At 70.7% G+C, this 56,457-nt stretch carries 51 protein-coding genes, 1 tRNA gene and 1 riboswitch (1 of these 53 cut by a window edge); of the genes, 20 read left to right on the top strand and 32 right to left on the bottom strand.

All coding sequences use genetic code 11. The annotated features are described in order from the left end of the window. The 4 genes in view from ACZ6ZD_RS27610 to eccCa are tightly spaced (at most 1 nt apart) and all read right to left on the bottom strand, a layout consistent with a single transcriptional unit that may run on beyond the window. Positions 1-652: the 5' end (the start) of an EsaB/YukD family protein gene (locus ACZ6ZD_RS27610; RefSeq protein WP_465676823.1), read on the bottom strand. The gene continues 671 nt to the left of window position 1, outside the view; 652 of the gene's 1,323 nt are visible here — the first part of the coding sequence; the start codon lies at positions 650-652; its stop codon lies off the left edge, out of view. After that, complete coding sequence (locus ACZ6ZD_RS27605; protein ID WP_465676822.1) at positions 649-1,701, bottom strand: DUF6177 family protein; 1,053 nt, start codon at positions 1,699-1,701, stop codon at positions 649-651. Before ACZ6ZD_RS27605 ends, ACZ6ZD_RS27610 begins: the two co-directional genes overlap by 4 nt. Before the next feature lies 1 nt (position 1,702). Further along, on the bottom strand, positions 1,703-2,092 hold the full coding sequence (locus tag ACZ6ZD_RS27600) for a hypothetical protein (RefSeq protein ID WP_465676821.1): 390 nt from the start codon (positions 2,090-2,092) through the stop codon (positions 1,703-1,705). Next, positions 2,089-6,126, bottom strand: a complete 4,038-nt coding sequence (eccCa, locus tag ACZ6ZD_RS27595; protein WP_465676820.1) for a type VII secretion protein EccCa — start codon at positions 6,124-6,126, stop codon at positions 2,089-2,091. Before eccCa ends, ACZ6ZD_RS27600 begins: the two co-directional genes overlap by 4 nt. 101 nt (positions 6,127-6,227) lie before the next feature. On the opposite strand from eccCa, the gene ACZ6ZD_RS27590 reads away from it, so the two are divergent. Then, complete coding sequence (locus ACZ6ZD_RS27590; protein WP_465676819.1) at positions 6,228-7,124, top strand: hypothetical protein; 897 nt, start codon at positions 6,228-6,230, stop codon at positions 7,122-7,124. A 1-nt stretch (position 7,125) separates the two neighbouring features. On the opposite strand, the gene ACZ6ZD_RS27585 is transcribed toward ACZ6ZD_RS27590, so the two are convergent. The 8 genes from ACZ6ZD_RS27585 to uvrA all read right to left on the bottom strand — a co-directional run bounded on the left by ACZ6ZD_RS27585 (position 7,126) and on the right by uvrA (position 20,266). Next, entirely contained in the window at positions 7,126-7,392 is a 267-nt protein-coding gene (locus ACZ6ZD_RS27585) for a hypothetical protein (protein ID WP_465676818.1), read from the bottom strand. Between the two features lie 4 nt (positions 7,393-7,396). After that, positions 7,397-7,879, bottom strand: coding sequence for a hypothetical protein (locus tag ACZ6ZD_RS27580; protein ID WP_465676817.1), 483 nt, complete (start codon positions 7,877-7,879; stop codon positions 7,397-7,399). Continuing rightward, positions 7,879-15,558, bottom strand: a complete 7,680-nt coding sequence (locus ACZ6ZD_RS27575) for a toxin glutamine deamidase domain-containing protein (RefSeq protein WP_465676816.1) — start codon at positions 15,556-15,558, stop codon at positions 7,879-7,881. Before ACZ6ZD_RS27575 ends, ACZ6ZD_RS27580 begins: the two co-directional genes overlap by 1 nt. A gap of 72 nt (positions 15,559-15,630) precedes the next feature. Further along, entirely contained in the window at positions 15,631-15,960 is a 330-nt protein-coding gene (locus ACZ6ZD_RS27570) for a hypothetical protein (protein WP_465676815.1), read from the bottom strand. Next, a complete protein-coding gene (locus ACZ6ZD_RS27565; protein WP_465676814.1) occupies positions 15,957-16,319 on the bottom strand; it encodes a DUF6507 family protein in 363 nt (120 codons plus the stop codon). Before ACZ6ZD_RS27565 ends, ACZ6ZD_RS27570 begins: the two co-directional genes overlap by 4 nt. A gap of 100 nt (positions 16,320-16,419) precedes the next feature. Continuing rightward, positions 16,420-16,725 (bottom strand): hypothetical protein, encoded by a 306-nt coding sequence (locus ACZ6ZD_RS27560; RefSeq protein ID WP_171673126.1) that lies wholly within the window; start codon positions 16,723-16,725, stop codon positions 16,420-16,422. 14 nt (positions 16,726-16,739) lie between these two features. After that, positions 16,740-17,060: a hypothetical protein gene (locus tag ACZ6ZD_RS27555; RefSeq protein WP_465676813.1), complete on the bottom strand. Its 321-nt coding sequence runs from the start codon at positions 17,058-17,060 to the stop codon at positions 16,740-16,742. A gap of 197 nt (positions 17,061-17,257) precedes the next feature. Continuing rightward, complete coding sequence (gene uvrA, locus ACZ6ZD_RS27550) at positions 17,258-20,266, bottom strand: excinuclease ABC subunit UvrA (RefSeq protein ID WP_465676812.1); 3,009 nt, start codon at positions 20,264-20,266, stop codon at positions 17,258-17,260. 193 nt (positions 20,267-20,459) lie between these two features. Between uvrA and ACZ6ZD_RS27545 the strand changes: the two genes are divergently transcribed. Beyond that, positions 20,460-21,119 carry an MBL fold metallo-hydrolase gene (locus tag ACZ6ZD_RS27545; protein ID WP_465676811.1) on the top strand — a complete coding sequence of 220 codons (660 nt, stop codon included), beginning with the start codon at positions 20,460-20,462 and terminating at the stop codon, positions 21,117-21,119. 6 nt (positions 21,120-21,125) lie between these two features. On the opposite strand, the gene ACZ6ZD_RS27540 is transcribed toward ACZ6ZD_RS27545, so the two are convergent. Beyond that, positions 21,126-21,485, bottom strand: a complete 360-nt coding sequence (locus ACZ6ZD_RS27540) for a 5-carboxymethyl-2-hydroxymuconate Delta-isomerase (protein ID WP_465676810.1) — start codon at positions 21,483-21,485, stop codon at positions 21,126-21,128. A gap of 98 nt (positions 21,486-21,583) precedes the next feature. On the opposite strand from ACZ6ZD_RS27540, the gene ACZ6ZD_RS27535 reads away from it, so the two are divergent. Next, a complete protein-coding gene (locus ACZ6ZD_RS27535; RefSeq protein WP_465676809.1) occupies positions 21,584-22,126 on the top strand; it encodes a TetR/AcrR family transcriptional regulator in 543 nt (180 codons plus the stop codon). Between the two features lie 88 nt (positions 22,127-22,214). Beyond that, positions 22,215-24,389, top strand: coding sequence for an MMPL family transporter (locus ACZ6ZD_RS27530; RefSeq protein WP_465676808.1), 2,175 nt, complete (start codon positions 22,215-22,217; stop codon positions 24,387-24,389). 59 nt (positions 24,390-24,448) lie between these two features. Here ACZ6ZD_RS27530 and ACZ6ZD_RS27525 read toward each other — a convergent pair. The 4 genes from ACZ6ZD_RS27525 to cmk form a co-directional block, all read right to left on the bottom strand. Next, a tRNA-Pro gene (locus tag ACZ6ZD_RS27525) sits at positions 24,449-24,522 on the bottom strand. Between the two features lie 70 nt (positions 24,523-24,592). Then, entirely contained in the window at positions 24,593-25,972 is a 1,380-nt protein-coding gene (der, locus tag ACZ6ZD_RS27520) for a ribosome biogenesis GTPase Der (protein ID WP_465676807.1), read from the bottom strand. Continuing rightward, positions 25,965-26,693, bottom strand: coding sequence for a lysophospholipid acyltransferase family protein (locus ACZ6ZD_RS27515; RefSeq protein WP_465676806.1), 729 nt, complete (start codon positions 26,691-26,693; stop codon positions 25,965-25,967). Before ACZ6ZD_RS27515 ends, der begins: the two co-directional genes overlap by 8 nt. Then, the gene (cmk, locus tag ACZ6ZD_RS27510; RefSeq protein WP_465676805.1) at positions 26,683-27,372 is read right to left on the bottom strand and encodes a (d)CMP kinase; all 690 of its coding nucleotides are present in this window, start codon (positions 27,370-27,372) and stop codon (positions 26,683-26,685) included. Before cmk ends, ACZ6ZD_RS27515 begins: the two co-directional genes overlap by 11 nt. A 66-nt stretch (positions 27,373-27,438) precedes the next feature. Here cmk and ACZ6ZD_RS27505 point away from each other — a divergent pair, with 66 nt between their 5' ends. Genes ACZ6ZD_RS27505 through ACZ6ZD_RS27495 form a run of 3 tightly spaced genes read left to right on the top strand, consistent with a single transcriptional unit; the run spans position 27,439 to position 30,291 of the window. After that, a complete protein-coding gene (locus ACZ6ZD_RS27505) occupies positions 27,439-28,311 on the top strand; it encodes a LysR family transcriptional regulator (protein ID WP_465676804.1) in 873 nt (290 codons plus the stop codon). 49 nt (positions 28,312-28,360) lie between these two features. Then, on the top strand, positions 28,361-29,413 hold the full coding sequence (locus ACZ6ZD_RS27500; RefSeq protein WP_465676803.1) for a tartrate dehydrogenase: 1,053 nt from the start codon (positions 28,361-28,363) through the stop codon (positions 29,411-29,413). Further along, positions 29,410-30,291 (top strand): alpha/beta fold hydrolase, encoded by an 882-nt coding sequence (locus ACZ6ZD_RS27495; protein WP_465676802.1) that lies wholly within the window; start codon positions 29,410-29,412, stop codon positions 30,289-30,291. Before ACZ6ZD_RS27500 ends, ACZ6ZD_RS27495 begins: the two co-directional genes overlap by 4 nt. Here the strand turns inward: ACZ6ZD_RS27495 and ACZ6ZD_RS27490 are convergent. The 10 genes from ACZ6ZD_RS27490 to ACZ6ZD_RS27445 form a co-directional block, all read right to left on the bottom strand. Next, positions 30,288-31,352 (bottom strand): prephenate dehydrogenase, encoded by a 1,065-nt coding sequence (locus tag ACZ6ZD_RS27490; protein WP_465676801.1) that lies wholly within the window; start codon positions 31,350-31,352, stop codon positions 30,288-30,290. The two genes, ACZ6ZD_RS27495 and ACZ6ZD_RS27490, sit on opposite strands and share 4 nt — an antisense overlap. After that, entirely contained in the window at positions 31,349-31,717 is a 369-nt protein-coding gene (aroH, locus tag ACZ6ZD_RS27485; protein ID WP_465676800.1) for a chorismate mutase, read from the bottom strand. Before aroH ends, ACZ6ZD_RS27490 begins: the two co-directional genes overlap by 4 nt. Before the next feature lie 41 nt (positions 31,718-31,758). Further along, positions 31,759-32,631 carry a bifunctional 5,10-methylenetetrahydrofolate dehydrogenase/5,10-methenyltetrahydrofolate cyclohydrolase gene (locus ACZ6ZD_RS27480; protein ID WP_465676799.1) on the bottom strand — a complete coding sequence of 291 codons (873 nt, stop codon included), beginning with the start codon at positions 32,629-32,631 and terminating at the stop codon, positions 31,759-31,761. A 33-nt stretch (positions 32,632-32,664) separates the two neighbouring features. Beyond that, positions 32,665-32,756, bottom strand: a riboswitch (ZMP/ZTP riboswitch). Between the two features lie 30 nt (positions 32,757-32,786). Continuing rightward, positions 32,787-34,844, bottom strand: a complete 2,058-nt coding sequence (locus tag ACZ6ZD_RS27475; protein WP_465676798.1) for a beta-N-acetylglucosaminidase domain-containing protein — start codon at positions 34,842-34,844, stop codon at positions 32,787-32,789. After that, a complete protein-coding gene (locus tag ACZ6ZD_RS27470; protein WP_465676797.1) occupies positions 34,841-35,455 on the bottom strand; it encodes an NUDIX hydrolase in 615 nt (204 codons plus the stop codon). Before ACZ6ZD_RS27470 ends, ACZ6ZD_RS27475 begins: the two co-directional genes overlap by 4 nt. Next, a complete protein-coding gene (prcA, locus tag ACZ6ZD_RS27465) occupies positions 35,452-36,327 on the bottom strand; it encodes a proteasome subunit alpha (RefSeq protein WP_465676796.1) in 876 nt (291 codons plus the stop codon). Before prcA ends, ACZ6ZD_RS27470 begins: the two co-directional genes overlap by 4 nt. A gap of 31 nt (positions 36,328-36,358) precedes the next feature. Continuing rightward, the gene (prcB, locus tag ACZ6ZD_RS27460; RefSeq protein ID WP_465676795.1) at positions 36,359-37,201 is read right to left on the bottom strand and encodes a proteasome subunit beta; all 843 of its coding nucleotides are present in this window, start codon (positions 37,199-37,201) and stop codon (positions 36,359-36,361) included. A gap of 8 nt (positions 37,202-37,209) precedes the next feature. Further along, complete coding sequence (locus ACZ6ZD_RS27455) at positions 37,210-37,419, bottom strand: ubiquitin-like protein Pup (protein WP_465676794.1); 210 nt, start codon at positions 37,417-37,419, stop codon at positions 37,210-37,212. Positions 37,420-37,489: 70 nt separating this feature from the next. Beyond that, positions 37,490-39,010, bottom strand: a complete 1,521-nt coding sequence (gene dop / locus ACZ6ZD_RS27450; protein ID WP_465676793.1) for a depupylase/deamidase Dop — start codon at positions 39,008-39,010, stop codon at positions 37,490-37,492. Between the two features lie 10 nt (positions 39,011-39,020). Beyond that, positions 39,021-39,350 (bottom strand): MerR family transcriptional regulator, encoded by a 330-nt coding sequence (locus ACZ6ZD_RS27445; RefSeq protein WP_465676792.1) that lies wholly within the window; start codon positions 39,348-39,350, stop codon positions 39,021-39,023. A gap of 40 nt (positions 39,351-39,390) precedes the next feature. Between ACZ6ZD_RS27445 and ACZ6ZD_RS27440 the strand changes: the two genes are divergently transcribed. From ACZ6ZD_RS27440 to ACZ6ZD_RS27425, 4 genes are all read left to right on the top strand, one after another. After that, positions 39,391-39,525 (top strand): hypothetical protein, encoded by a 135-nt coding sequence (locus ACZ6ZD_RS27440; protein ID WP_465676791.1) that lies wholly within the window; start codon positions 39,391-39,393, stop codon positions 39,523-39,525. A 3-nt stretch (positions 39,526-39,528) separates the two neighbouring features. Then, positions 39,529-40,029, top strand: coding sequence for an NUDIX hydrolase (locus tag ACZ6ZD_RS27435; RefSeq protein ID WP_465676790.1), 501 nt, complete (start codon positions 39,529-39,531; stop codon positions 40,027-40,029). Positions 40,030-40,101: 72 nt separating this feature from the next. Beyond that, positions 40,102-40,686 carry an RNA polymerase sigma factor gene (locus tag ACZ6ZD_RS27430; protein ID WP_465676789.1) on the top strand — a complete coding sequence of 195 codons (585 nt, stop codon included), beginning with the start codon at positions 40,102-40,104 and terminating at the stop codon, positions 40,684-40,686. Next, the gene (locus tag ACZ6ZD_RS27425; protein WP_465676788.1) at positions 40,683-41,528 is read left to right on the top strand and encodes a hypothetical protein; all 846 of its coding nucleotides are present in this window, start codon (positions 40,683-40,685) and stop codon (positions 41,526-41,528) included. The genes ACZ6ZD_RS27430 and ACZ6ZD_RS27425 overlap by 4 nt, the downstream gene beginning before the upstream one ends. On the opposite strand, the gene ACZ6ZD_RS27420 is transcribed toward ACZ6ZD_RS27425, so the two are convergent. From ACZ6ZD_RS27420 to ACZ6ZD_RS27400, 5 genes are all read right to left on the bottom strand, one after another. Then, positions 41,525-41,875 carry a hypothetical protein gene (locus ACZ6ZD_RS27420; protein WP_465676787.1) on the bottom strand — a complete coding sequence of 117 codons (351 nt, stop codon included), beginning with the start codon at positions 41,873-41,875 and terminating at the stop codon, positions 41,525-41,527. The genes ACZ6ZD_RS27425 and ACZ6ZD_RS27420 overlap by 4 nt on opposite strands. Before the next feature lie 199 nt (positions 41,876-42,074). Continuing rightward, on the bottom strand, positions 42,075-43,820 hold the full coding sequence (arc, locus tag ACZ6ZD_RS27415; RefSeq protein ID WP_465676786.1) for a proteasome ATPase: 1,746 nt from the start codon (positions 43,818-43,820) through the stop codon (positions 42,075-42,077). A gap of 69 nt (positions 43,821-43,889) precedes the next feature. Then, entirely contained in the window at positions 43,890-44,846 is a 957-nt protein-coding gene (locus tag ACZ6ZD_RS27410; RefSeq protein WP_465676785.1) for a tRNA (adenine-N1)-methyltransferase, read from the bottom strand. A 49-nt stretch (positions 44,847-44,895) separates the two neighbouring features. Beyond that, complete coding sequence (locus ACZ6ZD_RS27405) at positions 44,896-45,951, bottom strand: M50 family metallopeptidase (protein ID WP_465676784.1); 1,056 nt, start codon at positions 45,949-45,951, stop codon at positions 44,896-44,898. A gap of 151 nt (positions 45,952-46,102) precedes the next feature. Continuing rightward, positions 46,103-46,888 carry an intradiol ring-cleavage dioxygenase gene (locus ACZ6ZD_RS27400; protein WP_465676783.1) on the bottom strand — a complete coding sequence of 262 codons (786 nt, stop codon included), beginning with the start codon at positions 46,886-46,888 and terminating at the stop codon, positions 46,103-46,105. A 102-nt stretch (positions 46,889-46,990) separates the two neighbouring features. Here ACZ6ZD_RS27400 and ACZ6ZD_RS27395 point away from each other — a divergent pair, with 102 nt between their 5' ends. From ACZ6ZD_RS27395 to ACZ6ZD_RS27355, 9 genes are all read left to right on the top strand, one after another. Next, on the top strand, positions 46,991-47,872 hold the full coding sequence (locus ACZ6ZD_RS27395) for a RecB family exonuclease (RefSeq protein ID WP_465676782.1): 882 nt from the start codon (positions 46,991-46,993) through the stop codon (positions 47,870-47,872). Positions 47,873-47,903: 31 nt separating this feature from the next. Next, positions 47,904-48,653 (top strand): ABC transporter ATP-binding protein, encoded by a 750-nt coding sequence (locus ACZ6ZD_RS27390; RefSeq protein WP_465676781.1) that lies wholly within the window; start codon positions 47,904-47,906, stop codon positions 48,651-48,653. After that, on the top strand, positions 48,653-51,184 hold the full coding sequence (locus tag ACZ6ZD_RS27385) for an ABC transporter permease (RefSeq protein ID WP_465676780.1): 2,532 nt from the start codon (positions 48,653-48,655) through the stop codon (positions 51,182-51,184). Before ACZ6ZD_RS27390 ends, ACZ6ZD_RS27385 begins: the two co-directional genes overlap by 1 nt. 35 nt (positions 51,185-51,219) lie before the next feature. Beyond that, positions 51,220-51,978, top strand: coding sequence for an IclR family transcriptional regulator (locus ACZ6ZD_RS27380; RefSeq protein ID WP_465676779.1), 759 nt, complete (start codon positions 51,220-51,222; stop codon positions 51,976-51,978). A gap of 9 nt (positions 51,979-51,987) precedes the next feature. Next, positions 51,988-53,400 carry a glycerol kinase GlpK gene (gene glpK / locus ACZ6ZD_RS27375; protein WP_465676778.1) on the top strand — a complete coding sequence of 471 codons (1,413 nt, stop codon included), beginning with the start codon at positions 51,988-51,990 and terminating at the stop codon, positions 53,398-53,400. An 80-nt stretch (positions 53,401-53,480) separates the two neighbouring features. Next, positions 53,481-53,810, top strand: coding sequence for a YbaB/EbfC family nucleoid-associated protein (locus ACZ6ZD_RS27370; protein WP_465676777.1), 330 nt, complete (start codon positions 53,481-53,483; stop codon positions 53,808-53,810). Then, positions 53,807-54,127, top strand: coding sequence for a hypothetical protein (locus tag ACZ6ZD_RS27365; protein WP_465676776.1), 321 nt, complete (start codon positions 53,807-53,809; stop codon positions 54,125-54,127). The genes ACZ6ZD_RS27370 and ACZ6ZD_RS27365 overlap by 4 nt, the downstream gene beginning before the upstream one ends. A gap of 3 nt (positions 54,128-54,130) precedes the next feature. Then, complete coding sequence (locus ACZ6ZD_RS27360) at positions 54,131-55,840, top strand: alpha/beta hydrolase (protein WP_465676775.1); 1,710 nt, start codon at positions 54,131-54,133, stop codon at positions 55,838-55,840. A gap of 118 nt (positions 55,841-55,958) precedes the next feature. Then, entirely contained in the window at positions 55,959-56,342 is a 384-nt protein-coding gene (locus tag ACZ6ZD_RS27355; RefSeq protein WP_465676774.1) for a hypothetical protein, read from the top strand. The last annotated feature ends 115 nt before the right edge of the window (positions 56,343-56,457 follow it).

The following is a 56,457-nucleotide window of genomic DNA, read 5'->3' as shown; positions in this document are numbered from 1 at the left end:
CGGCCAGGCCCGCGGCCGAGAAGAAGAACGGACCGAACGCCAGACACAGCGCACCGATCGCTGCAGTCAGCCCGAGGCTCGCCCCGGCGTCCAGCGCCCAGAAGCCGACCGCGAGGGCCAGCAGGACCGTGGCGACGAACACCAGCGGGACCGCGATCAGCTTGTTGCCGGTCCGCCCGAGGGCGATGCCGACGAACGCGCCGATGGCTGCCAGCACCAGCAGCGCGGCCGCGGTGATCGCGTTCGGCGCGGCGACCAGCAGCGAGATCGCGCCGGCCACGACCGAGAACACCAGGCCCGTGCCGGCCAGCACCCGGCGGTGGGCGGGCTTGAACGCCGCGCCGCGCCGCTTGAGGTCCTCGACGGCTTCCTCGGTGACGTCGTACACGGTCGGCGGCGGCGGCAACTCACCCTCGGCGGCCAGCCGCAGCACGGTGCCGTCGATGATCTGGGCGGACGCCAGCGTGCCCTCCGGCGGCACCAGCACGCCGGTCGCGGTGGTCAGGAACCGCCGCTGCGGGGTCTGCTGCAGCGGCTCGTCCAGCATCCGGAGCAGGTCCGGCAGCAGGACGCCGAGCGGTTCGTCCGCCGGCAGCACCGCATCCAGCCGACGGCGCTGACCGATCACCGTCACGCGGCTGTAGACGCTCATTTCTCTCCTGCTCCTGTCGGAATCAACTTCTGCATCACGTTCGCGTAGATGGTCCAGTCCGCGGGGTCCTGACCGTTGCCGATCGGGTACCAGAGCGCGGGGTTGTGGGCCGGTCCGATCGCCATCGCGTTCTTCACGCCGTCGACCTGCAGCAGGTCGGTGACGCTCTTCGTGCCGACCGCCTCGTTCCCGGCCGCGATGCCCATCGGGGACGACATCCCGAGGAAGCGCGGCTGGTACGTGCCGTCGGCCGCGCCGAACGCGCCCACCACCGCGGCGGAGATCAGCTCGTAGTCGTCGGCGACGTCATCGATGACCTGCCCGATCTGCTCCAGGCTGGGCTGCTCGAGCCCCGGCTGCGCGACGGACATCGTGATCGTCTCGTCCAGCCCGGACTCCGTCCGGCGGGTCTCCAACGTGCCGACGGCGGGTTTGAACTCCGGCCCTGGCTGACCCGACAGGACCAGCCAGGTCGGCGCCGGGGCGCGGCCACGGCAGTAGTCGGTCATCGCGGTCGGATTCCACAGCTGGGTGACCGGCTCGGACGTCGACCAGCCGGACGGCCCGCCGCCGGTGAAGGCGTTGAACAGCCGCTCCGCGACGCCGCCGAGGACCAGGCTGGCCACCGGCGCGTGCCGGACGCGGACCGTCACCTGCAGATGGCAGTGCGGGATCTCCTTGACCACGAAGTCCGGGTGCAGGTCCGAGGAGGGCTCGGCCTCCTCCCCCGGCTCGGCCGGCGTCCGGGCCAGGAACATGTCGCCGTTCCACTTCAGGCGGACGCCGTTCAGGCCGTCGAAGTACTCGCCGTCGTCGGTGGTGACGACCCAGCGCGAGAACAGGCCGGTGAACAGCTTCGAGCGCACCGGGTAGGTCAGCCGGGTGGTCTTCGGCGTCACCAGCTGGATGTCGCGGGCCTCGACCTTGGCCGAGGTCAGCGCGTCGCTGAGCCAGGCCGACATACCGATCACGGGCCGGTCCTGCATGACGACCGCCACCTTCTCGGTGATCAGGTCGACGCCGGGACTGAAGGTCAGGCTGTTGGGCATCTCAGGACTTCTCCTCGCCGCCGGCCGCCGCGGTCCCGACACCTTCCGGTGTCCAGACCCGGCCGCCGAGCCGATCGATCAACGTCTGCGCGAACTTCTCCGCCAGCTCCCGGGCGCCCTCGGCGGCGGTGGCCCGGATCTCCACCCACCAGGCCGGCGTCTCGACGACGCCCACCTCGACGCCGAGCATCCGCTCGACCTCGCCGGGCACCTGGATCAGCAGCGGCAGCTCGATCGAGACCAGCGGCTGGTCCGCGTCGTCGCACAGCTGGACGACGGCGCCGCCGCTGACCGCGCGCACGCCCAGCTCGGTCCCCGCGGCCGCGAGCCCGGCGAGCACGTCCTCGCTGGCCGGCCGGCCGTCCACAAGAGCCACCAGGTCATACGTCATGGCGTCGTTCCTCCGCTGGTTCCGGATGTGGGGGCCGCGGCCGGCGCCGGGTCGGCCATCGCGGTCTGGACGAGCTGCGCCGCGTCCCCGCGCCGGACGAACATGCCGCGGCCGGGCGGGTAGTCGCCCGGGTAGGCGCCGGTGAACAGCTGGCCCTCCGCGCGGTCGCCGGACAGCACGAGCCCGGCCGCGCCGGTCTCCAGGACCGCCGACAGGAACGGCTCGTACATCTGCCGGGACGCGCCCGAGGCCCGCCGGGTCACGATGAAGTGCAGCCGGATGTCGCGGCCTGCCGCGATGTAGGGCAGGAACGGGTCCATCGGCGCCTGCGAGCCCGCGGTCAGCAGGTCGTAGTCGTCGGCCACGATCACGATCCGCGGGCCGCCGAGACCGCTCTCCGGGACCTTGCCGGTGTCGTCCGGCATCCGCTTCGCGAGCTCCTCCGACACACCGGCGGCCAGGCCCCCGGCGATCCGGCCGGTCGGTGCGTAGCCCCCGACGTACGCCTCGGGGACGTACTCACGCAGGCCGCGCCGCGGGTCCATCACGGCGAAGACGAGCTCCTCGGAGGCGTGCCGGTCGATCAGCTGCTGGATGACGAGCCGGACCATGTTGGTCTTGCCCGAGCCGCTGTCGCCGAAGATGACCAGGTTGCTGTCGCGACCGGCCAGATCCAGGTAGACCGGCGCGAGGGCGCGCTCGTCGACGCCGATCGGGACGACGGCCGGCTCGCGGATGTCGTCGCCGACCTGGTTGCGCGGCAGTTGCAGCGGCAGGATCCGGATCTGCGGCGCCGGCGCTCCGTGCCAGGTGGAGCGCAGCTGAACCGCCTGCCCCTCCAGCACGTCGGACAGGTTCTCGTCCGAGAGGATGCCGTCGACGCGCGGCAGCGCGATCTGCCCGAACAGCTTGCCGCCCGGGACGAGCATCCGGCCCGGGCCGGTCTTGCGCAGGACCTCCTGCAGCCGCCGATCGATGTTCGAGTCGGTCGGGTCGTTGAGCCGCAGCTCCAGCATCGTGCCGAACAGCGCCTGGCTCTGCATGCGGACGTCGTTCCAGCGCATCATGCCCGCGACGACGTGGACGCCGTAGCTGCTGCCGCGCTGCAGGATGTCGCCGAGCGGCTCCTCCAACTCGTCGAACGTCGTCCGCAGCGCACCGAAGTTGTCGACGACCAGAACGACGTCGGCGGTCGGCAGCTCGGGCAGCCGCCCGGCCGCGTGGTCGGCGCGCAGCGCCTCCATCGTGTCGATCCCGTGGTTGCGGAAGACCCGCTCCCGGTGGTCGATCATCGACCGGATCTCCTCGACGGTACGGCGTACGCGCTCACGGTCGGTGCGCAGCGCGACCCCACCGACGTGCGGCAGGTTGGCCAGCGCCTGCATGCCGCCACCGGCCAGGTCGAGCGCGTAGATCGCCACCTCGGCCGGAGTGTGCGTGTGGGCCAGCGAGGTGACCAGAGTCCGCAGAGCGGTCGTCTTACCGGACTGCGGACCGCCGACGAAGGCGACGTGTCCGCCGGCCCGGGTCAGGTCGAGGCGGTAGACCTCCTGGCGCTGGTGCGCCGGGTCGTCGACCACACCGATCGGCGGGTGCATCTGCGGCGGCCGGACGGCCAGCTGCAGGCCACGGCCGTCCACGAAGTCCGCACGGCCGCCGATACCGTCCAGCGTGCAGGCGGCGGGCAGCGGCGGCAGCCAGATCTGCAGGACCGGCTGAGCCGCCTTGCGCACCTGGTCGACGAAAACGCTCAGAACCGTCGGACCGGTCGTCCGCTCGGTCGCCTTGACCTCGACCGGCTGCAGCGCGGCGATCTCCGACTCCAGCAGCTGGTACGGCACCAGCTCGTGCATCTGGAAGCCGTCGCCCTCGTCCTCGTCCACAACGGTCGCCGTCGGCGCGCTGTAGGCGCCGGACACGTACGCCGCCTTGAACCGCTGGTAGACGCTGGTGTCGACCTTCAGGAAGCCGAAACCGGGCAGCGGCGGCAGGTGGAACGCGTCCGGGGTGTTCAGCACGGTACGGCTCTCCTCCTCGGAGAACGTCCGCAGACCGAGCCGGTAGGACAGGTAGGTGTCGAGACCGCGCAGGACGCCGGACTCGATGCGCTGGCTGGACAGCAGCAGGTGCACACCGATCGACCGGCCGATACGGCCGATCGACAAGAACAGGTCGATGAAGTCCGGCCGCTGGTTCAGCAGCTCGCCGAACTCGTCGATGATCACGAACAGGTGCGGCAGCGCCGGCATGTCCGGGCGCTGGGCCCGGTGCATCCGGTAGTCGGTGATGTTCGCGATGTTGCCGGCGTCCCGCAGGACCTGCTGGCGGCGCTGCACCTCACCGGCGAGGCTGGCGTACGCGCGCTCGATCATGCTCGCGTCGTCCTGCAGGTTGGTGATGATGCCGGCCACGTGCGGCACGCCTTCGAACGGCGCGAACGTCGCACCGCCCTTGAAGTCGACCAGGACCAGCGCCAGGTCGTCCGGGGTGTGCGTCGACAACAGCGCGAGCACCATCGTCCGCAGGACCTCGGACTTACCGGAACCGGTCGCGCCGATGATGAGGCCGTGCGGACCCATACCGAGCTGGGCCGACTCCTTCAGGTCGATCAGCGTCGTCGCGCCACTGTCGTCGACACCGAGCGGAACGCGCAGGAACTGCCGGTCCGGCCGCGGCTGCCAGAGGCGGTTGAAGTCGAGCCGGGCGACGTCGTCGATGTTCAGCAGGCCCATGAAGTCGACGTTCTCCAGGGCGGCGTCCTCCTCGAGGGACTCCGCCGACAGGCGCAGCGACGACAGCTCACGGGCGACGCCCTCGGCGACGGCGGCGTCCAGCTTGTCGACCTGGCCGCTGGCGACCATCGGGTACGCGCCGCGCAGGTCCTCGATGCGGACCTCGTCGCCGTACACGGTGATCCGCATGGTGACCTGGCTCGGCTCCTGGACCCGGTCGGCGACCAGGTGCAGGACGGTGACGCCCAGCTCCCCCGGCACGATCGAGTCGTCCGCCTGCGGCCGGACCTCGGACGCGACCTGGCCGTACGTGTCGTGCAGGACCAGCAGCCGCTGCGTGAGCCGGCGGCGGTCCTCGAAGTCGACAGAGCCGCGGCGCGACTCGGTCGCCCACTGCACGCGCTTGGCCAGGTCGCCGGACAGGAGCTGCGCGAGTTTGCGCGGGTTGTCGGCGATCCGGCGGAACGGGATCGGGCCCTGCCGGCGGTCCGGGTCCTGGACGTGCGGCAGCCAGCCCATCCACTGCCAGTCCGCCAGCGCGGACGGCGGGTAACAGGCCGCGAACTCGACGTCCTCCGGGGCGTGGAACACCGCGGTCTGCACGAGCAGCGAGCGAGCCACCCGGACGACGCCCTCGCGGTCGCCGATGATGCTGACGTTGCCGACGTGGTCCAGCGGGATGGACAGCGGCATGTCCGGGATCAGGGTGAACCGGCGGACCAGGGCGTTCGCCTCGGCCATCATGAACTGGTCCGGCGGCTCCATGGCCGAGCCGGACTGGCCCACCACCGCCGGAACGACCGGCACCCGGCCGCTGCCGCAGCGCGGCTGCAGGAAGTCGCTGTCGGTCCGCCGCCGCTCCCACAGCCGGGAGACGTCGGCGACGCAGTCCAGCAGGGCGTCGGGCGGCGGGTTCAGCTCGAGGGCCTCGGCGCGGGCCTTGCGCTCCTGGACCGAGAAGTCCTCGCGCAGGCGCTCCAGGTAGTCCAGGTACTGGGCGCGCTTCGACTTGCGGTCCTTGCCGCCCCGGCCGCGGCCGGCGAGCATGCCGACCAGTGAGCCGAGCAGGGTGAGCACCAGGACGACGATGCCGATCATCACCATCGGGCCGGAGCGGCCCATCGTCATCATCGCCACCGAGCCCAGGCTGCCGACCATCGGCAGCAGCATCTGCGCCGCCTGGCCGCCGCCACCGCCGCCGCCTCCGCCACCCAGGGACGGGGCGGGCTCGATGACTCGCTGCTGCTGCACCCCGGGGGCAGGTGTGCGCCGCGCCGGGCGGTGCACGATCCGGCTTGCCACTAAGGTTTCCTCCGCTGAACCAGCCCGCGGATGCGCGGGGGAACTCATACTTCTTACCGAACGGATGCCCGGCACACTGTAGTGGTGGGAGAGGTCAGGGGATGACAGGCACGAGTGAGGCGCTCGACGTTGTTCAGGTAATCGCCGACCTGGCGCCGATCTGGCTGCCCGGCTGTGTGGTCGACACCACTGAGCAGACCGTCGAGGTGGGCTGGGGCCGCGGCGCGCTGCAGATGTCGGCCGTCGTCGGGGTCGGCGAGATCGTCGATCGTTGCCTCCAGCTACCACAGGCCCGCTGGGCGGAGCAGATCGAGGCCTGGCTGCGGGCCGTCGTCGCGGAGGGTGAGCTCGCGACCGAGGAGCACCGCTACGGCGACGTCGGCGAACGGCAACGGGCCCTACTGGTCCAGCGCGGCTGGTCGGCGCGGACGGCGGGCCCGGTCGCGGACACGCTGCTGCCGTTCGGTGACCACTTCGAGGTGGTCGTCTTCGTCCGGACCGGCGCCGAGTTGCGCCGGCTGACCGTCGTCCGGCGGTCGATGCTCGGGCTCGGCGACCCGGACACGCCGTCCCCGGTCCGGCTCAGCCTCGGCGAAATCGCTGACCTGGAAGCGATCCCGCAGCAGGGGTTCAGCGTTCTGCGCCGGGACGGCGATCCGCTGGTCTCGATGGCGATCGTCGACCGGGAGAACTTGTTGCCGCAGGCATCACGCGGCGCCGGCGTCCTGGTCGGCGTCCCGCGGCTGAGCACGATCGCCTACTGCCCCGCGGACGCCGGGCAGGAGCGGGCGGACGCGCTCGCGCACTGGATCGCCGACTGCTACCGCGACGCGCCGGACCAGTGCTCCCCCGACCTGTACTGGCTGCAGGGCGACCATCTGGTCCAGGTCCCGGTGACACTCGCGTCACCGGCGTCCGCCGTCCTGCCGCCCGCACTGAAGCCGCAGCCACGGCGGACGTGGCTGCGGCACCTGTTCGGGCGGGCGAACCGCTGGTGAGCTAGCGGCTGGGCTGCGGGCTGGCCGGACCGGTGGTCTGGCTGGTGCCCGGCTGCTGGTTCTGCTTAGCCATCGACGTCTTGAAGTAGCCGTACCCGGCGAAACCGGCGCAGATGATCGCGGCCAGCATCACGCTGCCCAGCACCTTGCCGGTGTGCTCGTTCAGCGTGTTGCGGACCCGGTCGGTCCCGAACAGCCACGCCTCGCGCAGCCGCCGGCGGCGGACCGCCACCGACTCGATGACCTGCGTGCCGTAGTTCCCCGACATCGGTTCAGCTCCTCGCTTCCGGCACCCAGCCGCGCCACTGCCCGGCGTCCGGTGCGTCCATCGTCGTCCCCGGAGGGAAGACGTGCACACCATAGCCGGGCCGGTAGGCCGCGACGAGTTCGTCAAGATCGTGGGTGAGCGCCATCCCGACGTCCGGACGGGCGGCGGCCAGCCGGTCGAAGACCAGCCGCGCCTCGTGCCGCTGGACGGCCTCGTCGCCACCGAGCCAGATGTCGATCTCGATCTGGAAACCGTCGATCGCCTGGACGTCCTCGGGCGCCGGACTCGGCTCCACGTGCAGGTTCGGCTGGATCAAGTAGCCCAGCACCCCCTGCACGGTCTGCGCCGGACCGCGCAGGCCGTACTGGTCCGGACCCGCACCGGCGGTGTCCGGGATCGGCTCGAGCCCGAGCACCTGCGCGAGGCTCGTCACCTCGTCCGGCACACTCCAGCCCGCCAGCACGAAGATGTTCTCCCGCGCGGCCATCAGCTCTCCTTCAGGTACGTGACCAGCCGGCCGTCGCCGAGGATGACGTTGACCTGCCCAGCCACCGCCTTACCAGGCTGCTCGAGCGCCTTCTGGTACGCCCGCTGCGCTTCGTGCTCGGTCAGACCGGCGTTCCGGCCGTCCACGACCACCTCGCCGCCCGGCGGCACCTGGTCGCTGGCATCGTTGATACTGCGCCTGGCCGCGTTCGCCGTACCACTGCTCAGCGTCTTGGACTCCGTGATCCGGCCCGGGTCCGCCGGGTCGTGGCGAACCATCGACTCCGGGTTCTTCAGGTGCTGCTTGGCGTGGTCCGCCGGCCGCGCGTCCACCCGCCAGCCCTCACCCTGCAGCCGGTCGGCGATCGCCCGCTCGTTGGGCCGGAACGCCCCGGCCTGGTCGTGGACGCCGGGCGCGAACCGCTCCCCCAGCGCACTGGGCTGAAAAGCTGGATCGAACCCCTGCTGCGAGCCGGCGCCGTACGCCGACTCCCCCGGCGTCCAGTCCCCACCCTGCTGCGGTGCCTCGTGGTGCTGCGGCGTTTGCTGCTGCGGGGCCTCGTGTTGTGGGGCCTCGTGCTGGGAGGTCTCGTGCTGGGGGGCGGTGTGCTGGTCCGGGGTCGCCGGGTGCTGGGCGCCGGAGCTCGGCGGCGGGCCGCTCTCCGGGCGCAGGTGCTTGAGCTCGTCGGGCAGGCCGCCGGGGAAGTGGTAGTCCAGGTCGGCGATGTCGATCTGGTGGACCACGATCTTGTCGACCTTGTAGTCACCCATGTGATGATCGAAGCTGATCTTCGGGCTGACGCCGATCGTCACGTACCGGACGTCGTCGGGCACGGCGACCTCGACCTCGGTCCCCTCACCCTCCAGCCCCTTCCGCGACGTCAGCCCGCCCAGCGGAGCGCCCTGCCGCGTCTTGACCTCCTTCACCACGCCGATCCGGTCCGAAACCGTGGTGAACGACGCGCTCACCTTCGGATCGATCGACATGTGCTGGAACGCCCGGACGTGCTGAACGCCGCCCACCGGGAACGCCTCCTGGGCCCACTGCAGCAGCCCCTGCGGCGTCGTCCCCTTGGGAGCCCGGACGCCCTGGTACAGCGTCCGCGGATCGACCGGCGGCTCCACCTTGCGCAGCGCGGACTGGAAATGCCGCGCCGCCGTCACCGCCTCCGCCGAGATACCCATCGACGCGTCGTCCACCAGCTTCGCCAGATCGTCGACCGAGTACCCCTTGTGCATCGCGCGGTTGACGGTCGAGAACTGGCTCGCCGTCATCGTGTCGATCGCCCGGGCCTCCTCCGGCGTCACCCGCCGGGCGAAGTCCTCCGCCTCCACGTCGTACTGATGCTTGGCCCCCGGCTCCATCGCCCGATGCCGCTGCGCCGCCCCGAACCCGAAGTCCTCCGGGTAGAAGTCCGGCGTACTGTCCGGCTTCGCCGGCGTCGCATCCGCCTTGCCCGACGCCTCCGCCGCGTTCCGCTGCGCCGCCCCCGCATCCGCCCGACGGACGTCGTCCGCCGAAATGCGCTGGGTGGCGTCCGCATCCGCCCGACGGATGTCGTCGGCCGAGATGCGCTGAGTGCTGTCCGCATCCGCCCGACGGATGTCATCCGCCGACACCCGCTGCGTGGCGTCCGGATCGGCCCGATGCCCAGGCGCGTCGTTCAGGTCACCTGTACGCCGAGCAAACGGATCCGGCTGCTGCGGCCGCTCCCAAACCGGCCCATCCGCCTGCCGCGGCTGGCTCGGCTGATGCGGCTGGTTCGGCTGGTTCGGCTGACGCGGCGCATCCGGCTGACGCGGCTGGTGAGCATCCGGCTGGCGCGGCTGCTCGGTACGAGTCGGCTCCGGCTGACGCGGCGCGTCCGGCTGCCGGCCGCGCGCGTCGGCGTCCCGGATCGTCTCCGACGAGACCCGCTGCGTCGCATCCGGGTCACCCCGGTGCCCAGGCCCGTCGTTCAAATCACCCGTCCGCCGAGCAAACGGATCCGGCTGCTCAGGCTGCCGCGGCCGCTCCCACGTCGACCCCTCGGGCTGCCGCGGCTGCTCACCGCGAGCCTGCTGCGGCTGGTGGGCCTCCGGCTGACGGGGCTGATTCGGGACGTCGGACTGACGCGGGGCATCCGGCTGCTGCAGCTGGTGGGGCTGCTCCGCCTGACGCGAGGCCTCCGGCTGACGCTCCTGGTCCGGGGTCTCCGACTGACGGGCCTGCTGCGGCTGGTGGGCCTCCGGCTGACGAGGTTGATTCGGGACGTCGGGCTGACGCGGGACATCCGGCTGCTGCGGCTGGTGCGCCGCCTGCGGCTGTCGGGGCTGCTCCGGCTGACGCGGGGCGCCTGCCTGACGCGAGGCGTCGGGCTGCTGCCACTCCCGGCGGCTGATGCCCTCCCCTGGCGTGTGGCCCGGTGCCAGCCGCTCGGTCAACGGCGAGGCGGGCTCACCGTCGAGCGCATCGCGCACCGACCGACCTCCGCCATCCGCCTCCGGCGTCCGGCCCGGTGCCTGCTCACCCAGACGCGACGCCACCGGCGACTCACCGTCCAGCGCGTCACGGACCGACGATCCGGCCTCCGGTGTGCGCGGCTGCTCACCCAGACGCGACGCCACTGACGACTCGCCGTCCAGGGCGTCGCGGACCGGCGGACCGGCGTCCGGCGTGCGCGGCTGGTCGCCTAGGCGCGATGCCAGGGGCGACTCGCCGTCGAGCGCGTCGCGGACGGACTGCGGACCAGCATCCGACGCACGCGCCGCCGACCCGTCACCCAACCGCGAACCAACCGACGACTCGCCGTCCAGGGCGTCGCGCACCGGCGAACCCGCCTCTGGCGTCCGCGGCTGCTCACCCAGACGCGACGCCACCGGCGACTCGCCGTCCAGGGCGTCGCGGACCGGCGAACCGGCGTCCGGCGTACGCGGCTGGTCGCCTAGGCGCGATGCCAGGGGCGACTCGCCGTCGCGGACGGGCTGGGGAGCCGCGTCCGGTGTGCGGGGCGGTTGCGGGCCGTCCAGGCGGCTCGGGTCCCAGGCGGGGGTTTGGGCATGGGACGGCGTACTGGAGCCGTCGGGCGTCAGGCGTGCGGAGAACGAGTCGTCAGCCTGGCCGCGTGATGCGGGTCGCTGCTGAGAGCTCTCGTCGCCGAAGCGGGTCTGCGACGCCGGTGGGGTGTCGGGGCGACGCGGCGGGCCTTCCCAGCTCCCGCCCGGTTCGCGGACGCTGAAGTCGATCCGGTCGATGTGGCTCGTCACCGGCAGCTGATTGCCGTGCTTGATCATGTTGTTGATCGCCGCACGGTGCTCGGGGCTCCCCTTCGGCAACTGCTTCAACGCCGGCGACGGCTGCGCGTCGATCCACTTCATGCTGCCGTCGGCGTCCACGAACGCAGTCAGCCAGTGACCGCCGCCCTTCGCGTACCCGACGCCGATCATCGCGTGTGTGCCCGGCGGGCGGCCGTGCAGCGCGTTGCGGACCTGCTGCGCGGCCTGGTTGTTGAACTCCAGGCTGCTCGGGGTCCGCGGGTCGCGCACCAGCTTGCCCGGGAAGTCGTCCAGGCCCATCCACTCGAGCGTCTCGTGCGGATGTTCGCCGCCCTTGAACTTGTTCCCCGAGGCCATCCGCGGCGGCTCACCGTTGAACACCTCGCAGACCGAGCGGGACACATCGCCGCAGTTCATCCCGTAATGCGGCGATTTGTCGAAGTCCGGGTTGATCTTGTCGACCCAGTCCCGGACGTTCTCCACCGGGTTGTCGCCGACGGCGTCCCGCAGCTGGCCGCGCCGGACGTCGAGCGGGTCCGGCTTGATGTGGTTGAACGGGTCGACGTCCGCCCGCAGCTTGTTCGGCGCCGGCTTCAGGTAGTCCGGCTTCATCTGGTCGATGAGCTTCTGCCGTTCGAGCGGGCTGTCGTACTTCGGGTCGTTACCCGCGTCGAACCTCCGCTGCGGCTCGCTGCCGTGCGTGTAGAAGCGGTCCTGCGGCCCCGGGTTCGGGTCGTACCCCGGCTCCCGGCCGGACGGCGGCGTGTCGTTCAGGCCACTCGGGTCGCGGTAATCCGGTCGCGACGGGTCCGGGCGCCCACGTCCGTCGTCCGCACGCCGCCCAGTCCCCGGACCACGATCCGCGTCCGGCGTCCGGTCAGTCGTGGACGTCCGGTCGTTCCCTGGGGTTCGATCGGTCGTGGGAGTCCGGTCGGCGTCCGGCGTACGCCCGGCATCCGGTGTACGGTCGCCGTCCGGTGTGCGCCCAGCGTCGGGGGTGCGGCCCGCGTCCGGTGTGCGGCCCGCGTCGGGAGTGCGTCCCGCGTCGGGAGTGCGTCCCGCGTCGGGGGTGCGGCCGGCGTCGGCCGCACGGTTCGGCGGGACGCCGTCGAGGCGCTCACCGATCGACGGCTGCTTGCCGTCCAGCCGGTCCGCGATCGACTGCCGGGGAGTCGGCGGAACCGGGTCACCGGCCAGCCGCTCCGCAATCGTCGGCGGCTTCCCGTCCAGCCGATCCGCGATCGACTGCCGGTCAACCCCAGGCGTCCGCCCCGCATCAGGCGTGCGCTGACCATCCGGCGTCCGATCCCCCTCCGGGGTGCGGTCCGCGTTAGGCGCGCGATCGCCGTCAGGCGTGCGGTCCGCGTCGGGAGTGCGGTCCGCGTCAGGAGTGCGGTTTGTGTCGGGGGTGCGGTCGCCATCCGGCGTGCGCCCAGCCTCCGGCGTCCGATCCCCGTCAGGCGTGCGGTCGCCATACGACGTCCGATCCCCCTCCGGAGCGCGGCCCGCGTCAGGTGTGCGATCGCCATCCGGCGTGCGGTGTGCCTCGGGAGCGCGGTCACCATCCGGCGTACGACCAGCCTCCGGCGTCCGGTCCGCGTCAGGCGTGCGCCCGGCCTCCGGCGTGCGGTCGCCGTCCGGCGTGCGGCCAGCCTCGGGAGTGCGGTCCGCGTCGGGCGTGCGTCCGGCCTCCGGCGTCCGGTCCGCGTCAGGCGTGCGATCGCCATCCGGCGTGCGGTGTGCGTCGGGCGTGCGGTCACCATCCGGGGTACGCCCGGCCTCCGGTGTCCGGTCCGCGTCAGGCGTCCGGTCGCCGGCCGGGGTGCGGTCGGCGTCGGGCGTGTGGTCTGTGTCAGGTGTGCGATCGCCGTCCGGGGTGCGGTCCGCGTCCGGGGTGCGGTCGCCGTTGCGGGGGGTGTCGGGGGTGGCGGCGCGGTTGGGTGGGACGCCGTCGAGGCGTTCGCCGATGGTGGGCTGTTTGCCGTCCAGGCGGTCGGCGATGGACTGGCGTGGGGTGGGGGCGACCGGGTCGCCGGACAGGCGCTGGGAGATCGTTGGCTGCTTGCCGTCGAGGCGTTCGCCGATGGTCTGCCGGGACGTGCCGGGGGTGTTCGGGGTGCCGGTGCCCGGGGTGTTCGGCGTGCCGGGGGTGCCGGGGGTGCTCGGTGCGCCCGGGGCGTGCGGTACGCCGGGGTGCATCGGGGGCATCATCGGCGGGACGACGGGGTCGGCCGCGCGTGCTGCCGGGGCCACGTCAGGTGTGTGCGTGCCGGGGACGCTGGGGTTGTTCGGCGTTCCGGTGCCCGGGGTATGCGGGGTGCCGGTTCCCGGCACGTTCGGCGTACCTGTGCCTGGGAGGTTCGGGGTGCCCGAACCCGGCAGGTTCGGCGTGCCTGAGCCCGGGAGGTTCGGCGTGCCTGAGCCCGGGAGGTTCGGCGTGCCGGTTCCTGGGGTGTGCGGGGTACCCGTTCCCGGGAGGTTCGGCGTGCCGGTCCCCGGAGTGTGCGGGGTGCCCGTGCCGGGGGTGTGCGGCGTGCCGGTCCCCCGGGTCGGGGTCTCGTCGATCGAGCGGAGCTCCCCCGCGTCCGGGGCGTCCGGCGTACGCGGCGTGTTCGGGCCACCGGGCGTACCCGGGCTGTTCGGCGTGTTCGGGGTTCCCGGCGCGTTCGGCGTGTTCGGAGTGCCCGGCGCGTTCGGAGTACCGGGAGCGTTCGGCGCGTTCGGGGTTCCCGGTGCATTCGGCGTGTTCGGAGTACCCGGTGCATTCGGGGTACCAGGCGCGTTCGGCGTACCTGGTGCATTCGGCGTACCCGGTGCATTCGGCGTACCTGGCGTCCCCGGTGCGTTCGGAGTACCCGGAGCGTTCGGGGTATTCGGGGTGCCCGGAGTGTTCGGGGTGCCGGGAGTGTTCGGGGTGCCGGGAGTACCAGGCGTGTTCGGAGTACCCGGCGTCCCTGGGGTGTTCGGAGTGCCCGGCGTGTTCGGCGTCCCCGGCGTCCCCGGCGTGTTCGGCGTACCAGGCGTGTGCGGGGTTCCCGGAGTGCCAGGGGTGTGCGGCGTGCTCGGGGTGTCGGGGAAGTTGGGGGTGTGGGGGGTGGTGGTGGGGGTGGTCGGGGAGGGGGTGTCGACGGAGCGCATTTCGGGGGTGTGCCCGACGCTGGGGACGTCGACCTTGGGGACCTGGACCTTGAAGTTCTCGCCGACGATCGGGATCTTGGCGACCTGGTCGACGACGCTCTTGACGGTGGGGATCTTGACGGCGGCGTTCAGCGCCTTGTCGGTCAGGCCGGCCTTGAACGCGCCGACCTTCTCCGTCAGCGTGACGGCCTTGATCGCGACACCGCTCATCGCGCCGAACTTGCCGGCCATCGCGGCGCCCTTGACCGCGCCGCCGACGCCGCCCGTGGCCACGGTGGTGACGATGTTGGTCAGCGTCATGCCCAGCGCCTTGCCCGGGTTCTTCGACCACTCGTCCCAAGCGACGATGCCCTTCAGCATCGCGACGCCGGACTCACCGAGCTCCTTGACGAACTGCGGCCGGGTGTCCAGGCCGGTGAGTTTGTCGAAACCCCACCAGGCCCATTCGACCGGCGCGTACATCAAGTGCGCGCCGAGTTGCCCGACGCCTTTCCAGGCGTTGCCGGCGTCCTGCCAGGTGGGCAGCTCCCAGCCCCAGAGGTTCTCCTTGGCCCATTCCTTCGCGCCCGGGATCGACGCGATCGCCGGCAGCACCGGGATCAGCGTCAGGAGGCCCTCGACCGCCTCGCCCAGACACTGGACGACGCCGACCAGCACGTTGCCGACGAAGTCGATGGTGTCCTCGTACCAGGGCTTGTCGCGCTCCTCGTGCTTACCCCACGGGTCCTCCGGCGGCTCGCCTTCCTGCTGCTTCTGCTCCTTGGGCTGCTCGCCCTCGCGCAGGCCGGTCTTCGGGTCCCACGCCTTGCCGCCGTGCAGTTTGACGATGTCGCTGGCGACCGCGAAGCACAGGTTCGGCAGGTGCTCCTTCATGATCTTGTTGACGTCGTCGACCATTCGGTTGCTCTGGTTGACCATGTCTTCTTTTTTGCGCCAGTCCGGATCGGCTTTCATCTTCGCCGTCCAGTCGATCGCCTCGCGCCGGATCTGGCGGAGCCGGTCGAGGTGACCCTTGGTCTCGCGCGCGAGCCGGTCCAGGTGCCCGGCCATCGGCGGCAGGCTGCGGCCGAACTCGCCGAGGTTCTTCTGCACCTTCTGGGTGGACTGGATCAGCAGGTCGCGCTCCGGCGCCTGGTAGCAGCCCTCGAGGCGGCCGAACGTACTGTGCACGTTGTTGCCCACGTCGACGATCGGCTGGCCGAGGTCGCGCATCGGCCCGGCGTTCAGCTCGAGCGACTCCACCAGGTGGTGCAACGGCGCGATCGGGATGCCATCGGGCTTGATCATGTCAGTTCGTTCCTCGGTCCCACGGGGTCAACAGGGTCATCCGGTACGTCGGTACGACGCGGCAGGGCTCAGTCACGCACGCGCGGCGGCGATCGCGTCCTCGAGCGTCAGCTGGCTCGGCGCGAACACGCTGATCCCGCGGTCGGCGACCAGGTACATCTGGTTTGCGTAGCCGGGCGGGACGAACAGCAGGAACTCGTCCTGCGCCCGCGCGTCCCAGCCGGCCAGGTCCTCCGGCGTCGCGGCGTACTCCGGATCGTCGGGCGATTGCGCGGTCAGCCATTCGGCCAGCCGCGCGCGGGCCGCCTCGATCACCGGGTCACCGGTCACCGGCGGCTCGGCTGCCGGCGGAGGCGGCGGGGTCTGCTGGGACAGGTCGGCGCTGTACTGCTCGTCACTCATAGGGCGACGGCCCGCCCCTGGCTGGCCGTCCCCGGGACGACGCCGTTACCGGCGGCGCGCTGGGCGTTGGCAGCCATCTCGGTCTGGCCCGCGTTGTAGGCCTTGACCGCGTTGGTCGCGCCGGTCAGCGAGGCCTCGACCTGCGTCGCCGCGGCCTGGATGATCGGCTGCCAGTGCGCGCCGTACTCGCTGACGGCGACCGCGACCACGGTGAAGACGTCCCACTTCAGCGCGACGGTCACGTTGTTCAGCCGGTCGTTGTACGACTTCGAGTGCGCGTTGAACGGCTCGACCGCGGTCGCGGTCTTCTGCAGCACGTCACTGACGGCGGCCACGTCGATGTTCCACTTGGCGTTCACGTTGTACTCCTCGGATCCCCCGGGTCTCCCCCGGCATGACCGCGGACCCGAACGTCGCCGCGCGCGGAACGTCCGGGCCCAGGCCAGACAGTGGCGGCGATCAGCCGTTGATACCGGAGACGGCGCTGCTCGCCTTGGCGATGGTCTCCGACGCGGTGGCGTCGTTGGACTTCATGACGCCCTCCAGCGACTTGATCAGCGCGAGCGTCGCGTCGGCGGCCTTGTTGAACCGGCCCTCGACCGCGCGGTACTCGTCGGTGACCTTGGTCGCCGAGGCGTCCGCGAGCGCGGCCGCGACGTTCTTCTTGTGGCCCTCGATCAGGGTCGTGATCTGCGCCGCGAGGCCGGACAGGTTCGACTGGACCTGGCCGGAGGCGCCGCTGTCATAGGCGTTCGTGTTCGACATCGTCGTCTCCGCTCTCAGCTGTTTCCGAACTTGGCCGCGTTGAAGTCCGCGGCGCCCTGGGCCTTCTTCGCGTTCTGCGCGAGGTTCTGCTCACCTTCGCGGAACGCGGCGTCCATCCCGGACTGACCCTTGTTGATCGCGGCGAGACCGGCGTTCAGGTCGGCGGCGATCCCGTCGACGTTGCTCTTGAACGAGTCGAACATCTGCTTACCGGCACCGCTCATCTGACCCTCCAGTGGCTGCGCCGCAGCCACCAGGCGCTTCACCAGCCCACCGAGGTCCTGGGTGTTGTTACCCGTCTTCTTGGCCAGGTCACTCAGGGTGTCCGAGCCCATTTTCCAACGGTCGCCGCCCACTGTCTCTCCTTCGATCGGTTTCGTGCCGCACCGCAACGATAGACGTCCCGCCGGGTCATTCGGTTCCGCCGGGCGGACGTTGGCAAAGGCAACGAAAACAACCCCCGCCACCAGCCTGACTCAGGCCGGTGGCGGGGACGTTGCCGGACGACGGGTGATCGCGCGGCCGGGCCGGGTCAGCCGGCCGCGCGTTTGCGGGCCGCTGCCTTCGCCGGCGCCTTCTTGGCGGCCGTCTTCTTCGCCGGGGCCGCGGTCTTCTTCGCGGCGGCCTTCTTGGCCGGCGCCTTCTTCACCGCGGCTTTCCGGACCGGCGCGGCGACCTTGGCGCTGGGTTTGGCGGCCCGGCCGGCCAGGATCTCGCGGAGGAACTCGCCGGTGTAGGACGCCGGGTTGGCGGCGATCTCCTCCGGGGTGCCCTCACCGACCAGCGTGCCGCCCTTGCGGCCGCCGTCCGGGCCGAGGTCGATGATCCAGTCGGCGGTCTTGATGACGTCGAGGTTGTGCTCGATGACGAGGACCGAGTTGCCCTTGTCGACCAGGCCGCCGAGGACGCCGAGCAGCTTGCGGATGTCCTCGAAGTGCAGACCGGTGGTCGGCTCGTCCAGCACGTAGACCGTGCGGCCGGTCGAGCGCCGCTGCAGCTCGGAGGCCAGCTTCACGCGCTGCGCCTCACCACCGGACAGCGTCGGCGCCGGCTGACCCAGCCGGACGTACCCCAGCCCGACCTCGACCAGCGTGGTCAGATGCCGGGAGATCGCCGGGATGGCGGCGAAGAACTCTGCGGCCTCCTCGATCGGCATGTCCAGCACATCGGCGACGGTCTTGCCCTTGTAGTGCACCTCGAGGGTCTCGCGGTTGTACCGCGCGCCGTGGCAGACCTCGCACGGGACGTACACGTCGGGCAGGAAGTTCATCTCGATCTTCAGCGTGCCGTCACCGGAGCACGCCTCACAGCGGCCGCCCTTGACGTTGAACGAGAACCGGCCCTGCAGGTACCCGCGGACCTTCGCCTCGGGCGTCTCGGCGAACAGCTTGCGGACGTGGTCCCAGACGCCGGTGTAGGTGGCCGGGTTGGACCGCGGCGTCCGGCCGATCGGCGACTGGTCGACGTGGATGACCTTGTCGACCTGGTCCATCCCGGAGATCTTGGTGTGCCGGCCGGGGACCGCGCGGGCGCCGTAGATCTGCCGGGCCAGCGACGTGTAGAGGATGTCGTTGACCAGCGTCGACTTCCCCGAGCCCGAGACGCCGGTGACCGCGACGAAGACGCCGAGCGGGATCGAGACGTCGATGTCCTGCAGGTTGTTCTGGCGAGCGCCGTACACCTTCAGCTCGCGGCCTTCGGTGAGCGGCCGGCGGACGGCGGGGATCGGGATCTCCCGGCGGCCGGACACGTACTGCCCGGTGATCGAGTCCGGGTGGCTGCGCAAGTCCTCGACTGTGCCGGAGACGACCACCTGGCCGCCGTGCTCACCGGCGCCGGGGCCGATGTCGACGACCCAGTCGGCGGCGTCGATGGTGTCCTCGTCGTGCTCGACGACGATCAGCGTGTTACCGAGGTCCTTGAGCCGGACCAGGGTGTCGATCAGCCGCCGGTTGTCGCGCTGGTGCAACCCGATCGACGGCTCGTCGAGTACGTACAGGACGCCGACCAGCCCGGACCCGATCTGGGTCGCCAGCCGGATCCGCTGCGCCTCGCCGCCGGACAGCGAGCCCGCGGGCCGGCTGAGCTGCAGGTAGTCCAGGCCGACGTCGAGCAGGAACCGCAGCCGCTCGCCGATCTCCTTCACCACCCGCTCGGCGATCTGCCGCTCCCGCGAGGTCAGCTCCATGTCGCGCAGGAAGCCGTGCACCTCGTCGATCGACATCGCGCTGACCTCGGCGATGTTCTTCCCGCCGAGCGTCACGGCGAGCGAGATCGGCTTCAGCCGGGCGCCGTTACAGGCCAGGCACGGGACCTCGCGCATGTACTCCTCGAAGCGCTCCCGGCCGGTGTCGCTGGAGGCCTCGGCGTGCCGGCGCTCGACGTACGGGATGACGCCCTCGAAGGTCGTGTAGTACGAGCGTTCGCGGCCGTAGCGGTTCTGGTAGGAGACGTGCACCTGCTTGTCGTGGCCGGTCAGCAGCGACTTCTTCGCCTTCGCGGGCAGCTCGGCGAACGGCGTCGTCGTCTTGATCTTGAGGTCCTTGGCCAGGGCGGCCAGCAGGCGCTCGAAGTACTGCGAGACGTTCGCCCCCGACCACGGCTGGATGGCGCCCTCGTCGAGCGACTTCTCCGGATCCGGGACGAGCAGCTCCGGGTCGACCTCCATCCGGGTGCCGAGACCGGAGCAGACCGGGCAGGCGCCGTACGGCGAGTTGAACGAGAACGAGCGCGGCTCCAGCTCGTCGATCTGCAGGGGGTGGTCGTTCGGGCAGGCGAGCTTCTCGGAGAAACGGCGCTCGCGGCCCGGGTCCTTGGCGTCGAGATCGACGAAGTCGAGCACGACCAGCCCGCTGGCCAGGCCGAGCGCGGTCTCGACCGAGTCGGTCAGCCGCTGCTTCGCCGAGGTCTTCACCGCGAGCCGGTCGACGACGACCTCGATGGTGTGCTTCTTCTGCTTGTCGAGTTTCGGCGGGTCGGTGAGCTGGATCGTCTCGCCGTCCACCCGGGCCCGGGCGAAACCCTGGCCGCTGAGCTGGCGGAACAGGTCGACGTACTCGCCCTTGCGGCCGCGGACGACCGGGGCCAGCACCTGGAAGCGGACGCCGTCCTCGAGCTCGAGGACGCGGTCGACGATCTGCTGCGGGGTCTGGCGCGCGATCGCCTCGCCGCACTCGGGACAGTGCGGCCGGCCGGCCCGCGCGAACAGCAGCCGCAGGTAGTCGTAGACCTCGGTGATCGTGCCGACCGTCGAGCGCGGGTTCCGCGAGGTGGACTTCTGGTCGATCGAGACCGCCGGCGACAGCCCCTCGATGAAGTCGACATCGGGTTTGTCCATCTGGCCGAGGAACTGCCGGGCGTAGGCCGACAGCGACTCGACGTAGCGCCGCTGGCCCTCGGCGAAGATCGTGTCGAAGGCCAGGCTGGACTTCCCGGACCCGGACAGCCCGGTGAAGACGATCATGGCGTCCCGGGGCAGGTCGACCGAGACGTCCTTCAGGTTGTGTTCGCGTGCTCCGCGCACGATCAAACGGTCAGACACAAGCTCACTCACAGCCGTTCTCGAGGGGTATCCGGGACATGCCCGGTCATGCTAACGAGGGCCACCGACAAAAACTTCCGGCTGCCGAGCGGAGCAACCGTTTCGAAAGTATATTCGATCGCGACCGGGGTTCCGCGCAAATCGGGTCAGGTGCAAGGATCGGGTACCCAACCAGAATCCAGGGAGCAGGCGCATGCCGGAGTACCACGGAAACGTCGAGGTCGGCGGACCCGCGCAGACCCACGAGCTGGCCAAGCTGATGATCACCAAGGTCGCCGTCGGGCCGATGAACAACAACGCCTATCTGCTGCGCTGCCGGCAGACCGACGAGCAGGTCCTGATCGACGCGGCCAACGACGCGAGCACGCTGCTGACGCTGATCGGCGACGGCGGCCTGGCCCGCATCGTCACCACCCACCGGCACCCCGACCACTGGGAGGCGCTCGCCGAGGTCGTCGCCCGCACCAACGCCCCCACGGTCGCCGGCCGGCACGACGCCGAGGGCATCGGCGTCCCCACCGATCAGCTCGCCGACGAGGGCGACCAGATCTCCGTCGGCGACTGCAGCCTGCGCGTCGTCCACATCGTCGGCCACACCCCGGGCTCGATCGCCCTCGTCTACGACGACCCGGACGGCGCTCCGCACGTCTTCACCGGCGACTGCCTGTTCCCCGGCGGCGTCGGCAACACCGACAAGGACCCGGCCCGCTTCACCTCACTCATCGACGATGTCGAGGCCAAACTCTTCGGCACGCTGCCCGACGAGACCTGGGTCTACCCCGGCCACGGCAACGACACCACCCTCGGCGCCGAGCGCCCGCACGTCCAGGAGTGGCGCGAACGCGGCTGGTGAGCCGCCTCACTCCCCCACAGTCAGCTTGCTGTACGACCCGAGGTCACGCACCTCCGCGGTGAGCTGGACGCTCAGCCCGTCGGCCGGCTTCAAATGGTCGGACGCCGTGCTGAGCACCAGCTCACCCAGCCGCGCCTTCAACGCGTCATCACGCCCCGGCAGCACCGCCACCGACACATGCACCATCGCCACCCCGCCGTCCCCGGCCCCGATCACCGCCTCCTCCAGCCGGACGAACCGCGTCTTGAGCCCCGGCACCGAGCTCCCGATCAGCTCAGCGGCCACCGGATGCAAAGCCAGCGCGAACCCCCGCCGGTCGAACACATCGGTCAGGGACTCGGAGTACTCCACGACAATCTGCGGCATGCCCTCATCATCCCCGCTGAGCGCGTGCGGGCGTGATCCGGGGCACAAAGCTGACCGATCGGTTGAAAACTGGCCGATCGGTCAGGCATGGTGAGGGTATGACGACTCCGGCGCGTGAGCGCACCCGGCACGAGATCGTGCGGCAGGCGATGGGGTTGTTCCAGGAGCGCGGGTTCGGGGCGGTGTCGCTACAGGACATCGCGACGGCGGCGGGCTGCTCGAAGGCGACCGTGCTCTACCACTTCAGCGGGAAGACGGCCGTGCTGGCCGCGGTGCTGGAGCCGCCGGCCGCGGATCTGGCCCGGGTGGTCGAGACCGCCGCCGGGCTGGACCGGGACGCGGCGCAGGAGTACGCGATCGACGAGTTCATCGAGATGGCGATCCGGTACCGCGGGGTGATGGACGTCGTCCAGGAGCTCATCCCCGTCATCCACGAGATCCCGGAGATCGCGCAGCTGGTGGCCGACGGCATCCAGTTGCAGCGGATCCTGGCCGGCTCCGACGACCCGCTCGAGCTCGGCCTGGCCGGGTTCGCGCTCAACGGCCTGATGGGCGAGTGCCGGCATCCCGGCGAGCACACCGAGGAGGAGCTGCGCCGCCTGGGCGACATCGGGCTGCGCCGCCTGCTCAGACCGAACTGAACCACCCGCGGTACCTGCATCACCGGCCCGCCGGCGTCCGACGGGCGGCCGCCCCCTGCCCGCACGCGACCGAACGGATCCTCTTCCGATGGCAAACCTGCTGTACCGGCTCGGCCGGTTCTCCTATCAGCGCCGGCGGCTCGTCACCGCGATCTGGGCGGTGATCATCGTCGCGCTGGGCGTCGGTGCGCTGACGCTCGGCGGCTCGACGACGAACACCTTCTCGATCCCGGGGACCGAGTCGCAGCGCGCGCTCGACGCCCTGAAGAGCGACCTCCCGGCGGCCAGCGGCGCGGCGTCCACCGTCGTGGTGAAGGCGCCGGAGGGTAAGACGCTGACCGATCCCGCCGTCCAGGCCGCGGTCGGCGCGACGGCTGCCAAGGTGGCGAAGCTACCGGACGTCGTCGCGGCGATCGACCCGTTCACCAGCAAGGCGATCAGCCCTGACGGGCGGACCGGCCTGATCAGCGTCCAGTTCGCGAAGCCGGCCGATGAGCTGAGCAAGGCGAGTACCGAGGCGTACGACGGCCTGGCCGGGCTGAGCAACGGCGATCTGCAGGTCGTCCCGGGTGGTCAGATCGTCGGCGGCGTGCCGGAGCTCGGCATCGCCGAGGTGATCGGCGTCGTGATCGCGGCGCTCGTGCTGGTGATCACGTTCGGGTCGCTGGTCGCGGCCGGGATGACGCTGCTGACCGCGCTGCTCGGCGTCGCGGCCGGGATGGCCGGTCTGTTCATCGTGACGGCGTTCACCGATGTCTCGTCGACCGGGCCGATCCTGGCGCTGATGCTCGGCCTGGCGGTCGGCATCGACTACGCGCTGTTCATCAGCTCGCGGCACCGCTCGCAGCTTGCCGAGGGCATGGACGCCGAGGAGTCGGTGGCGCGGGCGACCGCGACCGCCGGGTCGGCCGTGCTGTTCGCCGGGGCGACCGTGGTGATCGCGCTGGCCGGGCTGTCGGTGGTCGGCGTACCGTTCCTGACCGCGATGGGGATCGCGGCCGCCGCGACCGTGCTGACCGCAGTGCTGGTCGCGCTCACGCTGCTGCCGGCCATCCTCGGCTTCGTCGGGGACCGGGTGCTGCCGCGCAAGATCCGCAAGGCCCCGGCGGCCGTCGCGCCGAAGGAGGGCTTCGGGTTCCGCTGGGGCCGGTTCGTGACCCGCTTCCGCATCCCGATCGTTGCCGTGGGCATCGTTGGGCTCGGTCTGCTGGCGATCCCGGCCAAGGACATGCAGCTCGCCCTGCCGGACGGCGCCTCAGCGGCCGCCGGCTCGCATCAGCGCGTCGCGTACGACCTGACCGCCGAGGCCTTCGGGCCGGGCGCGAACGGCCCGCTGGTGGTCGTCGTCAAGAGCAACGATCCGGCGCGCTCCGACGCACTGGTCAAGGAAATCCTGGGCAAGGCCCCGACCCTGCAGGACGTCGTCGCCGCACAGCCGGCCGCGGCCAGCCAGGACGGGACGACGCGGCTGCTGCAGATCATCCCGAAGAGCGGACCGGCGTCCGAGGCGACCAGTGACCTGGTCAAGGACGTCCGCGCCGCGGTCAAGCCGCTGGAGACCGGCGGCGCGACCATCTCCGTCACCGGGAACACGGCCGTCGGCGTCGACGTCTCACAGAAGCTCGCCGACGCACTGCCGGTCTACCTCGGCCTGATCGTCGGGCTCTCGTTCCTGCTGCTCCTGCTCGCGTTCCGCTCGATCCTGGTCCCGCTGAAGGCGACGCTCGGCTTCGTCCTGACCATCGGCGCGACCTTCGGCATCACCGTCGCGGTCTTCCAGCAGGGTCACCTGGCGAGCCTGTTCGGGATCGACAACCCGGGCCCGATGGTCAGCTTCCTGCCGATCATCATGATGGGCATCCTGTTCGGCCTGGCGATGGACTACGAGGTCTTCATCGTCTCCCGCGTCCGCGAGGAGTTCGTCCACGGCAAGGAGGCCACCGCCGCCACCGTCGAGGGCCTCGGCCACGGCGCCCGCGTCGTCACCGCCGCCGCCCTCATCATGGCCTCGGTCTTCGCCGGCTTCATCCTCGTCCACGACCCGATCATCAAGGCGATCGGCTTCGGCCTCACCATCGGCGTCCTGATCGACGCCTTCGTCGTCCGGATGACGCTCGTCCCCGCCGTCCTCTCCCTCCTCGGCCGCGCCGCCTGGTGGTTCCCCCGCTGGCTCGACCGCCTCACCCCCAACGTCGACATCGAAGGCGAGTCCCTCCGCCCCGCCGCCAACCCCACCGACAAACAACTCGCCGACGTCCACTGACGCGAAACGCCACAACGAAAAAGGGGCACCGATCGAATCGGTGCCCCTTGATCTTTCCGTCGGGCTGACAGGATTTGAACCTGCGGCCCCCTGGCCCCCAGCCAGGTGCGCTACCAAACTGCGCCACAGCCCGATGCTCTCCCAGTAGGCCGAGCAGGAAGAACCTTACCCCATGGTGGGGGGTGGTTCTGACCGGGGTGGGGTTACTTCTTCTTGTTCTTCTGGCGGGCCCGGATCTGGACGTGGACGGGGCTGCCGACGAAGCCGAAGTCTTCGCGGAGGCGGCGTTCGATGAAGCGCTGGTAGGAGGGTTCGATGGCGCCGGAGGTGAAGATGGCGAAGGTGGGGGGCATGGTGGTGGCCTGGGTGCCGAAGAGGATCTTGGGCTGTTTGCCGGAGCGGACCGGGTGCGGGTGGGCGGCGACCAGGCGGCCGAGGAAGGCGTTCAGCTGGCCGGTGGGGACGCGGGTCTGCCAGCCATCGAGGGCGGCCTCGATGGCGGGGACCATCTTCTCCATGTGGCGGCCGGTGAGGGCGCTGATGTTGACGCGCGGGGCCCAGCGGAACTGGACGAGCTCGCGGTCGATCTCCTTCTCGAGGTAGTAGCGGCGGTCCTCGTCGACCAGGTCCCACTTGTTGTAGGCGATGACGAGGGCCTTGCCGGCCTCCTCGACGGCGTTCATGATCCGCAGGTCCTGCTCGGTCATCGGTTCGGAGGCGTCGATGACGACGACGACGACCTCGGCGCGCTCGATGGCGGCGTTGGTGCGCAGGGAGGCGTAGTACTCGTGGCCCTGGGCGTTCTTGACCTTGCGGCGGATACCGGCGGTGTCGATGAACCGCCACTCCTTACCGGCCAGCGTGATCAACTCGTCGACCGGGTCGACGGTGGTGCCGGCCAGGTCGCTGACGACGACGCGGTCCTCCTTGGCGACCTTGTTCAGCAGGGAGGACTTGCCGACGTTCGGCTTGCCGACGATGGCGACGCGGCGCGGCCCGCCGGTGGCGGCGTCCCGCTCGGGCGGGGCCTCGGGCAGCGCGGCCAGGACGGCGTCCAGCATGTCGCCGGTACCCCGGCCGTGCATGGCCGAGATCGGGAACGGCTCGCCGATGCCGAGCCCCCACAGGTTCATCGCCTCGGACTCGACCCGCTGGTCGTCGACCTTGTTGGCGGCCAGGACGACGGGCTTGCCGGACTTGCGCAGCACCCGGACGACGGCCTCGTCGGCGTCGGTGATGCCGACGGTCGCGTCGACCACGAACAGGACGGCGTCCGCCGCGTGGATCGCCACCTCGGCCTGGGCCGCGACCAGGGCGGCCAGGCCGACGGCGTCCGGGTCCCAGCCGCCGGTGTCGACGACGGTGAAGCTGCGGCCGGCCCAGTCGGCGTCGTAGGAGACGCGGTCCCGGGTGACGCCCGGGGTGTCCTCGACGACGGCCTCGCGGCGGCCGATGATCCGGTTCACCAGGGTGGACTTGCCCACGTTCGGCCGGCCGACGATGGCGAGGACGGGCAGCGGCCCGGTGTCTTCTTCGTCGTGGGTGGGCTCGGCGAACTCGTAGCCCGTGGGCAGGTCAGTCATCAGGGTCCTTCTTGTCTGGCGCACCCGGGAGCGGGTGACCGGTGGTTGCGACGGCGGCCTGGACATGGGCGCGCAGCACGTCGCCGATCTGGTCGGCCACTGCGCGTACGTCGGAGTGCCGCCGGGGAAAGGATACGCGGTCGACCGTGAACGGCTCGCCGTACACCACGTCGATCCGGGTTCCGGCCGGCGGGTAGTGCTCCACATCACCGCCGGGGAGCCTGGTCCCGAGCAGCGCGACCGGCAGGATCGGCGCGCCGGTGACCATCGCCAGGTACGCCGCTCCGAGCCGGATCCGGCCGAAATCGCCGGCGCCGCGCGTCCCCTCGGGGTAGATGTTCAGCACCCGCCCGTCGCGCAGCACCCGGATCGACTTGCGGATCGCGAGGTTGTCGTAGGTCGACCGGTCGATCGCGATCTGCCCGACCCGGTGCAGGAACCAGCCCTGCAGCCCGCCGAACGCCTCGATCTTGGCCAGCTGGTGCAGCATCCGGGGCGAGATCGCGCCGAGCAGCGGCCCGTCGAGCAGGCTCAGGTGGTTCGGCGTCATCAGCACCGGCCCGGTCCGCGGGAACAGCTCCTCGCGATGGACGGCGATCTCGTAGCGGCGCCCGAAGTAGACCCGGGCGCCGGCCCGCACCGCCAGGCCGAGCCGGTACGGCATCGACCGGACGTCGTCGGTCCGGGGCAGGTCGCGGTGCCCGGTCAGCTCAGCGGTCATGACTCTCGGCCGGGGCGGCGGCGGCCTCCTTGGCGAGCCGGCTGATCGTCTCGACGACCTCCTCCAGCGTCATGTACGTCGAGTCGATCGTGACCGCGCCGTCCGAGGCGACCTGGAACTCCGAGACGGTGGAATCGTCGGCGTCCCGGCGGACGATCTGGTCGCGCAGTTGCTCAGCGCTGATCGACCCGGCGCCCAGCTCGGCGCCGCGCCGCGCCATCCGGGCCTCCTGGTCGGCGGTCAGCAGCACCTTCAGCTCGGCGTCGGTGGCCACGACGGTGGCGATGTCGCGGCCCTCGACGACGATGCCGCCGCTCGGCTGGGCGTCGTCGATGATCGCCCGCTGCCGCCGGATCAGCTCGGCACGGACGTCGAGGTTGGTGGCGATCTTGCTGACCCGCTCGCTGATCCCCGGCTCGCGGATGGCGGCGGTGATGTCGGTGCCGTCGGCGATCACGTACTGGTTCAGCGGGTCGGTGCTCAGCTCGAGCCGCAGCTCCCGTGCGCGCTGCGCGACGGCGGCGGTGTCGTCCAGGTCGAGGCCGTGCTGGATCGCCGACCACGTCACGGCCCGGTACGTCGCTCCCGTGTCCAGGAACCGCAGTCCGAGCCGGTCGGCCACCCCCCGGGCGGTGCTCGACTTGCCGGAACCGCTCGGGCCGTCAACAGCGATGATCATGGATCGAGAATATCCGTGCGCCGAGCCACCTCCTGACCATGCCCTGGGGTGTGTGAAACTGCGGGAATGGATGCCCGGCATCTTCGCTACTTCCTGGCGGTTGTCGATCACGGCACGGTGAGCCGGGCGGCCGAGGCCCTGTACGTCGCCCAGCCCTCGCTCTCGCAGGCGGTCCGGGCGCTGGAGCGCGAGCTGGGCGCCGAGCTGTTCCTGCGGGTCGGACGCCGTCTGGTGCTCACCTCGGCCGGGGAGGCGCTGATCGAGCCGGCCCGCCAGGTCGTCCGCGGTCTGGAGCACGCCAAGGCCCAGGTGGAGTCGGTCAGCGGACTGCAAGCCGGGCGGATCGAGATCGCCGCGATGCCGTCGCAGTCGGTCGACCCGCTGGTCGGCCTGATCCAAGCCTGTACCGAGCGGCATCCGGGCCTGACCATCTCGGTCCGGGCGGCGTTCACGGTGGACGACGTCCTCGGTCAGGTCCGTAGCGGCGAGTCCGAGCTGGGTCTGCTGGCCGCGCCGGATCCGATCGAGGCCGCGGGCGTCGACGTCCACCCGCTCGGCCGGCAGCGCTTCGTCCTGGTGACTCCCCCGGACGGCCCGTTCGCCGATCAGGACGCCGTCCAGGCCGCGGAGCTGGCCGGCCACCGCGTCATCGTCGGCCAGCTCGGCAGCGGTATGCGTCGCGTCGTCGACAACATCCAGGCCGGCGGCGTCGAGCTGACCGAGGTGGTCGAGACCGAGCATCGCGAGATGATCCTCCCGCTGGTCCTGGCTGGTGTCGGTGTGACCGTACTGACCGACGCCTGGGCGCCCCTCGCTCGCCGCTCCGGCGCGCGCGTCCACCCGCTGCTCCCGGCCCGCCACCTCCACCTGGCCCTCATCAGCCGCCCGCAACTCACCCCGGCCGCCCGCGCATTCATAGCCGCAGCCGATAACGCGTAGTGGGCGCAGATCTTGGACCTAGCTCGGCAGCGCGTGGTGCGATCAGTACATGACCACGCATCGGATCGCGCTCATTCCCGGAGACGGCATCGGCCAGGAGGTGACGCCCGCCGCCTGTCAGGTACTCGAAACGGTCGGCAAGCGGCACGGCGTCACGTTCCGGTACGACGAGTTCGACTGGTCCTGCCGCCGGTACGCCGAGACCGGAGCGATGATGCCGGACGACGGCCTGGACCGGATCCGGCAGCACGACGCGATCTTCCTCGGCGCGGTCGGTGATCCGTCGGTGCCGGATCACGTGTCGTTGTGGGGTTTGCTGATCCCGATCCGCCGCGGGTTCCGGCAGTACGTGAACCTGCGTCCGGTGAAGGTGTTCGACGGCGTCCAGAGCCCGGTGCGCGGCGCCGAAGGGCTCGATCTGGTCGTCGTCCGGGAGAACGTCGAGGGTGAGTACGGCGAGATCGGCGGCCGGCTGAACCGCGGCTTCCCCGAGGAGCTCGCCGTCCAGGAGTCGGTGTTCACCCGGGCCGGGACGACGCGGATCGCGGAGTACGCGTTCCGGCTGGCCGCCGGGCGCCGCAACCACGTCACCTCGGCGACCAAGTCGAACGGCATCATCCACACGATGCCGTTCTGGGACGAGATCGTCGCCGAGACGGCCGGGCGGCATCCGGACGTCGGGTGGCGGTCCGAGCACATCGACGCGCTCTGCGCCAAGATCGTGCTCGATCCGGGCCGGTTCGACGTAATCGTCGGGTCGAACCTGTTCGGCGACATCCTCAGCGATCTGACCGCGGCCGTGGCCGGCAGTATCGGGATCGCTCCGGCGGCGAATCTGAACCCCGAGCGGGACTTCCCGTCCATGTTCGAGCCCGTGCACGGCTCCGCACCGGACATCGCCGGCCGCGGGATTGCGAATCCGCTCGGCGCGATCTGGACGGCCGCGCTGCTGCTGGACCATCTGGGGCACCCGGAGGCGGCTCACGAGGTCGAGCAGGCGATCGCCGGCGTCCTCGCCACAACCTCCGTGCGGACGCCGGACCTCGGTGGCACCGCGTCCACGGTCGACTTCACCCGTGCACTCCTGGAGCAGCTCCCGTGACCGTTCCCTTGCCAAACAACTTCCGCTACCGGACGGTCGACGCGGACGGCGTCCGGATCAACTGCGCGGTTGCCGGTGACGGCCCGCCGATCCTCCTCCTGCACGGCTATCCGCAGACCCATCTGATCTGGCATCACGTCGCACCGCTACTCGCGGCCGAACACACCGTCGTCCTCACGGATCTACGCGGGTACGGCGACAGCGACAAACCGGCTCCGAGTCCGGACAACCGTGAGTACGCGAAACGCGCGATGGCGCACGACCAGCTGCTCGTGATGCAGGCGCTCGGCTTCGACCGGTTCGCGGTGGCCGGTCACGACCGCGGCGCCCGGGTCGGCCACCGGCTCGCGCTGGATGCTCCGGAGGCGCTGACCGCGCTCGCCGTCCTGGACATCGTCCCGACCCGGCATACCTTCGAACATGCCGACCTGGCCTTCGGCCTCGGCTACTACCACTGGTTTTTCCTTGCTGCCGGCAACGGAATCCCCGAAGGTCTGCTCGCGGCCGCGCCCGAGCACTGGGTGACCGCGCGGATGCAGGCCCGTCACCACGGCGGGACGCCGTTCGATCCGGCGGCCGTGGCCGAGTACGTGCGCTGTTTCGCCGACCCGGCCGCGATCGCCGCGTCCTGCTCCGATTACCGGGCCGCGGCGACGATCGACCTCGACCACGACCGAGCGGACGCCGGTCGGCGCATCACCACTCCCCTGCTGGCGCTGTGGGGCCGGCGTGGGTTCGTCGGCGACAACTACGACGTACTAGCGGTGTGGCGCGAGTACGCGACCGACGTCCGGGGACGCGCATTCGACTGCGACCACTACCTGCCCGAGGAACGGCCCGAGCAGGTCGCCGAGGCGTTGCTGGAGTTCTTCGGTTAGCGGTGGACGACCCAGCCGCGCTCGGTGAGCACCTCGACCAGCTGGTCGACCGAGCCGGGTTTGACGTCCAGCTCGACCTCACCGGCCGGGCGGCCGGGGCTGTGGTCGATGCGCAGGTCTTCGACGTTGGCACCGGACTCCGCGGCGTCTGCGAACAGGCGAGCCAGCTGGCCCGGCCGGTCCGGAATCGTGACCAGGACGCTGACCAGGTCGATGTGCGGCGTGCCGTGCTTACCCGGCACCCGCACCGCACCTGACACGCCCCGAGCCAGGACGGCGGTCAGCTCGTCGCCCGACTCGCCCTTGCCCAACGCAACCAGCACGCGGTCCAGCTCATCGCGGATCTGCTCCAGCAGACCGGTCAGGGCCGAGGAGTTCGCCGAGACGATCTGCGTCCACAGGCCGGGGTCGCCGGCGGCGATCCGGGTCACGTCGCGCACGCCTTGGCCGGACAGCTGCAGGTGCGAGCTGGGCGCGTCGACGAGCGTTCCGGCCGCCAGCGACGACATCAGCTGCGGCAGGTGGGAGACCCGCGCAACAGCCAGGTCGTGGTCCTCCACCGGCAGCTCGACCGTCCGCGCGCCACAGGCCTCAGCCAGCCGACGCACGAGCGCGACCGCCTCGGCCGAGCTGGTGACATGCGGAGTGATCGCCCAGGTCGCGCCGTCGAACAGGTCGGCCCGGGCCGCCAGCGGGCCGCTGCGCTCGGAGCCGGCCATCGGGTGACCACCGACGTACCGGCTGAGGTCCTTGGTGAGCCGGCTCGCGTCGGTCAGCGGCTTCGACTTCACGCTGGCCGCGTCGGTGACGATCGCATCCGTGCGCTCCAGCTGCTCGGCGATCACCTCGCCGACGTGGTCCGGCGGTACGGCGACGACCACCAGCTGCGGCTCGATCTGGACCAGCCGCGACCCGGCTCCGATCCGCTCGGCCATCAGCGCGTAGTCGGGGTTCGCGTCGACCAGCTCGACGACTACGCCGAGCCGGGTCAGCGCGAGGCCGATCGACGTACCGATCAGGCCGGTACCGACGATGCGGACCGGGCCGCGCAGCTCGGTCACTGCGCGCCCGTCAGATCCGGCCGGAGCGCGCTGGCGCCATGCAGGTAGACATGCTGGATCTTGTCCCGCGAGCGCTGCGTCTCGGTGTGCACCATCATCCGGACCACCCGCGGCAGCGCGTGCGGGATGTCGATCTCCTGCATGCACATCAGCGGAACGTCGGTGAGCCCGATCTGGCGGCCCGCGACGGCCGGGAACTCCGAGTGCAGGTCGGGGGTGACGGTGAACAGGATGCTGATCAGGTCGTCGCTGTTCAGATCGTTCGCCTCCAGGACGGCCTTCACCAGCTCGGCGGACCGCTCGAGCAGATGCCCGCGCTCGTCCACATCCAGCTGGGTGGCTCCCCGGATCGCCCGCACCGCCACGGCATTCCTCCTGTTCGCACTACTTCGACAACGTATACAGCCTAGGCCAGACCGGCCACGGACTGGACAGCCGTCTCGGTTTGGGCCTGTGCGGCGTCCACCGTCTGCTCCAGCAGCAGCGCGATCGTCATCGGCCCGACCCCGCCCGGCACGGGTGTGATCAGCCGCGCCACCCCGGCCGCCTCGTCGAAGTGCACGTCGCCGACGTTGCCCTCGTTGTACCCGGCATCGACCACGACCGCGCCCGGCTTCAGCCAGTCGCCGCGGACGAAGTTGGCCTTGCCGACCGCGGCGACGACGAGGTCCGCCGTCCGGACGATGGCCGGCAGGTCGACGGTCCGCGAGTGGGTGTAGGTGACGGTCGCATCCGATGCCAGCAGCAACATTCCGGCCGGCTTACCGAGAATCGGGCTGCGGCCGATCACGACCGCGTGCGCGCCGGACAGCGGGACGTCGTACGCCCGCAGCAGCCTCAGGATGCCGCCCGGCGTACAGGACCGGAACCCGGGCTCGCCGAAGGCCATCGCCGCGAACGCGTGCATGGTGACGCCGTCGACGTCCTTCGCCGGATCGATCGCCTCGAACGCGGCCCGCTCGTCGATGTGACCCGGCACCGGGTGCTGCAGCAGGATGCCGTGCACCTCCGGGTCGTTCGACAGTTCGGTCAGCGCGGCGACCAGCTCGGCCGTCGTCGTCTCCTTCGGCAGCACCACGCTGCGCGACCCGATCCCAGCCTTCTTGCACCGGTTCTGCTTCATCCGCACGTACGTCGCGGACGCCGGGTCCTCCCCCACCAGCACGGTCGCCAGACACGGCTGGACGCCGGTCGCCGCACGCAACTGCTCAGCGCGGACGGCGGCGCTGGCCACCATCTCGGCGGCGATCTCGGTCCCGATCATCAATTGAGCGGTCATGGCACGCACACTCCCTCTGGGCATCGACAACAGGTCGGTTGCCCAGGCGCGCGGCTGCGGCCGGCAGCTGCCGGCAGACCGTTCCCCGGTGGTCTTCCACCTCAACGCCAGTAGCGGTCCGCCAACCAGTTTAGGCGGCACCGGCGTACAGGCCCCTAGGTGGTCCGGACGTCGAAGGTGCGAACCACCAGCCAGCGCTCGGTATTGGCGGCGAGCGCCCGGTAGCGGACGTAGCGGGCCTTGCCGCCGACCACGGCCTGGACGTCGGGCGTGGTCGCGCGGGTGATCTCGCTCCACGAGGCGCCGTCGGTCGAGATCTCCAGGACACCCGAGTGGATGAAGTCGTCGGGGCTGGTCGGCTCCGCCATCAGCAACGTGACGGTGGCGACGTCGTACTCGGCGCCGAGGTCGACGCGGATCTCGTCGTCGATCGCGGGCGGGCTGCCGGTGGAGAAGAACGTCGCGGGGTCGCCGTCGAGGATGTGGCTGACGGCGTGCCGGCCGGCGGCCGGTTGGGAGCTGGACGCGGTGCGGACGGTCGGAAGGCCGCGCGCCCGGTCATGGGCGCGACCGGCCTCGATGACGAACAGGTCGGCAACGCCGTCGGCGATCCGCGGATAGGTCTCGGAGTGTGGCGTGGTGTGGTCGCGGATCGCGGTCGCGCGAGCGACCAGCTCGTCGAGCTCGGCGCGGGTGCCATCAGCGGATTCGTTGCCATCGGCGACTTGTTCGAGGAGGTCGAGGGCGCGCTGGAGCGCGCGGCCCCAGAGCTCGGTGGCGTCGAGCCAGGAGGCCGTCTCGGCCGCGATCGGGGTGCGGCCGAGGACGGCGGGCGTCTGCTCGATGGCCTCGAAGACGCCGCGCAGCGCGGCGGCGGCTTCGGGACCCGCGCCGGCCGACCAGAAGTTGGCGATCTCGGCGGCGAGGACCGGCGCCTGGGACTGGTGCAGGGTGCCGTCGTAGGTGTTGAGATCGGCGAAGAGCGTCAGGGCCGCGATGGTGTCGGGGTCACCGGCGGCCAGCTCGGCGATCGCGCGCAGCCAGGACGCCTGCTCGTCGTACGTCGCCGGGCTCCAGCCGTAGTCGGCGAACGAGTGGACCGCGAGTTTGCTGGTCCGCGCCTGGTTCATCGGGTTGGAGATGACGCCGACGACGTGGTCGGCGACGCCGGCCTCGCGGCCCGAGTACGCGCCGAGCAGCAGCCGGCCGGGGACGTAGTCGTTGACCGGGAAGTTGTCCCAGATCAGGATATCGTGGCCGAACACGGCCTTCGCCTCGGCGGCCTCGGCGGCGGTGATCCGCTCCGGGATGACGGCCGTGCCGGTCCAGTGCACGATGACGGCCGGGTCGAGCTCTTCGCGCAGCGCCTGTTTGTACGGCGTCTCCAGCGCGTCGTAGTACTCGGTCGGGACCATCTGCAGCCGCGCGACGTCGGGCTTCGCGGCGACCCACTCCCGCTGGATCCGATTCAGCAGGCCGGACTGCGCACGCCCCGCGGCGGCGCCGTCGGAGCCGTAGTCGATGTCGTCCAGCGGCACGTTGAAGACCCGCGCGCCGATGCCGTAGAGGGCCTCGAACTTCGCGATCAGGGCTTGGTAGTCAGCGTCGTCGTCGTACCGCATCGACAGGCCGGGCGAGAGCGCGAAGGTGAAGTCGACCTTGTTCCGGGCGGCGCGCTCGATCAGCTCGGCGAGCTCGGCGAGCTTCGCGGCCGGGTACGGGTCGCGCCACTGCTCGCGGTGGTACGGGTCGTCCTTCGGCGCGTACTGGAAGGTGTTCAGGCGGTGCGCGCCGAGGTAGTCCAGGTGGTCGAGACGTTCCGCATGCGACCACGGCGTCCCGTAGAAGCCCTCGATCGAGCCGCGGTACTGCAGAACCGGGGCGTCGCGCAGCTCGAGCTCGGGCAGCTCCCCGCCATCGGCGAGCGCCGCGAAGGCCTGGGCGGCGTAGAAGGTGCCGCGGGCGTCGACCCCTTCGAGGACGACGTCGTCGGCGCCGATCGCGAGCACGTAGCCCTCGGCGGGCAGCCCGTCAGCGGGCTCGACACCGAGCCGGGCCGACGCCTCGGCTGAGCCGCCGAGCCAGATGACCGGGCCGGCGTCGCCGATCTCGGCGCCGATCGCGGTCAGGGCGGCGCGGACGACACGCTCGGCGTCCGGGTCGGTGGTCGGGCCGTGGCGCAGGACGACGGTCGCGCCGAGAGTCAGAGTCATAGCAATCCCGCGTGGTCGAGGGCGAGGTAGGCGGCGTCCGTACCGGTCATCGCCCCTGGGGTGCGCAGCTCGGCGCGGAACTCGTCGACGGTCAGCTCGACCGGGACGCAGTCTTCGGCATCGTCGAGCTGCTGGACGCCGTCCGGGCGGCAGCCGCGCGCGATACCGACGTACTTGCGGAACATCGAGGACGTGCCGGCCCAGACCCAGCCGACCACCTCCAGGCTCTCGCAGGTGTACCCGGTCTCCTCGAGCAGCTCGCGCGCGCCGCCGACCCCGGGCTCCTCCCCCGGCTCGATCAGCCCGCCGGGCAGGTTGGTGACGACGCTGTCCGGACCCGGGCGGAACATCCGCACCGTGACGATCCGCCCCTCCGGCGTCAGCGGCAGCACGGTGATCCCCCGAGCGATCGCCTCGGTCGACTCCGGGCCGGTCACATCCCAGTCGACCTCATGGCCGCTCGGCATCCGGTACCGCCGGACCTTCACCGTCAGGAACCGCTTGTAGGCGACCTCTTCGCCCAGCAGCTCCCACGGCAACGGATCAGCAGGACGAGACGACTCGGCCGCCACCTGGTCGGTGACGGCCGAGTTCGCGAGGTTGTCGGTCACAGGGGACGGGTGTCGTCGGGGTCCTCCGGCGGCGCGACGGGCGCGTCGTCGTCGGCCGAGGACGCTCCCCCGGTGGCCGGGCTGTCGGCGCCGGTCGAACCCGCGGCGTCGCCGTCCTTCGAGCCCTCGTCGACCGCGTCGTCCGTTTCGTCCGCAGCCGGCTCGGCGGCCGGGCGGGACTCGGCGAGGATGCGGGCCAGGGTCTCGTCGCTGATGCGCTTGAACTTGCGGACCTGCGCGCGCGTCCGGTCCAGGACGGCGACCTCGAGCTGGTCCGGCGTGAGCTCCCGGACCTCGTTGCTGTCGTGGCCGAGGGCGTCGACGGCCAGGCGCAGCGCGCCCGCCAGCGAGATGCCCTCCTGGAAGTGTTCGCCGACGTACTCCGCGACCTGCTCGGCCTGGCCGCCCATGACGGCGTAACCGCGGACATCCGCGATCGAGCCGTCGTAGGTGAGCCGGTAGATCTGGTCCTCGGCGGTGCTGGCGCCGATCTCGGCGACCAGGATCTCCACCTCGAGCGGCTTCTCACCACCGGAGGAGAAGATCGCGCCCAGGGTCTGGGCGTAGGCGTTGGCCAGGGCCCGGCCGGTGACGTCGCGCCGGTCGTAGGAGTACCCGCGCATATCGGCCAGCCGGACGCCGGCGATCCGCAGGTTCTCGAACTCGTTGTACCGGCCGACGGCGGCGAACGCCATCCGGTCGTAGATCTCGGCGACCTTGTGCAGCGCGGGCGAGCGGTTCTCCGCGACGAACAGGATGCCGTCGGCGTACTGCAGGGCGATCGCGCTGCGCCCCTTGGCGATCCCCTTCCGGGCGAAATCCGCCCGGTCGCGCATCAGCTGTTCGGGCGAGACGTAGAACGGCGTGCTCATCGAAGGTGTCGTCCTCTATCAGTCGATGGGATCAGGTCAGGGACGCCGAGGCGGGGCCGTCGGGACGGTTGTGCCGCTGCGCCCAGGCCGCGTCGACCAGGGTGGCGACCTCGTCCTCCGGGAGCCGCTGGTAGCCGTCGGCGGTGACCACTCCGACCACCGGGAAGATCCGCCGCAACATGTCCGGACCGCCGGTCGCCGAGTCGTCGTCGGCGGCGTCGATCAGCGACTGGATCGTCACCGTCGCGCACTCGGTCGCGGACAGGTCCTCGCGGTAGAGCTTCTTCAGCGCGCCCCGGGCGAACAGCGACCCAGAGCCGACACTGTGAAAGTGCGTCTCCTCGTACCGGCCGCCGGTGGCGTCGTAGGAGAAGATCCGCCCGCCCTTGCGGTCGTGGTCGTAGCCCGCGAACAGCGGCACCACGGCCAGGCCCTGCATCGCCATCGCCAGGTTGCCCCGGATCAGCGCGCTCAGCCGGTTGGACTTGCCGTCGAGGCTGAGCGTCGTGCCCTCGAGCTTCTCGTAGTGCTCGAGCTCGACCTGGAACAGCCGGACCATCTCGATCCCGAACCCGGCCGATCCCGCGAAGGCGACCGCCGAGTACTCGTCGGCCGGGAACACCTTCTCGATATCGCGCTGGGCGATGATGTTGCCCATCGTGGCCCGCCGGTCGCCGGCCATCACGACGCCACCGGGGAAGGTGGCGGCCACGATCGTCGTACCGTGCGGGACCTGGTCGGAGAAGTCGGCCTGACCCAGGCTGCGCCGTCCGGGCAACAGGTCGGGCGCGTGCCCGGCCAGGAAGTCCATGAACGAGGTGCCGCCTGGGGTCAGGAAGGCTTCCGGCAACCGGCCGGAGGCGTCAAATGTCATCGAGCGGTTCACTCCCCACCCTTTTGCACGAACCCGCGGACGAACTCCTCGGCGTTCTCCTCGAGCACCTCGTCGATCTCGTCCAGGATCGAGTCGACGTCCTCGTCGAGCCGCTCCTTGCGCTCGGCGACGTCCTCCGAGGTCTTCGCCTGCTCGACCTCTTCCTCGTTACTCGACCGCTTCGGCTGCTTGTGCTGCTGCCCGCCGTCCTTCGCCATCGCAAACACCTCCTAGAACCGCAGTGAGAGAGACGCCCAACCGACCCTCTCGTTGCTTCTAAGAGCGACCCTACCCGGCGGCACCCCCAGTGATGGTGCGAACCAGGTCACTCGCGGTGTCGCACTGGTCCAGAAGCGCTCCGACATGGGCCTTGGTACCGCGTAACGGGTCCAGCGTCGGGATCCGTTGCAGCGACTCCTTGCCGGGCAGATCGAAGATCACCGAGTCCCAGGAGGCGGCCGCGACCTGCGGCGCGTACTGCTGCATACAGCGGCCGCGGAAGTAGGCGCGGGTGTCGGTCGGCGGGTGCGCGACGGCCATCCGGATCTCCTCGTCGGTGACGAGGCGCTGCATCCGGCCGGCGGTGACGAGTTTGTAGTAGAGGCCCTTGTCCGGGCGCAGGTCGGCGTACTGCAGGTCGACCAGGTGCAGCTTGGGGTCGTCCCAGTCCAGGCCGTCGCGGTCGCGGTAGGACTGCAGCAGCTTGTACTTCGCCACCCAGTCGAGCTGGTCGGCCAGCTGCATCGGGTCGGTGGCGAGCTGGTCGAGGACCTGCTCCCAGCGGCGCAGGACGTCCTTGGTCTGCCGGTCCGCGTCGTCGCCGTACTTGTCCTCGACGTACTTACGGGCCTGCTCCAGGTACTCGGTCTGGAGCTGGACGGCGGTCAGCTTGCGGCCGTCCTTGAGCGTCATCAGATGCGTGCAGGACGGGTCGTGGCTGATCTCGTGCAGCGCGGTCACCGGCCGGTCGACGCCGAGGTCGTCGGTCAGCCAGCCGTCCTCGATCATCGCCAGCACCAGCGACGTCGTCCCGACCTTGAGGTACGTCGAGATCTCGGACAGGTTCGCGTCGCCGATGATCACGTGCAGCCGGCGGTACCGGTCGGGGTTGGCATGCGGCTCGTCGCGGGTGTTGATGATCGGCCGTTTCAGCGTCGTCTCCAGGCCGACCTCGACCTCGAAGTAGTCCGCGCGCTGGCTGATCTGGAAGCCGTTGGCGTTCCCGTCCTGCCCGATGCCGACCCGGCCGGCGCCGGTGACGACCTGGCGGCTGACGAAGAACGGCGTCAGGTGCCGCACGATCGACGCGAACGGCGTGGCCCGGCGCATCAGGTAGTTCTCGTGCGAGCCGTAGGAGGCGCCCTTGTTGTCGGTGTTGTTCTTGTAGAGGTTCAGCTGCGGGGCGCCGGGGATCTGCCGGGCCTGCCGCGCGCCCTCCATGATCACCAGCTCGCCCGCCTTGTCCCAGACGACGGCGTCCCGGGGGTTGGTCGTCTCGGGCGCGGAGTACTCCGGGTGCGCGTGGTCGACGTACAGCCGGGCGCCGTTGGTGAGGATGACGTTGGCCAGGCCGGTCTCCTCGTCGGTCAGCTGGCTGGAGTCGGCGACCTCCCGGCTGAGGTCGAAACCGCGCGCGTCCCGCAGCGGGTGCTCCTCGTCGAAGTCCCACCGGGTCTTGCGCGCGAGCGGCTGCGTCTGGGCGTAGCCGTTCACCACCTGGCTCGAGGTCAGCATCGGGTTGGCCCCGGGCTGGCCCGGCACCGAGATGCCGAACTCGGTCTCGGTTCCCATAATGCGCCGCACACTCATATTCCCGAGCCTACGCGGTCCTGGCCGCCCCCGGCGTGCTCATCGCCTCGTGTGGACCGTTTGCCGCCGCTTCGAGCAGTACGTCGAGCACCTGTCCGGACCGTTCGAGCTGGGCCAGCGCGGCCGTCACCCGGGCCCGCTCGGAGCGCAGCTGCCCCACCTGGGTGGGGCAGCCGGTCAGAGTGGGCTGGTCCGGATCACCCGAGATGCACTCCAGCAGCCCCCCGATCCGCCCTGTCGGCAATCCGACGGCCAGCAGGTTCCGGATGTGCCCGACACGCTCCAGATCGGCGTCGGCGTACTCGCGGTAGCCGTTGTGTCCCCGCGTCGGCTGTAGCATCCCCCTGCTCCGTGGGCGGTCAACGTCGGCGGTGCGGCGCATGTCGCGCCCGCACGGGTCAGTGGCACCCGGTACTGCGTTCGCCCCGGATGCGATCGCCGAGAAGTACTGGGCGCTCCACCAGCAGCCGCGGGACCAGTGGGATCAGGAGGTGCACTACACCGGCATCATGTGAGACATGGATGAACTGGTGGCTCTAGTCGACGCCGACGGTGTGGTCTGCGGTTCCGCACCGCGCTCAGTGATGCGGCGAGACAACCTGCGGCACACTGCGACCGGCGTCGTCGTCCGCAATCCGGCCGGCGACATCTACGTCCACCGCCGGACGCCGTCCAAGGACGTCTACCCGAGCCACTACGACTTCGCCGCGGGCGGCGTCGTGGCCGCCGGCGAGGAGCCGTACGACGCCGTCGTCCGCGAGTTGGCCGAAGAGCTGGGTATCACCGGCGTCGACCTGGTCAAGCTTCCCGAAGGCGACTACGCCGACGATCACACCCGCTACCACGCCTACCTCTACACGTGCGTCTGGGACGGCCCCGTCACCCACCAGCCCGAAGAGGTCGCCTGGGGCGCCTGGATGCCGGTCGCGGAGCTCGCGGCCCGGCTCGACGACCCGCAGTGGCTCTTCATGCCCGACACGGTCGGGCTGCTCGGCGCGTACGTGCGTGGCCTGGTCTGATGCAACCATCGGCGGCACGAGTGGCCACTACCCGATGTGAACATCATCCTGACCGACGAGACGGAGCCCCTGATGGGATCGCCGGACTCGGACCACGAGCTGTGGAACCGCCTCCGCGAAGGTGATCGCTGGGCGCTCGGAGAGCTGTTCGACCGGCACGCCGACGCGGTGCACGCGTTCGCGTTCCGGCGGACGGCGTCCTGGAGCACCGCCGAGGACGTCGTCCAGGCGACGTTCCTGATCATGTGGCGGCGCTTCCAGCGGGATCCACCGGGCCCGTTGACGGCGACGAGCGCCCGTGGGTGGCTGCTCGTCGTCGCGGGCAACGAATGCCGAACGGTGGCCCGCACCGCCGCCCGGCTCCGCGGCCTGGTCAACCGGCTGCCGGATCCGGAGCCTGACCAGGACCATGCCGGGGACGTCGCCCGGCGGCTCGACGACGAGCAGCGGATGTCGGAGATCCGCCGCGCGGTCGGCAAACTGCCGCGCCACGAGCGGGAAACCCTCGAGCTGGTCGTCTGGGCCGGTCTGACCCAGGCGGAGGCCGCGGACGCGCTCGGCGTACCCATCGGCACCGTCAAGGCCCGGCTGCACCGGACCCGGCGCCGCTTCCCCGATCTGATCACTCGCACCGCGCTTCTGGAGGATCTGTCATGACCGTCAAACTCGACCCGCCGGACGCACCGCTCAGCCCTGAGCAGCACCGCCGTCTCCGCAGTCAGCTGCTGGCCAGGACGGCGCCGACGACCAGATCCGCTGCGCGCTGGGTGGCGCCGATCGTCGCCGTCGGGGCGGTGGGCGCTGTGGCGGCCGGTGCGTTCGTTCTGGTCCAGGAGCCGCACGGGCAAGCGGGGCCGGCGGCCAATCCGACGCCGAGCACGAAGCCGATCTCGACGCCGGTCCCGACGAGGGCTCGGTACGAGACCGGATCGACGCCCAATCCGATCGACGACCCGCAGCCGCCGCGGTCGATTCGGGTGCTGCCGTTCCCGACGTCCGTCGATCTCGGCTCCATGCCGGTCGGCGAGGCGGCAGACAAGTCCTGCCAAATCGGTGGGCAGCCGGCCGAGGTGGTCTGGGGACGGCGCGTCCCGCACATCGAGCCCGGCAGCCGGATCAGCACGCTGATCGTGCAGAACACCAAGGGCGTCGCGATCTGCCAGCCCACGATCGGGCTGGTCTCCGTCGACGCGGCGCGGTGGGCCGAGCAGCCCGACGCGCGGCGTCCGCTGGTCGAGCTCGGGAAGGGCGAGTTCGACGACGGGCCGACGACGATGTACCGCCAGCAGTGGACGGCGTACCGGGCGCACCCCGACATCGCGCGGATCGAGTCGCGCTACGTCTGGAAAGGCGGGAGCGAGGCGTGGATCAAGGGCGTCGTCGCCGACGGTTTCGCCTACACCGATGTCCGCGCGATCCCGTTGGGCACCGGAGCCGGCCTGCGCCAGGAACTACGGGCGTACGACGCCGCGGGCCGTCCGGTCGATCTGACGCCCTAGCGCCGGCGGCCCAGCGAACGGGCGAGGTTGACGCCGACGATGCCCGCCCGGCTGACCACCACGCCGAACGGCCCGATCATGTCCGCCGAAATGGCCGTGATCGGGACGGCAACCCCCAGCGACACGATCGCCAGCGCCAACCCACCCGGATCCCGCTCCTGCCCCGCCCGCGCCACCGCCTGCCCCGGTCGCGCGGGCGCCGGCACACCCTCACCCCGCCGCTCCACCGCACGAGCCTCGAGCCGCTCCAAGAACCCCTCAACAATCGCGTCCTCGTACTCAGCCCCCAGCTCCTGCCGAGCCGCCACCGCCGCCCGCAGATCCCTCCGCACATCCTCCGTCGCCATACCCCAAACGCTAGAACCCATCGCCGCACCCAACCATCCGGGGAAACCCCGGCCGCTCCCCCGCCACCAGCCAGGGACAGCCGGGGCAACAGCCCACCCCCGACCCGCCGAGCAGCCCCTCCATCTCCCTCGCAGAGCGGGGCGAGGTGGGCGTGCGAACGCCCCGGAACTGGTGAGTTCCGGGGCGTTGGCGCGCGGCTTAGAGGTACTGGCCGGTGTTGGTGGCGGTGTCGATGGAGCGGCCGGGCTCGGTGCCTTGTTTGCCGGAGATGAGGGTGCGGATGTAGACGATCCGCTCGCCCTTCTTGCCGGAGATGCGGGCCCAGTCGTCGGGGTTGGTCGTGTTCGGGAGGTCCTCGTTCTCCTTGAACTCGTCGACGCACGCCTGCAGCAGGTGCTGCACCCGAAGGCCCTTCTGGTTGTCGTCCAGGAAGGCCTTGATCGCCATCTTCTTGGCCCGGTCGACGATGTTCTGGATCATCGCGCCGGAGTTGAAGTCCTTGAAGTACAGGACCTCCTTGTCGCCGTTGGCGTAGGTGACCTCGAGGAACCGGTTCTCGTCGGCCTCGGTGTACATCCGCTCGACGGTGCGCTGGATCATGCCGTCCACGCAGGCCTGCCGGTCGCCGCCGAACTCACCGAGGTCGTCGGTGTGCAGGGGCAGCGAGGCGGTCAGGTACTTGGAGAAGATGTCGCGGGCGGACTCGGCGTCCGGCCGCTCGATCTTGATCTTCACGTCCAGCCGGCCCGGGCGCAGGATCGCCGGGTCGATCATGTCCTCGCGGTTCGAGGCGCCGATGACCAGGACGTTCTCCAGGCCCTCGACCCCGTCGATCTCGCTCAGCAGCTGCGGGACGATGGTGTTCTCGACATCGGAGGAGACGCCGGAGCCGCGGGTGCGGAACAGCGAGTCCATCTCGTCGAAGAACACGATCACCGGCATCCCCTCGGACGCCTTCTCGCGAGCGCGCTGGAAGACCAGGCGGATGTGCCGCTCGGTCTCACCGACGTACTTGTTCAGCAGCTCGGGACCCTTGATGTTGAGGAAGAAGGATTTCTGCTCCTCGACACCGGTCCGCTCGGCGACCTTCTTGGCCAGCGAGTTCGCCACCGCTTTCGCGATCAGCGTCTTGCCGCAGCCGGGCGGGCCGTAGAGCAGCACGCCCTTGGGCGGCTTGAGCTCGTGCTCCAGGAAGAGGTCCTTGTGCAGGTACGGCAGCTCGACCGCGTCCCGGATCTGCTCGATCTGGCCGGCCAGGCCGCCGATCTGGGTGTAGTCGATATCCGGTACCTCTTCGAGGACCAGCTCCTCGACCTCGGATTTCGGGATCTTCTCGTACACATAGCCGGAGCGGGGCTCCAGCAGCAGCGAGTCGCCGGTGCGCAGCGCGATGTCGAGCAGCGGCGCGGCGAGCCGGACGACCCGCTCCTCGTCGGCCTGCGCGATCACCAGTGCCCGCTCGCCGTCGGCCAGCAGCTCCTTCAGCATCACCACGTCGCCCACGACCTCGAAGTCGCAGACCTCGACCACGTTGAGCGCCTCGTTCAGCATCAGCTCCTGGCCGAGCTTGAGGTCGTCCAGATCGATCGACGGGCTGGCCGCCACCCGGAGCTTGCGGCCCCCGGTGAACACGTCCAGCGTGTCGTCGTCGTTGCGGCCGAGGAAGGTGCCGAATCCGGACGGCGGTTGGGCCAGCCGGTCGACTTCCTCCTTCAGGGCGATGATCTTCTCTCGCGCCTCCCGCAGCGTATCGGCCAGCCGCTCGTTCTGAGCGGTGACACTTGCCAAGGAGGCCTGTGTTTCGGACAGCCTGCTCTCGAGCCCCCGACTGTCTGCGGGGTGCTCCAGCAACCGACGCCGCAACGCTGCGACTTCGGCTTCCAGGTACCGGACCTGGTTACGCAGCTCTGCCGCGGTAGGACTCTCGTCTCCAGCCACGATCATCACCTCACCATGTGGGGCTCGACCCTATGGACCTTACCCAGAAAACCTCGCCGGGCAAGCTGAATCCCATCACGTGTCGGTTGCGGATGAACCTGTTGCTCCCGGCACATCTTCTCCGACGTCACCACGACGGGGGCCTGTGTAGTCGTCGCCGTACGCGCCCGGTGCCGGGCGGCGCTTCTTCCGGGGCGCCTGCACCCCGTGCGCCATCCGCCGTGCGGTGACCAGAAACGCGGTGTGACCCTGCATCCGGTGGCCCGGACGGACCGCGAGACCCTCCACGTGCCAGTCTCGCACGAGTGACTCCCACGCGCGCGGCTCGGTGAATTCGCCGTGTGCCCGCAACGTCTCCACGACGCGGCTCAGCTGGGTCGTGGTGGCCACGTACGCGCAGAACACGCCGCCGGGGCTCAACGCCCCGGCCGCGGCGTCCACGCACTCCCAGGGCGCCAGCATGTCGAGGATGATCCGGTCGACATCGGTCTCGGCCAGTTTCTCGACCAGGTCGCCGACCTCGAGCCGCCAGGCCGGGTGCTCGGCCCCGAAGAAGCCGGTCACGTTCTTCCGCGCGACCTCGGCGAAGTCCTCGCGCCGTTCGAACGAGATGACCTGCCCGTGGACGCCGACCGCCCGCAGCAGGGCCGTGGTCAGCGCACCGGACCCGGCCCCGGCCTCGACGACCTTCGCGCCCGGGAAGACGTCGGCCATCGTGACGATCTGCGCGGTGTCCTTGGGGTAGATCACCGCCGCGCCGCGCGGCATCGAGACCGAGTAGTCGGCCATCAGCGGCCGCAGCGCGAGGTACTCGACACCGCCCTTGGACTTGATCACGACGGCGTCCGGGCCGTCGATCAGGTCGTCGTGGGCGATCCCGCCCTTGGTGGTGTGGAAGATCTTCTCGCGCTCCAGTTTCACCGAGTGCCGGCGGCCCTTGGAGTCCTGCAGGGTGATCCACTCCCCCGCCTGCAAGGGGCCGTGGTGCACCCCGGAGAACGCCTGGTCGGGAAAGTCGCGCAAGTCAGCCATAAGGCGCTCACCTTAACTTTCGGTGACCGCGGCCGCGGCACCGAGGTGGTCAACGACCGCGGAAGGCCTGTTCGACGTCGGCGGTGGCCAGGACGCCGTACACCGTGCCGGCCGCGTCCAGGACGAGGTACTCCGAGGCGGGGTGCTCGCGCAGGGTCGCGAGGATCTCCTCGCCGGTGTCGTTGACGCCGAGGATGTGGCCCGCGCCGATCCGGGTGGACACCTCGCTGACCGTGGTCCACGGCCGCTGGTTCGGCGCGACGGCGGCGACCGCGGTCTCCGAGACCAGTGCGTGCGGTTTGCCGTCGCCGTCGATCACGACGACCGCGCCGGCGTGCACCTCGGCCGCCATCCGGACAGCCTCGGAGATCGGCGTCTGCGAGTGGACGGCGATCGCGCGGCGGGCCATCGTGCGGACCTGCAGCGCGGGCAGTTTGCGGCGCAGCCGGGCCTGCATCAGCGCCGCGGTCGAGCCCATCCAGAGGAAGAACCCGACGGCCAGCGCGATCAGGAAGTCGATGATGGACGGCGTCCGGCCCCAGATCTCCTCGATGATCACCGGCGCGGCCAGCACCAGGATCGCCAGCACCCGCCCGGCCCAGGCGGCCGCGATGGTGCCGGTGTGCATGTTGCCGGTCGCCTTCCAGACGATCGCGCGCAGCACCCAGCCGCCGTCCAGCGGCAGACCGGGCAGCATGTTGGTGACGCCGACGATCAGGTTCGCGACGCCGAGCTGCCACAGCGCGATGTGCGCGACGCCGTCGTCGACGGCCCGCGACCCGGCGTAGGCCACGCCGCCGACCACCAGCGAGGCGACCGGCCCGACGACCGAGACCGCGAACTCCTCGAACGGCGTCTTGCGCTCGCCCTCGATGTGGGTGCCGGCCGCGAAGAAGCCGAGGTTGATCTCGGACACGCCGATCCCGAACCGCAGCGCCGTCAGCGCGTGCGCCAGCTCGTGGATCAGGATCGACACCGTGAAGGCGACCACGAACGCGAACGCCGCGACGTAGCGCCAGCCGCCCAGACCGGGGAACTGCTGCCCGATGATGGAGGCGAACCCGAACGCGAGCAGCATCGCCACCGGCAGCCAGGTGAACCGCATCGTGAGCCGGATCCCGCGCACACGACCAAGGACCCAGGTACCGGGCGGCGGTGGGCCGGCCGACTGGGCGGGACTGCTCTGGGAATCACGCGACTCGGACATCACCCCCAACGCTACTGGGCCCCAGGTAACACCGTGCTACCAACCCGGGTCACACACCGACAACAAGTGTCGCGGTGTATCCCCGCTCGGCGTCCCCGGTGACGGTCGCGAGCTGATGGACGCCGTCGTCGTCGCCGAACACGCCGTCGTCGGACAGCGACGTCCGGCGCAGGTTGTCGGCGCTGCCGGGATAGCCGTCGGTGGCGTAGACAGCAGCGCAGACGTCTTCCGGGAAGGCGAGCTGGGACGTCGCACTGATCTTGCCGGCCGCGGTCGCCTCGGACAGGCTCGCGTAGATCTCGAAGTGCAGGTGCGGCCAGCGGCCGGGGTAGGCGGCCGGGAAGATCGACTTGAAGGTGACCTTGCCGTCGCTTCCCGCGGGCTGGACGCCGCGCAGGTAGTTCTCGGTGGTCGCACCCTCGGAGTAGAGCGAGTAGCGGCCTTCGGCGTCGCACTGCCACAGGTAGACGGCCGCGCCGGGCAGCGGCTGGTCGTTGTCGGCCTCCACGATCGTCAGCTCGATCGTGAGCGGTACGCCGGATGCCGTCCCGGAGAAGGATCCGAACGAGCGGGTGATGTCACTGCGCACGATGCCGGACTCGGTCAGCACGTTCGGCCCGTTCGAGCCGTCGCCGGGATATGGGCCGGCTGTCTCGCCCGGGATCTCCTGGATGTCACCGGGCGCGGCGCTCGGGCCGGCGGCCGGCTGGGAGTCCGGCGTACAGGCGGTCAGCGCGACCAGGCCGGCGCCGGCGAACAGGCCCAGGACCTGGCGGCGGCGCAGCGTGCCGAGGTCGTACTCCAGGCCGAGATCGTGTTCACGTGGGGGCTTCATGGGACGAGCTTGGCAACTGGGACCGATAGTTGACCGAAAGCCGGCTGGGAGTTGTCTGGGAGTCTGGCGCAAAGTGTCGGCGGGCTCGCCTAGGGTTCCGGTATGAGTGTTGCGGTCGAGGTCCAGGGACATCCGCGTGGCGCGTTGTCGCCGTCGCGGGCGGCAGATTTCATGACCTGTCCGCTGAAGTACCGCTTCCGCGTGGTCGACCGGCTGCCCGAGAAGCCGTCGTCCGCGGCGGTGCGGGGCACCGTGGTGCACGGCGTGCTGGAGCGGCTGTTCGATCTGCCGCGCGGCCAGCGGACTCTGGAGCAGGCCGCGCAGATGCTGGAGCCGCAGTGGCAGCAGATGCTGGAGGCCGAGCCCGAGGTGGCCGAGCTGTTCGCCGAGGACACCTCGGGTGAGGAGCTGGCGAGCTGGCTGGCCGAGGCGCATCAGCTGCTCGGTAAGTACTTCACGCTCGAGGATCCGAACCTGCTGGAGCCGGCCGAGCGCGAGCTGTACGTCGAGACCGAGCTGGAGTCCGGCCTCGTCCTGCGTGGGTACGTCGACCGGCTCGACGTGGCGCCGACCGGCGAGATCCGGGTCGTCGACTACAAGACCGGCCGGTCGCCGTCGGAGTTCTTCGAGGCCAAGGCGCTGTTCCAGATGAAGTTCTACGCGCTGGTGCTGTGGCGGCTGCGCGGCGTGGTGCCGGCGATGCTGCAGCTGGTCTACCTGGGTAACGGCGAGATCGTCCGCTACGTCCCCGACGAGGCCGATCTGCGCGCCTGCGAGCGGAAGGTGTCGGCGTTGTGGACGGCGATCAGCCGCGCGCTGGAGTCGGGTGACTGGCGGCCGAGCCCGGGCCCGCTGTGCAACTGGTGCGACTACAAACCGCTCTGCCCGTCACACGGCGGGACGCCCCCGCCGTTGCCGCAGCGGACGGTCGAGGAGGTCGTGGTGGAGTCGGCCGGGGTCGATCTGATCAGCGTCGACGGCTGACGCGGAACCCGCAGTCGATAGCGTTCGTCGCATGACCGTGACTGACCAGGCCGCTGTGCGCGCTGTCGACGTGACGAAGAGGTACGGCGGTGGGCAGACACAGGTCGACGCGCTCGTCGAGCTGACCGCGACCTTCGGCAAGGGCCGGTTCACCGCGATCATGGGCCCATCCGGCTCGGGGAAGTCGACGTTGCTGCACTGTCTGGCCGGCCTGGACCGGCCGACCTCGGGTCAGGTTTTCCTCGGTGACGTCGAGATTGCCGGGCTGTCGGAAAAGCAGCTGACCCATCTGCGGCGGGATCGGATCGGTTTCGTCTTCCAGGCGTTCAACCTGGTGCCGACGCTGACCGCGCTGGAGAACATCACCCTCCCACTCGACCTGGCCGGCCGATCGCCGGATCAGGAGTGGCTGACGACGGTGATCGACACGATCGGCCTCGGCGACCGCCTGCGGCACAAGCCGTCGGAGCTGTCCGGCGGCCAGCAGCAGCGGGTCGCGTGCGCCCGGGCGCTGGCTTCGCGCCCGGAGGTGGTCTTCGCCGATGAGCCCACCGGCAACCTGGATTCGCAGTCGTCGGCCGGCGTCCTGGGGTTCCTGCATCGGTCGGTGCGCGAGTTCGGGCAGACGGTCGTGATGGTCACCCACGATCCGACCGCGGCGTCGTACGCGGATCGGGTGCTGTTCCTGGCGGACGGGCGGCTCCGGTCGGAGCTGGTCGATCCGACCGCCGAGACCGTCCTGGACACGATGAAGAGTCTCGACCCGGCTGTGGCCGGCTGATGCTGAAGCTCGGTCTGCGGTCGGTTCTCGCGCATCGGCTCCGGTTCGTGCTGTGCACGGTCGCGGTCGTGCTCGGCGTCGCGTTCGTCGGCGGCGCGATGGTTTTCACCGACACGTTGTCGACCGCGCTCAAGGCGCAGTACGCCGGCAGTACGGCGGATCTCACCGTCACGCCGGTCGATCCGGTCGGTCGCAGCGGCCCGCCGGCCACGGTGTCGGCCGAGCTCGCCGACCAGGTGGCCGCCGTCCCTGGGGTCGCGGAGGCGGACGGTCAGGTGCTGGTCGCCGACGTCCAGATCCTGCGCCCGGATGGCGAGCCGATCGAGACCTACGGGCTCCCGGCGTACGGCGCGAGCTGGCCGCATTCACCGCGGACGGCGCCGTTCACGCTGATGAGCGGTGAGCAGCCGTTCGGCAAGGCCGAGCTCGGCCTCGACCGGTCGACCGCGTCGGACGCCGGGTACAGCCTCGGCGACCAGGTCCGGATCGTCACCGCGAACCGCGTGCTGACGGCCGAGCTGACCGCGATCACCACCGCGGCCCAGGCCGGGGTGGCCGCGGGCGCGCCGCTGGTCACCTTCGATGCCGCGACCGCCCAGCTGGTCCTCCTCGGCAAGCCGGGCTGGACGTCGGTCGCGGTCGCGCTGGCTCCCGGCGCGGACGCCGGCCAGGTGCAGGCCGCCATCACGAAAACGCTCAGCACGACGAAGCTCGGCGCGCCGGTCGAGGTGCGGACGGCGGCGCAGGTCGAGGCCGATGGGGAGAGCGCGCTCGACGCGACCTTCGGCGGCTTCAGCTCGGTGCTGCTGATGTTCGCCGGGCTGGCGTTGTTCGTCGGCGGGTTCCTGATCGTGAACACGTTCGCGATGCAGGTCGCGCAGCGCACCCGTGAGCTGGCGATGCTGCGGGCGATCGGCGCGTCCCGCGGGCAGGTCACCGCGACGGTGCTGGCCGAGGCGTTCGTCGTCGGCGTGATCGGTTCGACGTTCGGTCTGCTGCTCGGCATCGGCGTCGCCGCGGGGATCCAGCTCGTCTACCGCAGCCTGGGCACCGCCGTCCCGACCACGGGATTGCAGATCGGCCCGGCGACGATCATCGCCTGCTACCTGATCGGCATCGTGCTGACGCTTGCGGCGGCGTACCCGTCGGCGCGGCGCGCGGGCAAGCTGCCGCCGATGGCCGCGCTGCGCGAAGGCGCGACGATCCCGGAGCGGTCCCTGCTGGTCCGGCTGCTGGCCGGTGCGTTCCTGCTACTGATGGCCGGTGTCTTCTACGCCGTCGCCCAGCAGATCCGCGGTCTGCCCGGTGCGTTCCTGCTCGCGCTCGGCGCCGCGATGGCGCTGCTCGGCATCGTGCTGACCAGCCCGCTCGTCAGCCGGTACGTCGTCCGCGCGTTACTCGCTCCGCTCGGCCGCAAGGCGCCGGTGACGCTGGGTCGGCGCAACGCCGAGCGCAACCCGCGGCGGACGTCGGCGACGGCGTCCGCGCTGATGATCTCGGTCGCGCTGATCAGCGGGCTGATCGTGATCGCGGCCTCGGCGAAGGCCTCGATCGACAAGAGCATCGCCGACGCGATCGGCACCTCCGACCTGGTCGTCAGCTCGGCCGCGCCGAACACGTTCAGCCCGCAGGTCGCCGAGCAGATCCGGCAGGTCCCGGGGGTCGCGGCCGTGCACCAGGTCCGCCGGCAGGAGGGCAAGGTCGACGACACCCCGGTCACCGTGAGCGGCGTCGCGACCGGCACGCTCGACGGCCCGATCACCGTCACCTTCGACTCCGGCAGCCTCGACGGCCTGGCCAAGGGCCAGGTGCTGCTCCCCCGCACGCTGGCCAAGACGCTCGGCCTGACCACCGGCGAGAAGTTCACCCTGACCACGACGAGCGGCAAGCACGAGCTGACGGTCTCCGGCGTCATCGCGCCGAACCGGCAGGCGAACGCGGTCGTCCTCGCGCTCGATGCGTACGACGCGCTCGGCGCGGCCCCGGCCGACTCGCTCCTCTACGTGGATGTTGCCGAAGGCACCAGTACGGCGCAGGCCGGCCCGGCGATCCTGGAGCGACTCAAGGACTACCCGACGATCGAGGTCCGCGATCAGCAGGCCTACGCCGCGCAGGCGCGCGGGCCGGTGAACATCGCGGCCGGGGTGATCGGGATGCTGCTCGCGCTGGCGATCCTGATCGCGATCCTCGGCATCGTGAACACGCTGGCGCTCGGCGTCGTCGAGCGGACCCGCGAGATCGGGCTGCTGCGCGCGATCGGGATGGACCGGCCGCAGCTGCGCCGGATGCTGCGGGTGGAGTCGATCGCGATCGCGCTGCTCGGCTCGCTGCTCGGGCTGGCCGTCGGCGTGCTGACCGCGGCGTCCATCCAACGGGTGCTCGTCGACAACGGGCTCGGGGTGCTCGACGTCCCGGTGCTGCAGCTGCTCGGCGCGGTGGTCGCGGCCGGCGTCATCGGCGTACTGGCCGCGGTCTGGCCGTCACGGCGTGCAGCGCGGCTGGATGTCCTGCAGGCGATCGCGACCGAGTAGCAGCCAGGGGCGGCTTTCACAGGTAGCCTGCGGGCATGCCGGGCAGTGTGCAGTCGATCGAGCGGGCTGCGGCCGTGCTCCGGCTGCTCGCTGCTGCGCCGAACGGGCTGGGTGTCGCGGACGTCGGCAACGCGCTCGGCCTGGCCAAGACGACCGTGCACGGCATCCTGCGGACACTGCATCAGGTCGGTTTCGTCGAGCAGGATCGCAGCGGCGCGCACTACCACTTGAGCGACGCGTTCGGCCGCCTCGGCGAGAGCTACCTGGATCCGAACGAGCTGCGCAGCCGCGCGATCAACTGGGCCGATTCGCTGGCCGCACGCAGCGGCGAGGTCGTCCGCGTCGGTCGGCTCGTCGAGGCCAAGGTGATGGTCGTGCACCACGTCTTCCGCCCCGACGACAGCGACCAGGCGATGGACGTCGGGACGACGTTGCCGCCGCATGCGACCGCGTTGGGCAAGGCCGTGCTCGCGTTCGACGCCAGCGGCGCGACCCGGCCGAAGAAGCTGGAGGCGTTCACGACCCGAACGATCGTCGAGCCGGCCCGGCTGGCCGAGGAGCTGGCCGCCGTCCGGGCCCGGGGCTGGGCGAGCGAGTTCGAAGAACACACGATCGAGATCGCCGGGATCGCCGCGCCGATCCGCGGGCTGGGCGGGCTGGTGGTCGGCGCGGTCGGGCTGACCGGCCGGATCGAGCGGATCTGCGACAGCCGGCTGCGGCACCGCGCGGATCTGGTCACGATGGTCCGCGCCACCGCCGAGGCGATCGCCCGGGATCTGCGAGCCGACACGTGAGGGGCCGGCATGGCTGAGCAGTACGTCGCCGCGGTCGACCAAGGCACCAACTCGACCCGCTGCATCCTGTTCGACCGGCGCGGCCGGCTCGTCTCGGTCGCCCAGCGCGAACACCGCCAGCTGTTCCCGAAGCCGGGCTGGGTCGAGCACGACGCGGCCGAGATCTGGCGGAACGTGACCCGGGTGGTGCCGGCCGCCCTGCGCCAGATCGGCGCCGACGCCCAGCAGATCGTTGCCATCGGCATCACCAACCAGCGCGAGACCAGCCTGCTCTGGGACCGCGCGACCGGCCGCCCGATCGGCAACGCGGTCGTCTGGCAGGACACCCGGACCGATCGGCTGGTGACCGAGCTGGCCGGCGACGAGGGCCCGGACCGGTTCGCCGATCTGTGCGGACTGCCGCTGACGACGTACTTCTCGGCGCCGCGGCTGAAGTGGATGCTCGACCACACCCCCGGGTTGCGGGCGCGCGCCGAACGCGGCGAGGTCCTGTTCGGCACGATGGAAACCTGGCTGATCTGGAACTTCACCGGCGGCCCGGACGGCGGCGTCCACGCGACCGACGTGACGAATGCCAGCCGGACGATGCTGATGAACATCGCGACCCTGGAATGGGACGACGAGCTGCTCGCGGCGTTCGACGTACCGCGCGCGATCCTGCCGGAGATCCGGCCGTCGTCCGGGGTGTTCGCGACCGCGACCGCGGTGCTGCCCGGCGTCCGGATCGGCGCGGCGCTCGGCGATCAGCAGGCCGCGCTCTTCGGGCAGACGTGTTTCAGCGCCGGCGAGGCCAAGTGCACCTACGGCACCGGCGCGTTCCTGCTGCTGCACACGGGTCAGGAGATCGTCCGGTCCAAGCACGGCATGCTGACGACGGTCGCGTACCAGATCGGTTCGGAGCCGGCGTCGTACGCGCTCGAAGGGTCGATGGCGGTCACCGGCTCACTGGTGCAGTGGTTCCGCGACGGGCTCGGCCTGATCCACACCGCAGCCGAGATCGAGACGCTCGCCCGGACAGTCGACGACAACGGCGGCGCCTACATCGTCCCAGCCTTCTCCGGCCTGTTCGCACCGCATTGGCGCAGCGAGGCCCGCGGCGTCATCGCCGGCCTCACCGGCTACATCACCAAGGGCCACCTCGCCCGCGCCGTCCTGGAAGCAACCGGCTTCCAGACCCTCGAGGTCGTCAACGCAATGAACGCCGACTCCGGCATCGCCCTCACCACCCTCAAGGTCGACGGCGGCATGACCGCCAACAACCTCCTCATGCAGTTCATCGCCGACCTCCTCGACGTCCGCGTCGTCCGCCCGATGGTCACCGAAACCGTCTCCCTCGGCGCCGCCTACGCCGCCGGCCTCGCCGTCGGCTACTGGCCCGACCTAGAAGGCCTCCGCTCCAACTGGCACCGCGCCGGCCAATGACCTCTTGAGGCCATCGCCCGGCCCGCGGGCCCGGTCCGCGTCATCCTCTCCGTGAGAACCCGGCACGGAAGGAGAACAGGATGCAGTTCGAGCTCGCGGACGAGTTGGCCGTCATCCAGCGGCAACTCGACGAGGTCCGCGCGGTCGCCGACTCACCGAACGGGCTCGTCACCGCGACCGTCGACGGCCGCGGCCGGGTCTGCGCCCTGGATCTGGACGCCCGCATCTACCGCAACCATGACACCGGTGCGCTGGCCGGGCAGATCCTGGCCGCGATCGAGCAGGCCGGTGCGGACGCCGCCCAGCAGGCCGGCCAGGTGGCCCGGCGCGTCCTCGGGATCGCCGATTCCAGCCAGGTCACCGATCCGGCGTTCGACGTACCGCGCCGCCTTCTCGGCGGTGTGCGATGAGCGGGAGTCTGCATCTGTTCCTCGAAGAGGCCGAGCCGTACGTCGCTTCCCTTGGCAAGACCGGTGAGGACCTGACCGAGGAGATGCGGCTGCTGCAGGCGGCTCTGCAGAGCTCGGTGCACCAGATCGGCTCGGACCTGATCGGGACGGCGTTCGGCGCGGGTTTCGTGCCCGCGGGGAAGACCGTCGGCGACGTCGCCGTCCAGGTCCCCACCGATTTCACCAAGCTGTACGACGGCGGCGTCGCCGCGCTGGCCCTGTATCGGCTCCAGACCGTGAACGCCGTCCTCGCGCTCACCCGCCTGATCAAGGAGTGACCGGTGATCCCCGAACCGACCACCGCGCTCAACTTTTGGCCACAGGTCCGGGCGATCTCCGGCTGGCCGCAGACCAATGAGCTCGAGGTGGAGACGCTGGCCAAGTCGCTGACCGACGCGAGCCGCGCGCTGGAGCGACCCGCCGGCCTCAGTACTGCCCCGGGCGACGCCTCCTGGCCGGACGACGCGGGCCGCGAGTACGCCGATTCCACGCGCAGCGTGCTGACCAAGGCCGCCGATACCGCGACGGCGACCAACCAGCTCGCCACAGCCGCGTCGTCGTTCGCGACCCTGGTCGCCGGGACCAAGACCGCCCTCACCGGTCTGGTCAATCTGAACCTGCCCCTCTACGCCTCCCTCAGCCTGCTGCCCGACGCCGTCCGCGGCCCGGCCGAGGCGTTCTTCGTCAGCCAAGTTGGCCTGTTCGGCAAAGGCGTGATGTCGGGCGCTGCCGCCCAGGCAGGCACCCTCGGCCAGGTCCAGACCGCCCTCACCCCCGGCGGCGACGCCAATCGGACTCCGCTCCCACCGCCGCCGCCAAACGGCACGGCGCAGCAGAACGCCGACTGGTGGAAGAGCCTCACTCCAGACCAGCAACAGCAGTACCTGCGCGAGCAGCCCGGACGGATCGGCAATCTCAACGGCCTGCCGTCGGCGGTGCGTGACGAGGCGAACCGCAGCGTGCTGATCGCCAACCGCACCGCGACCCAGGCCGAACGCGACCGGCTCCAGGCAGAGCTCGACCGGGTCGGCAGCGCACCCGGCCGCGCGGCCGAGCGCAGCGCGCTGAAGAACCAGCTCGCCGCGGTCGACGCGCGGTTGCAGGGGCTGGACAACCTCCAGCGGACGCTCGACAGCGTCAAGCCGGGCACGTTCGACAACATGGGCCGCGAGCTCGACCGGTACTACCTGCTCGGGTTCGACCCGGCCGGGAACGGCAGGTTCATCGTTGCCCACGGCAACCCGGATCGGGCGGCGAACATCGCCACCTTCGTCCCGGGCGCGAACAGCGGGCTGAACGAGTCGGGCCGTGCGCTGGAACGCGGCGACAACCTGTACGACGCCGCCGCGCGATCCGGCGCGGAACCCGGCAGCACCGCCGTCATCACCTGGCTCGGCTACGACTCCCCCGGCCTGGCCGAGGCCTTCGGCTCCTACGCGCCGGCCCAGGCGGGCGCGCCCGCGCTGACCGAGTTCCAGCAGGGGCTGACCGTGGCACGTGGCGGGGTTGATGCCAACACCACCCTGGTCGGCCACTCCTACGGCGCGCGCGTCATCGGAACGGCAGTCAGCGCCAGCCCTGGCCTGGCCGACCAGGTCGTCGGCGCCGGCGCGCTCGACTTCGGCACCAATCCGTCCGGCCGGATGATCCAGAGCGCGGCCGAGCTCCATCTGCCGCAGAACAAGGTCTGGGTGGTCGAGCATCGCCTCGATGCCGCTGCCGACGCGACTACTCCGGTCGTGCCGGACGCCGGCGGCTACGGCGTCATCGAGGACGTCGGCGCGCCGGGCGGCGACCCGTCCCGTCCGGAGTTCGGCGCTTCGGTCGTCGGCGCCGAACCGGGCCCGTACCGCGACAGCTACGTCGGGCTCGGCGGCTACGCGACCGAGCCCTTCGGCGCTGCGCACGGCAACATGTTCGATCCGGACGACGGGCACCGCGCGGGGCTCGATCGGATGGGGAACATCATCGTCAACGGCCGGGCCGAGTAGCGGGCGCAACCCTTTCGCCCAGGGTCGAAGAGCGGTAATTGTGATGGTTGTTTCAAACGCTTGATACAGAACGCGTTTAACGTCTCGGGCATCAATTGACGACTCGGGAGGAAATGAGATGTCTTCGGTAATCAGACTGCTTGCGGTGGCCGCGCTGGGGGTTTCGGCGGTCGGGGTGACGCCGGTGGTGGCGCAGGCTACGACCGACGGGACGCAGGCGCTGAAGATCACCCGGATCAAGTGTCACGAGACGGAGGACAACACCGGCGCCGACGATATCTACCTGATGGTCGACGGCTCGGTGATCATGAATGCGATTCAGTTCACCAACGGCGACGACAAGGATATTGCGGATATCCCGATCGAGGCCGGCAAGGTGCTGACGATGATGGAGAGCGACTGGCCGGACGCCAACGACAACCTGGGCGCGAAACGGATCAACGGCCCCGGGAACTACGAATTCACCGACGACGGCGCGCACTACACGGTGACGGTCGGCTGAGTGTCGTGGGGGGGGGGGGGGGGGGGGGGGGGGGGGGGCCGGGGGGGGGGGGGGGGGGAGGGGGGGGGGGGGGGGGTGGGGGGGGGGGGGGGGGGGGGGGGGGGGGGGGGGGGGG

This window comes from Kribbella sp. NPDC104218, assembly GCF_055584105.1.
The sequence above is the reverse complement of the archived record's forward strand: the minus strand, read 5'-3'. Positions and strand labels throughout refer to the sequence as shown.

Coding starts and splice junctions, on each gene's coding strand:
- ACZ6ZD_RS27605 (WP_465676822.1), bottom strand. CDS start 1,701: ATGCCCAACAGCCTGACCTTCAGTCCCGGCGTCGACCTGATCACCGAG.
- ACZ6ZD_RS27600 (WP_465676821.1), bottom strand. CDS start 2,092: ATGACGTATGACCTGGTGGCTCTTGTGGACGGCCGGCCGGCCAGCGAG.
- ACZ6ZD_RS27590 (WP_465676819.1), top strand. CDS start 6,228: ATGACAGGCACGAGTGAGGCGCTCGACGTTGTTCAGGTAATCGCCGAC.
- ACZ6ZD_RS27585 (WP_465676818.1), bottom strand. CDS start 7,392: ATGTCGGGGAACTACGGCACGCAGGTCATCGAGTCGGTGGCGGTCCGC.
- ACZ6ZD_RS27580 (WP_465676817.1), bottom strand. CDS start 7,879: ATGGCCGCGCGGGAGAACATCTTCGTGCTGGCGGGCTGGAGTGTGCCG.
- ACZ6ZD_RS27575 (WP_465676816.1), bottom strand. CDS start 15,558: ATGATCAAGCCCGATGGCATCCCGATCGCGCCGTTGCACCACCTGGTG.
- ACZ6ZD_RS27570 (WP_465676815.1), bottom strand. CDS start 15,960: ATGAGTGACGAGCAGTACAGCGCCGACCTGTCCCAGCAGACCCCGCCG.
- ACZ6ZD_RS27560 (WP_171673126.1), bottom strand. CDS start 16,725: ATGTCGAACACGAACGCCTATGACAGCGGCGCCTCCGGCCAGGTCCAG.
- ACZ6ZD_RS27555 (WP_465676813.1), bottom strand. CDS start 17,060: ATGGGCTCGGACACCCTGAGTGACCTGGCCAAGAAGACGGGTAACAAC.
- ACZ6ZD_RS27545 (WP_465676811.1), top strand. CDS start 20,460: ATGCCGGAGTACCACGGAAACGTCGAGGTCGGCGGACCCGCGCAGACC.
- ACZ6ZD_RS27540 (WP_465676810.1), bottom strand. CDS start 21,485: ATGCCGCAGATTGTCGTGGAGTACTCCGAGTCCCTGACCGATGTGTTC.
- ACZ6ZD_RS27535 (WP_465676809.1), top strand. CDS start 21,584: ATGACGACTCCGGCGCGTGAGCGCACCCGGCACGAGATCGTGCGGCAG.
- ACZ6ZD_RS27530 (WP_465676808.1), top strand. CDS start 22,215: ATGGCAAACCTGCTGTACCGGCTCGGCCGGTTCTCCTATCAGCGCCGG.
- der (WP_465676807.1), bottom strand. CDS start 25,972: ATGACTGACCTGCCCACGGGCTACGAGTTCGCCGAGCCCACCCACGAC.
- ACZ6ZD_RS27515 (WP_465676806.1), bottom strand. CDS start 26,693: ATGACCGCTGAGCTGACCGGGCACCGCGACCTGCCCCGGACCGACGAC.
- cmk (WP_465676805.1), bottom strand. CDS start 27,372: ATGATCATCGCTGTTGACGGCCCGAGCGGTTCCGGCAAGTCGAGCACC.
- ACZ6ZD_RS27505 (WP_465676804.1), top strand. CDS start 27,439: ATGGATGCCCGGCATCTTCGCTACTTCCTGGCGGTTGTCGATCACGGC.
- ACZ6ZD_RS27500 (WP_465676803.1), top strand. CDS start 28,361: ATGACCACGCATCGGATCGCGCTCATTCCCGGAGACGGCATCGGCCAG.
- ACZ6ZD_RS27480 (WP_465676799.1), bottom strand. CDS start 32,631: ATGACCGCTCAATTGATGATCGGGACCGAGATCGCCGCCGAGATGGTG.
- ACZ6ZD_RS27475 (WP_465676798.1), bottom strand. CDS start 34,844: ATGACTCTGACTCTCGGCGCGACCGTCGTCCTGCGCCACGGCCCGACC.
- prcA (WP_465676796.1), bottom strand. CDS start 36,327: ATGAGCACGCCGTTCTACGTCTCGCCCGAACAGCTGATGCGCGACCGG.
- prcB (WP_465676795.1), bottom strand. CDS start 37,201: ATGACATTTGACGCCTCCGGCCGGTTGCCGGAAGCCTTCCTGACCCCA.
- ACZ6ZD_RS27455 (WP_465676794.1), bottom strand. CDS start 37,419: ATGGCGAAGGACGGCGGGCAGCAGCACAAGCAGCCGAAGCGGTCGAGT.
- dop (WP_465676793.1), bottom strand. CDS start 39,010: ATGAGTGTGCGGCGCATTATGGGAACCGAGACCGAGTTCGGCATCTCG.
- ACZ6ZD_RS27445 (WP_465676792.1), bottom strand. CDS start 39,350: ATGCTACAGCCGACGCGGGGACACAACGGCTACCGCGAGTACGCCGAC.
- ACZ6ZD_RS27440 (WP_465676791.1), top strand. CDS start 39,391: ATGTCGCGCCCGCACGGGTCAGTGGCACCCGGTACTGCGTTCGCCCCG.
- ACZ6ZD_RS27435 (WP_465676790.1), top strand. CDS start 39,529: ATGGATGAACTGGTGGCTCTAGTCGACGCCGACGGTGTGGTCTGCGGT.
- ACZ6ZD_RS27430 (WP_465676789.1), top strand. CDS start 40,102: ATGGGATCGCCGGACTCGGACCACGAGCTGTGGAACCGCCTCCGCGAA.
- ACZ6ZD_RS27425 (WP_465676788.1), top strand. CDS start 40,683: ATGACCGTCAAACTCGACCCGCCGGACGCACCGCTCAGCCCTGAGCAG.
- ACZ6ZD_RS27420 (WP_465676787.1), bottom strand. CDS start 41,875: ATGGCGACGGAGGATGTGCGGAGGGATCTGCGGGCGGCGGTGGCGGCT.
- arc (WP_465676786.1), bottom strand. CDS start 43,820: ATGATCGTGGCTGGAGACGAGAGTCCTACCGCGGCAGAGCTGCGTAAC.
- ACZ6ZD_RS27410 (WP_465676785.1), bottom strand. CDS start 44,846: ATGGCTGACTTGCGCGACTTTCCCGACCAGGCGTTCTCCGGGGTGCAC.
- ACZ6ZD_RS27405 (WP_465676784.1), bottom strand. CDS start 45,951: ATGCGGTTCACCTGGCTGCCGGTGGCGATGCTGCTCGCGTTCGGGTTC.
- ACZ6ZD_RS27400 (WP_465676783.1), bottom strand. CDS start 46,888: ATGAAGCCCCCACGTGAACACGATCTCGGCCTGGAGTACGACCTCGGC.
- ACZ6ZD_RS27395 (WP_465676782.1), top strand. CDS start 46,991: ATGAGTGTTGCGGTCGAGGTCCAGGGACATCCGCGTGGCGCGTTGTCG.
- ACZ6ZD_RS27390 (WP_465676781.1), top strand. CDS start 47,904: ATGACCGTGACTGACCAGGCCGCTGTGCGCGCTGTCGACGTGACGAAG.
- ACZ6ZD_RS27385 (WP_465676780.1), top strand. CDS start 48,653: ATGCTGAAGCTCGGTCTGCGGTCGGTTCTCGCGCATCGGCTCCGGTTC.
- ACZ6ZD_RS27380 (WP_465676779.1), top strand. CDS start 51,220: ATGCCGGGCAGTGTGCAGTCGATCGAGCGGGCTGCGGCCGTGCTCCGG.
- glpK (WP_465676778.1), top strand. CDS start 51,988: ATGGCTGAGCAGTACGTCGCCGCGGTCGACCAAGGCACCAACTCGACC.
- ACZ6ZD_RS27370 (WP_465676777.1), top strand. CDS start 53,481: ATGCAGTTCGAGCTCGCGGACGAGTTGGCCGTCATCCAGCGGCAACTC.
- ACZ6ZD_RS27365 (WP_465676776.1), top strand. CDS start 53,807: ATGAGCGGGAGTCTGCATCTGTTCCTCGAAGAGGCCGAGCCGTACGTC.
- ACZ6ZD_RS27355 (WP_465676774.1), top strand. CDS start 55,959: ATGTCTTCGGTAATCAGACTGCTTGCGGTGGCCGCGCTGGGGGTTTCG.